The sequence below is a fragment of the Paenibacillus piscarius genome, from assembly GCF_022234545.1.
Taxonomy (GTDB): domain Bacteria; phylum Bacillota; class Bacilli; order Paenibacillales; family Paenibacillaceae; genus Paenibacillus_AQ; species Paenibacillus_AQ piscarius.
This window is the reverse complement of the sequence record NZ_JAIEUI010000023.1, coordinates 57,229-114,899: the sequence shown is the minus strand read 5'-3', so window position 1 is coordinate 114,899 and position 57,671 is coordinate 57,229. Positions and strand designations below refer to the sequence as shown.

Sequence of the window (57,671 nt, the reverse complement as noted above, 5' to 3'; positions counted from 1 at the left end):
GGTGGAGGCCCGGGTGCGGGATGCGGCGTTGACTTGTTACCGGGCGCTGAAATGCGCTGTCTATGCAAGGGTGGATATGCTGCTGAAGGATGGCATTCCATATGTGCTGGAGGTTAACACGCTGCCCGGCATGACGGCTACCAGCTTGCTGCCGCAGAGTGCTCAGGCGGCTGGGATTTCTTTTGACCAATTGCTGGATAGGATTATTACCGGGTCGTTGCAGGTACAGCAACCACAACAGGTTCATTATGTAATGCAGGGAGGCGGCAGGTGATGAGCAGAATAAATTTCGGGCGGCTGCCATCCGGCAGCTCCTGGCAGGAAGAAGCAGTGACTCCGCGTTTACGGGAGATTCCGCCTTCGGGCATCCGCGCTTTTTTTGATCTGGCTGCGGGTAACAATGATATTATATCACTTGGCGTTGGGGAGCCGGACTTCGCTACGCCTAAGCAGGTGAGAGCCGCCTGTATCCGTGCGCTGGACCGGGGGGAGACGGGATATACCTCGAACAGCGGGCTGCCGGAGCTGCGGGAAGAGATTGCGGGCTATCTGGAGACGGGCTTCGGTCTGCGCTACGATCCTGCGAACGAGATTCTGGTCACGGTGGGCAGCAGTGAAGCGGTGGACTTAGCACTGCGGGCCTTCATTGCTCCGGGTGACGAGGTACTGATTCCTGATCCGGGTTATGTTGCCTATGCACCGATTGCCCATCTGAACGGCGGGACGCTGGCAGCGGTGGAGACGAAGGCGGAGGAAGGGTTCAAGCTGACCGCTGAAGCGCTGCGCCGGGCGATTACGCCGCGCTCCAAGCTGCTGATTGTGAATTTTCCAAGTAATCCGACCGGGGCTGTGATGACGTACGAGGACTGGCTGCCGGTGGCTGAGGTGGTGAAGGAGCATGGCTTAATCGTCATTTCCGATGAGATTTATGCCGAGCTAACCTATGACAGCAAGCATGTCAGCATCGCCTCCCTGCCCGGGATGATGGAGCGGACGGTAGTGATTAGCGGGTTTTCGAAGGCTTTTGCGATGACGGGCTGGCGGGTGGGTTATGCCTGCGGTAACCGCGGCCTGCTCTCGGCCATGCTGAAGATCCATCAGTACACCGCCATGTGCGCACCTCTGCCGGGGCAGATTGCTGCGGTTGAAGCGCTGCGCAGCGCACTCCCGGATAAAGACTATATGAAGGAACGCTTCCGGGAACGCCGGACCCTATTCGTGGAGGGACTGCGGGCGGCCGGACTGCCGTGCCATATGCCGCAGGGGGCATTCTATACCTTCGCCTCGATCAGCCGCACCGGCATGGGATCTGAGGAGTTCGCCCTGAGGCTGCTGAAGGAGGCTGGCGTTGCTGTCGTTCCGGGCCATGTGTTCGGGGCTGGCGGGGATGGCTATATCCGCTGCTCCTATGCGGCTTCTACGGCGAAGCTGACCGAAGCACTGGAGCGGCTGGACAGCTTCATGAAGGTGAAAAATCTAATTGTAAGTTGATTTCATATCCCCTATAATCCTAGCAGGAAGAAATAGGGAGATTATAGCAGCATTCCGGCCCGCCGCCGGATCAGGAAGCCCCCTTCTTCGAGTGGAGGGGGCTTTTGGGCATTATTGGGGGAAGGATGGGGGCCGGGGGAGTTGGCTGGGTGCTGGAAGTTGGAGGGCGGGGAGGCTGTTGAGAGGTAACCAGGTAATTGTGGCGGGACGTAGGCTGATGGGGAGAGAGCTCAGCAGGCGGGGGAGCAAAGAGAGGGAGAAGTCCCTTTGATGGTGGCGGAAAGTGGGCTGATGGGAGGCAAGAGAGGGAGAAATCCCCTTGATTGTGGAGGAAAGTAGGCTGGTGAGGGGAAATAGAGGGAGAAATCCCTTTGATGGTGGCGGAAAGTGGGCTAATGGGAGGAAGAGAGGGAGAAATCCCTTTGGTTGTGGTGGAAAGTAGACTGGTGAGGAAATGAGAGGGATTAGTCCCTTTGATCCTAAAGTGCTGTGGTGCACAAGTGCACCTGAATTCGGCGAAATGGGACTCAGCGGGCGGATGAGGGGTATTAGTGCACCCGATTTCGGCGAAATGAGGCTCGGCGGTCGGATGAGGGGTATTAGTGCACTTGAATTTGGCTAACTTGACCGACGACGCGCTTGCACCACTCCACTGCATCATCACACCTGCTGCACCCACCGCATCCACCTGAACTCCACCTCGCCTCCTTGCACACTTCATAACTTCCACAGCGGCACTTTAACTAATTTAGTCTACTCATACAGGTCTAGCCCTTGTGTTCGCTAATGGGCAGGATGGCCTGCAACGTTCGCAAATTTTGGCTTCAGTGACAGTTGAGCAGCGTTAACGTAACCAGAGCAGCAGACACAGATGTATTCTTGCAGCGGGAGTCTGCTTTCGCACTATCTAATAGGAGGCATTATTAATGATCTCAGCCATTCAAGAAGTAACTGGACGGATTGCTCCGCCTGACGAAAAAGCTACACTGCGCGCGGTTCTCCGCCTGAACAGCCTGACCAAGCCCCCAGGCAGCTTGGGGCGGCTGGAGGCGCTGGCTGTCCGGCTCGCCGGGATCTCCAAGGTGGAGCAGCCCTGTTACGGCAAGCGCACCGTCGTGGTGATGGCTGCGGACCATGGGGTCTGCTGTGAGGGCGTCAGTGCTTTTCCGCAGGAGGTTACGATGCAGATGGCGTATAATTTCCTGAACGGCGGCGCGGCTGTGAATGTGCTGGCCCGTCAGGGCGGCGCAGACGTACAGTTCGTGGATATCGGCATTCAGGGTGACATTGATCATCCGCAGCTGATTAACCGCAAGGTACGCCGGGGCACTGATAATATGGCGGCTGGCCCGGCCATGAGCCGCGAGGAAGCCATGCGCGCTATCCTGGTCGGGATGGAAACGGCCCGGGAAGCGGTGGAGAACGGAACGGAAATCCTGATTACTGGTGAGATGGGTATCGGCAATACTACGGCGAGTGCTGCCGTGTTATGCGCGCTTGAAGGAATCCCGGCAGAGGCGGCAGTCGGACGGGGGACCGGGATTGGTGATGAACAGCTTCTCCGCAAAATCTCAGTGGTTGAACGCGCGCTCCAAGTAAATGCCCCCGACCCCGCAGATCCGATTGATGTGCTCGCCAAGGTCGGAGGGCTGGAGATTGCCGGTCTGGCCGGCCTGATTCTCGGAGCAGCCTCGCTGCGGATTCCGGTCATTCTGGACGGCTTCATCTCCGGGGCGGCCGCCTTAATTGCGAAGGCCCTGGCCCCGGAATCAACTGCGTATATGATTGCCTCCCATGTATCCGGTGAGCAGGGCCATAAGCTGATGCTGGACCGCCTCGGCCTGGAGGCGCTGCTTGATATGGGCCTGCGTCTGGGTGAAGGGACAGGCGGGGCGCTGTGCCTGCATTTCATCGAAGCGGTCTGCCGGATCATGCGGGAGATGGCGACCTTCGAGAGTGCAGGCGTCGCGGGAGCGGAGAACATATGAGCATTCTTGTAACCGGCGGGGCACGCAGCGGCAAAAGCGGCTTCGCCGAGCGTCTGACTGCAAAGCTTGCTCCTGCCGGGCAGGCTGTCTATGTGGCGACCGGGCAAGCCTTCGATGAGGAGATGAAGGCGCGGATTGCCCTGCACCGTCAGCAGCGGGAGGCAGGGGCTTTTCGCTGGGAGACGCTAGAGGAACCGCTGGAGCTGGCGGCGCTGCTGGAACGGCTCTCCGGCAGCGGGCAGACTGTACTGGTGGACTGCCTGACGCTCTGGCTGTCGAACCGGCTGCTGGCGGTGGAGGAGCACAGTGACAGACAGCAACGGGCAGAGGCTGAGATTGCTGTGCTGGAGCGAAGTGTTGAGGGCTTCGAAGGGACACTTATTCTAGTGACCAATGAAGTGGGCGACAGCATTGTGCCGGAATATGCACTGGGCCGGCTGTACCGCGATCTGGCCGGGCGCATGAATGCGCGGCTCGCCGCCCGTTGCGGGCAGGTATTTCTGGTTACAGCCGGGATACCGGTGGAGCTGAAGAGCCGGGAGTATCTGCTGTGAGCGCGCGGAGGGAAGCTGCTGCCGCTTTTCAGTTCTTGTCCCGGTTTCCGGTCCGGACAAGCACGGATTTCTCTCCTGAGCTGATGCGGGCAAGCGTGGTCTATTATCCGCTGGTCGGCGCGGCCATCGGCCTGTGCGCCGCGATCGGCGCAGCAGCGGCCGCCTGGCTGCTGCCGCCTTGGCCTGCCGCTGTGATCACCCTCATCCTGTGGGTGGGGCTGACCGGCGGGCTGCATCTGGACGGCTGGATGGACAGCGCCGATGCGCTGCTCAGCTACCGCTCCAGGGAGCGGATGCTGGAGATTATGAAGGACAGCCGTGTCGGCGCTATGGGAGTGCTGGCCTGCGTGCTGCTCCTGCTGCTGAAGGCCGCGCTGCTGGCGGCATATCTCGAAGGCGGCAGCTTCAGCCTGCTGCCGCTGCTCCTGCTGCCGCCGGTCTGGGGCCGCTGGTACATGGTGCGGGCCATGGCCCGCTATCCGCTGGCCCGCGGCAGCGAGGGGTTGGCAGCCACCTTCGGCGGGCTGCCTGCCCGGCAGGAGCAGCGCGCGCTGCTATGCGCCGCGCTGCTGACGCTGGCCGCAGCCGCAGCGCCTCTGGCGCTTGGCGCGGGCAGCGGGGTCTGGCCGCAGCTGGCAGCAGCGGCCGTCCTGGCGCCGCTGGCGGCGGCCGCCTGCGGCACGCTCGCCGCGCGGCGGACCGTGAGCCGGCTCGGCGGGCTCACGGGCGACGTCTACGGCGCGCTGGGCGAGCTGCTCGAGACGGTGGTGCTGCTGGTGCTGGTGCTCATCCAGCACAACCTGCCTTAGCGGGCCGCGCAGCAATTCGGCAGCATGAGATAATCCGGCCAAATGTATACCTACACGCCGCACCGCACGGCGTCCAACACCTGCGCCGCCGCCAAGCGCCGGCTGCAGCAAGAAAGCGAGGAGGATCAACATGGAAGATACATACGCACGCCAAGCTGCCCCCCAAGCTGTCCCCCGGGCTGCCGCAGGCGCGGTGCTCATGATTCAGGGCACCGCCTCCGATGTCGGCAAGAGCCTGGTAACCGCCGCCATCGGGCGGATAATGACCCGGGACGGCTACCGGACCGCGCCGTTCAAATCGCAGAATATGGCGCTGAATTCCTATGTGACGGCGGACGGCCTGGAGATTGGCCGCGCCCAGGGGATGCAGGCGGAGGCCTTCGGCATTACCGCGACCAGCGACATGAATCCGATTCTGCTGAAGCCCTCCGGCGAGATGAGCGCACAGATTGTGGTGCACGGAGTGCCTCATGCCGCGCTCAGCGCGAGGGAATACCGGGAGAAGTTCCTCCCCGAGGCCAAGGACACCGTCATGGATGCCTTGGGCCGGCTGCGGGAGGCTTATGATATCGTGCTGATGGAAGGCGCGGGCAGCCCGGCGGAGATTAACCTCAAGTCCCGGGACATCGTCAATATGAATCTGGCGGGCTGGGCGGATGCTCCGGTGCTGCTGGTGGCGGATATTGACCGGGGCGGTGTGTTCGCCTTCATTGTCGGGACGCTGGAGCTGCTGGAGCCGCATGAGCGCGCCCGGGTCAAAGGCTTCATTATCAATAAATTCCGCGGGGATGTCTCCCTGCTGAAGCCTGGGCTGGATTGGCTGGAGGAGCGGACATGCATTCCGGTGCTGGGGGTGCTGCCGTTCCTGCCGCAGCTGCGCATTGAGGCGGAGGACTCGGTGGTGTTGGAGCGGACGTCAGGCCGGCAGCGCGAGGGGACAGAGAAGGCGATTGATATCGCTGTGATCCGTTACCCCCGAATCTCTAACTTCACCGACTTCGATCCGCTGGAGGATGAGCCGGATACAGCGGTACGTTACGTACAGTCCGCAGACGAGCTGGGAACCCCGGATGTGATCCTGCTGCCGGGCACGAAGAACACGGTGGCAGACCTGCAATATCTGCGGGAGCAAGGGTTCCCGACCGCAATCGAGCGTGCGCTGGAGCGGGGAACGCAACAGTTGGCCGGTATCTGCGGCGGGTATCAGATGCTGGGGCAGCGGCTGCTGGACCCCCATGCTGTCGAAAGTGCGGAGCCGGGAGAGACCGAAGGTCTCGGGTATCTGCCGCTCTCCACCTCGTTTCTGCAGCAGAAGACAACCGTGCGGGTCAGCGGCGGGCTGGCAGCAGACCATCCGCTGCGGCTAAACATTGCAGCTCCCGAAACAACGGAGGAGCCGTCTGTCACCGGGTATGAGATTCATATGGGAACAACCATGAATCACGACCCATCTTCCGTCCGCAGTCTGTTCACGCTTCAAGGACCAGACGGGCATGCGGTGCCGGAGGGCTGGGGCACACCGGACGGCCGCATCTGGGGCAGCTACCTGCACGGGCTGTTCCACAACGATGCGCTGCGACGGAGCTGGCTGGACGGCTTACGCACAGCCAAGGGACTGGAGCCGCTAACCGCCACCTTCTCAGCGGCAGCTCTGCGGGAGCAGGAATTCGACCGGCTGGCGGACGCTGTGCAGGCACATCTGGATATGGCTGCGGTCTACCGAATCATGGGCCTGCCTGCGGGAGGGGAATAGATGGTATCCGCAGTGCTGTTGTTCATTGTTGCCGGCCTGGCCGAGATCGGCGGAGGATATCTGGTCTGGCTCTGGCTGCGGGAATCGCGCCCGCTGTGGTACGGACTGGCGGGCTCCGTCATTCTGATTGCCTACGGGGTGATCCCGACGCTGCAGAAGTTTCCTTCCTTCGGCCGGGTGTATGCGGCATACGGCGGGGTGTTTATCGTGCTTGCCGTGCTGTGGGGCTGGCTGGTCGACCGGAAGACGCCGGACCTGTATGACTGGATCGGAGCAGGCATCTGCGTAATCGGGGTATCCGTCATTCTATGGGCGCCAAGACACTGATCAAGCCCATCCCGCAACAAAAAGCAGTTCCACAAGGCCGATATGCGCGGCCCCCGGAACTGCTTTTTATATGATCTGCTTTTTATACTGTTGACCTATTATCGCTAAATCTTAAACTGCGCAACTGCCTGCTGCAGCTTCACCGCTTGCTGGTACAGATGCTCGACCGTCTGGGCGTGGCCTTCCAGCTCTTCATGCTGGCGGGCGGAGTTGCCGGCCAGGGTATCGGCATTCTGCCGGGACTTGGCTGTAATCTGTGCAGTCTCCTCAACAGACGCGCTGACCTCTTCCGTACCGGCCGAGATCTGCTGGGTGGCAGCTGAAACGGACTGGATGCTGTGATTGATGCTCTGGATGAGAATCAGCAGATGATTGAAGGCATTGCCCGCCTCAACCACCTTGTTCACTCCGGAAGCGACCTCTGCGTTGACATGATTCATCTCGGTCACGGAGCGGTTCATGTCCTCCTGTAAGCTCAGCAGGAATTCGCGGATCTGCTCGTTGGATTCCTTGGACTGCTCGGACAGCTTGCGGACCTCCCCGGCCACGACAGCGAATCCCCGGCCATGCTCTCCGGCACGGGCCGCTTCAATGGAGGCGTTGAGCGACAGCATCTGGATCTGCTTCGTAATTTCGGTGATGCCCTGCACAACCTCTCCAATCATCAGCGAGCGTTCATTCATCAGCCGGAATTGCTCCAGCGACTGTTCAGACGCCTGTTCCACCTGGCGCATCTGCTCCACCGCCGTCTGGGCAATCTCATTGCCGCTCTGCGCTTCGGTAGAAGCTTCATTGATCTGCTCGGTCACTTCACCGGCGGCGGAGGCGATATGCTGGATGCCCATATTAATCTCATCCATGGCCCGCGAGTTATCCATCGCGCTGCTGGCAATCATCGCGCTGCCCTTGCCGATCTCCTCCACCGAGGCTGCGGAGTGTTCCGCCATCGTATTCAGCGTCTGGACACGCGTCTTCAGATCATTAGAATCGGCAACCACGGTGCCGGAGGTATCCAGCACATGTCCGATCATCTCCTTCAGCCGTTCGCTCATGATCCGGAAGCTCTCCGAGAGCTGGCCGACCTCGTCACTGCCTTTGATGGTGAGCGCTTCGGTGAAGTCCCCTTCGGCCAGCTTGTTGCTGTAGGCAGCCAGCTTACTGATCGGGCGGGTAATCCTGCGGCTCAGCAAGGCTGCGGCAGTAACGCCGACCACCAGGGCCAGCAGGGTAATGCCTGCGCTGGTCCACAGAATGCTGCTCATCTTATCTTTGATGAAGCCCATATCCGCGCTCGCAGCTACAATCATAGTCGTTCCGGGAACACCCACATAGGCGCTCTTATGTATACCGTGGCTATCTTCATAGAGGTCACTGAGCCCGGCTTTGCCTTGGGCAGCCTGTTCCATGGCGGGCGATACCTCTATGGCCTCATCCGGCTTCAGCTTGGCGCCATGGTCTGCGGTCAGGACAGTAGCCTGGCCATCCTTCAGATTGATGAGGAAGATCGTATCCACATCCAGCTTTTTACGCTTGTCCTCGAAATAGAATTCGACATTGGTCCGGGCCTGTTCATTCTTGTTCAGGGTCTGCTGCGCATTGGTGGCATTCAGGTTCTTATAGGCATCCTGGGCAGCGGCCTTCAGAGACTTGTCGATCTGCGGCATCACGTAGCTGTTAATGGTACCGATCGATATCACATAGAAGCTGATACTCAATGTAAGCGAAGTGAGTAATAATACGGCAAACAGCAACAGCGTAAACTTACGGCTTATTGATTTTTTGAAGCCTAACACGGCGATCTCTCCTTTTTTGCATACATCTCGGGGGAGTGCAATAGTAATTGATAACTATTCTATAGAATTAACCTCCGGTTGAATAGTGAAAAATTGCTATATCACGCATAATTTTCAGAAAAAAATGAATATTTAACGACCTGATCACCAATTTGCCAAAAAGAATGAACAAAAAGGTGCTTGATGCAAATTTAAAATTTTCATAGCATGTTAGCTTTAGATGTGATAGAGTAGTAAGGCTTTGTTTCAGCAAGCTGCAAGCCGCGGTTCGTAACCATCCCGCGTAACCAAAACTAGGAGGAATTCGAAGTATTATGTTTAACCTGTTATGGGGACTTTTATTTGTTGTCGTTAATTTTGGATTTTTTCTGCTGTGCTACCGGCTATTCGGCAAAAAAGGGCTCTATGCCTGGGTCGGAATGGCCACCGTGGTCGCCAATATCCAGGTCGCCAAGACGATTGCGATGCCGTTCGATATTGTCATGACGCTGGGCAATACGATGTATGTCACCCTGTATATGACCAGTGACCTGCTGAACGAGCGGTACGGCCGCAAAGAAGCACGGAGTGCGGTGTGGTTCGGCTTCTTCACCCTGCTGATGACGACCGTCATTATGCAGATGGTGCTTGTGTTTGAGCCGCAGGAGACGGATATTGCCCAATCCTCGCTGCAGACGATCTTCGGACTGATGCCGCGGCTTGCGCTGGGCAGCCTGACCGCTTACTTTATCAGCCAGTTCCTGGATGTAAGGCTGTATTCTTGGATACGCAAGTACTACGGAAGCTCACGGCAGCTATGGATCCGCTCGAACGGCAGCACGATGGTCAGCTCGTTTGTCGATACGCTGATCTTCTGTACGATTGCCTTTGCCGGGATGTATGATCTGAAGGTCTGGACCGAGATTCTGCTGACCACCTACGTATCGAAGTTCCTGCTCACAGCCGCCGGCACGCCGGTGCTGTATATCGGCCGTTCCTTCAAGTTTGCTGAAGAGGAGCACACGCCGTCACCCCAGGAGCCCGGAAACCGTATTGCCTGATCAAAAATAGACCCCCAGCTCCACCGGATCTCCGGTGATGCTGGGGGTTTCTTATGCTGTGTCTGTGTCTGCTACAGACTCAATACTGTCCATTCCTTGGGGAAGCTGGTCAGCGTCTGCGGGCCTTCGGCTGTTACCAGCACATCATCCTCAATGCGCACACCGCCCAGATTCGGGACATAGATTCCCGGCTCCACAGTGAACACATTGCCGTTCTCGATCACATCGGTGTTCAGTCCATGCAGTGAAGGATACTCATGGGTATCCATGCCCAGCCCGTGACCGACACGGTGCATGAAGTACTCCCCGTAGCCTGCGGCTTCAATCACATCACGTGCCGCCTTGTCGACAGAACCGAAGGTTGCTCCGGCCACAGCGGCGGCAATGCCCGCTTCGTTAGCGGCCAGCACGGTACTGTAGATGTCCCGCAGCTTGCTGTCCACTTCCCCTACGGCGAAGGTGCGGGTAATGTCGGAGGCGTAGCCGCCGGTGTATACGCCCATATCGAACATGAGCAGATCGCCCGGCTGAATCCGGCGTTCGCCCGGCACGCCATGCGGCAGCGCCGTCTTCGGCCCGGACAAGACCATGGTGTCGAAGGAGGGGCCGGATGCGCCAACCTTCTTCATCAGATATTCCAGCTCAGCTACCAGCTCGATCTCGCTGATCCCGGCCTTGACATGCGCCAGGCCGCGGCGGAGCACCTCCTCCACCTGCTCGGCAGCCTGCTTCATGATGGCCACTTCCTCGGGTGTCTTGACCGCGCGCATGGCCCGGAGCAGGTGGCCGATGTCCGTGTAGGAGCCTGCACCAACCGCTTCGGCAAGCTGCTCATACCGGCTGACCGAGAAGTGCTCCTTCTCGATACCGAAGCTGCCAATGCCAGTGTTGCCGAAGCGTGATTTCAGCAGCGCATAAGGGTTGTCCGTATCGCTGTGCGTTAGAATCGTCTGCACCGAGGAGGCGGCATGGGCCGCTTCAGCATCCAGCGCCGGAACGATCAGCACCGGCTCTTCGCCGCGGATCAGCAGCAGGCCGAGGAAGCGTTCATGCGGGTTGCTGGCGAAGCCGGTCAGATAATATACATGCTTGGGATCGGTGACGAGCAGGGCATCCAGGCGTTCGCCTGCCATGTTCTGCTCCAGTTTTTGCAGAGCCAAATTCATTTCGAGTGTTCCCCTTTCGTCTACACGCTTGAACAGCAATGTTCCCATTATAATTCATTAACATGGATGCTGCACCTCCAGTTGTCACTCCAGCCTCAGTCGTTTGAGCAAGAGATGCATAGGGTAATAGTTGCCACAATCGGGATTTTAACGAATAATTTTAATGAATACCTGAAGGAGGTTAGGGACATGGCGATAACAAAAAATAAGCTGCGCTCCGGTACCTGTATGCTGCGTGTAACAATGGTCTTGCTGATGACGTTGCTGTCAGCCTGCACTTCCGCTGGACAGGAGGATAAGCTGCAGGAGAATGGAGCGGAAGGCCGTCCGCCGGTTAACGCCCAGCCTGACGAAGCTCCGGGTGTATCCCCGGATTTTCCCTATACTGCTGAGACTGTAGCCAGGGGCCTTGAGGTACCCTGGGAGATGGCGTTTGCACTGGATGGACGGATTTTCTTTACCGAGCGTTCCGGCAGCCTGCGTGTTATAGAGAACGGCAAGCTGCGCGAGGCTCCGCTGCTGAAGCTCTCTGATTCTTTGGTCAGTGAGGGAGAAGGCGGTCTGTTGGGCCTTGCGCTTGATGCTGATTTTGAACAGAATGGTCAGGCTTATGTCTATCACACTTACCGAACCGAACAGGGCGAAACGGCGAACCGGGTGCTGCAGATTCAGATTGGAAGAGAAGCAGCAGAGATCAGCGGGGTTCTGCTGGATCATATACCGGGGGACACCAATCATAACGGCGGACGGATCAAGCTCGGGCCGGACGGGAATCTGTACATCACCACAGGTGACCGCTATGAGCCGGAGCTGGCGCAGGACAAGAATAGTCTGGGCGGCAAAATCCTGCGGATTACGCCCGGCGGCTCCATCCCCGAAGACAACCCGTGGCCCGGCTCGCCGGTCTACAGCATGGGGCACCGCAACGCCCAGGGGCTGGCCTGGCAGCCGGAGAGCGGGGCGCTCTACAGCTCCGAGCATGGCCAGTCCAGCCACGATGAGCTGGACCTCATTAAGGCCGGAGCCAATTATGGCTGGCCGCTGATCGAAGGTGATGAGACCGGAGTGGGTCAGCAGAAGCTGGTGACTCCACTGGTCCACAGCGGGAAGGAGACCTGGGCTCCGTCTGGAATGACCTTCATTACGCAGGGGCCTTGGGCCGGTGAGCTGCTGGTCGCGAATCTGGCCGGGCAGCAGCTCCTAAGGGTATCGCTGCCGCCAGCGGGCGGAACGCCTTCAATCACCAGTCTGTTCAAGGAAAAATACGGGCGAATCCGTAATGTAGCGGAAGGGCCGGATGGTACCCTGTACCTTATGACCAACAACCGTGACGGCAGAGGCGACCCGCAGGCGCAGGATGACCGGCTGATTGCGCTGCGTCCGGACTGGAAGTGATGAGTGGCGGTTTTTGGACTATGTTAACCCTCTGAAATGATGTAACATAACCTTAACTAGCATATACTTACTCGGATCAGGCCGGGCTGGTACAATTGCCGTTAGGGCCTATATGCAGGAGAGGGGAAGATGTCCATGCAAGGAAAAACGGTGCTGATTACCGGCGCCAACTCCGGGATGGGGCTGGCAACTACCGTGGAGATGGCCCGCCGGGGCGCGACGGTGATCATGGCCTGCCGCAGCCGTAGGCGGGGGGAAGAAGCTCTGGCTGAGGCGGTGCGGCAGAGCGGATCGGACAATATCCGGCTGATGCTGTGCGACCTCGCTTCGTTCGCAAGTATCCGTGCTTTTGCCGAGGGATTCAACGCTGAGTATCCTGTGCTTGATGTGCTGATCAATAACGCCGGAGTGATGGTCTTTCGGCGGGAGCTTACAGCAGACGGCTACGAGCTGGATCTTGGGGTCAATCATCTGGGCCATTTCCTGCTGACCATGCTGCTGCTGGACCGGCTTAAGGCAGCTGCGCAGGGGCGGCTTGTAGTTGTCGCTTCAGGAGCCTACAAGATCGGCAAGCTGTATCTGGACGATCATACTTTATCCCGCGGCTTCACTGCGGCGAAGGCTTATGGCCGTTCCAAGCTGGCGAATATTTTGTTTACCCGCGAGCTGGCGGAACGCTTGAAGGGGACCGGCGTCACGGTGAACTGTCTGCACCCGGGAGCAGTGGGGACGAGCATTGGCGTGAGCCGGGAGACAGGGTTCGGGCAGAGAATAATGAAGCTGGTGGCCCTCTTGTTCCAGACGTCAGAGCAGGGCGCGGATACAGCCATTTATCTGGCGGCGGCGCCGGAGCTGAACGAAGTAAGCGGCCAATATTATTACCGCCGTAAGATTAAGGAGCTAAGCCCGCGGGCAAAGGACCCGGAAGCGGCAGCACGGCTGTGGCAGTGGAGTCTGGAGCAGACCGGGCTTCAATAGATCCGCTGCTTGCAGAAACGGGGGCGGCATGGAGTATAATCATTGCAATGAACGCTTAGACCACTTATGGGAGGAACAACAGCATGGATTGGCAGCCTTACAACATAGAGGATGCTACAATAGAGGATTTGGGGGCGATCGTGGATATTTACAATTCGACGGTGGCCGGGCGGATGGTAACTGCGGATCTTGAGCCTGTGACCGTGGAGGACCGGGTGAGGTGGTTCCATGAGCATAACAGCCATCACCGGCCGCTCTGGGTGCTGCGGCAGGGCGGCGAGATTGCTGCCTGGTTCAGCTTCCAGTCCTTCTACGGGCGTCCGGCCTACAACGGAACAGCGGAGATCAGCGTCTATGTCAATGAGAAATTCCGCGGCAGCGGCGCCGGAAGTATTCTGCTGGCCAAAGCGGTGGAGGAATGTCCGCGCCTTGGCCTGCAGAATCTTGTCGGCTTCGTGTTCGGCCATAATGAGCCCAGTCTGGCTCTGCTGCGGAAGTTCGGCTTCCAGCAGTGGGGCTTGCTGCCCGGGGTTGCCGTATTAGATGGCACCCCGCGTGATCTGGTCATCATCGGCCGCAAGCTGTGAATATATAATAGGACCTTATTGAGGCTGCGGAGGAGCGCTGGAGACGGAACGGCATTCCTCTTCCGTGATCCAGGACTCCGACCAGACCTGCAGATCGCGGATGACGGATTCGAGTGCCCGGCCCTTGCCGGTCAGCGAATACTGAATCCGCACAGGCGTCTCCGGGAACACCTCGCGCAGCACAATGCCCTCCTGCTCCAGCTCCTTCAGCCGTTCAGATAACAGTCTGCCGCTGACCGGCAGCGCGGCCTCAATCTCGCCGAAACGCTGGGGGCCCTGTAGCAGCTGATAGATGATTAAGCCCGTCCAGCGTCTGCCGATAAGATCCATGCTTTTTTGTAACCTTGGACATAGCTCTGTGGATTTCATTAGGCTCACCCCTTACTTAACATTATAAACGGATTGCCTTGTAACTAAAACAAATTTGAAGGATTATAGCCGTATGAAAGGATGATTCCCATGGCTAAAAAGAAGAAGAATACCCCCGCTCCGCGCCCTGCGGCAACGGATGCTCCAACCACTCTGAAGGATATGCTGAGCGGCGAGGTGCTGGAGAAGCTGAAGGCGCAGTCCGATGCGCTGAAGGCCGAAGAACGGGACAAGAAGGAGGCTGCCCTGAAGGCAGCGGAGGACAAGCGGAAGGCGGAGCAGAAGCGGCTGGAGAACGATTTCGGCCATCTGCTGGAGAACAGCAATCAGGACTGGTCCAAATTTAAGTAAATTAAACTTTACCAGAATTAGGGTTGACAACCGGCAGCAATGCCATTTATTATTGGGTTTATCATTTAGCGAAGGGAGGCCGATGGGTCATGATTGGAATGAATGCTGCAAGAACACACCACAGTCACATCACAACCGCATATCAACGATCTGATCTCATCGCCTCTGTCCGGAAGACATAATCCGCGGTTCTGCCGCTATTGTCACAATTGGATACAGGTGTGCTTTGAACGTGCGCGTGCTTCATCGGGAAGCTGCGCACAGCACGCCGGGAGCCGTGGATCGGAATGGATCTGCGGCTCTTTTTGTTGTACACAGATACTTGGAAATATTGGTATTCAACAACCTACAAACGAAAACTGAGAGGAAATGAACCCATATATGAATAGCATGAACCAACAAGCGGAGGAGATGTCCCGCTATAAACATGAGGTGGCCCTTCCGGGCGGCGACCTCAAAATCTACGCCAGTGAGCAATTGTACGGCACACTGGATTATAAAGTCCTGGAGATGGCCAACAACAATCTGCAGATCCCCGGCATCGAATATATGAGCTATACCCCGGATGTGCATGTAGGCGTCGGAACCTGCATCGGCACCACGGCGGTCTGGGATGCAACCTCAGGTTATGTGTCCCCGTCCATTGTCGGCAGTGACATCGGCTGCGGAATGCGGGTGCATCTGACCAATCTGCATATGGATGATCTGCGCGAGGTGAAGCTGCGGCGGAAGCTGGTCCGCGCCATTGAGCGGTATCTGCCGATGGAGGCCCAGGAGCGCGGCCATTACAGCGATATCCGGCTGGAGAATGTGGTGCGCAAGGGACTGCACGGCCTGCCGAACAAATACGTCCCGGACAGCTACACCCCGAAGAAGTCCAGCGCGCTGTCCCATGTGGAGATCAGCCGGCTCGGCTTCGACGAGGAGATTCTGAATGAGCTGCCGGATATGGCCTGGCACCGGGGGCACCGTCAGCTGGGCACGCTTGGCGGCGGCAACCATTTCGTCGAGATCCAGGCGATTGAGATCGCGGAGGACCAGCGCGGGGTGGCTGAAGCCTGGGGGCTTCAGGACGGGCAGATTGCTGTGATGATCCACTCCGGCTCCCGGGCCTGGGGCGGGCTGGTCAACCAGTTCTGTACTCCAGCCTTCGCCAAGGTTATGGGCCAGCTGGGGCTGGGCAGCGCCGACCCGCGCCTGATTTTTGCGCCACTGGCGCATCCGCAGGCCCAGCGTTACGTCAATCTGATGTACTCAGCGCTGAATTATGCGGTGGTGAACCGCCATCTGATTGCTTACGGTGTCCGTGAAGGCTTCCGTGATGTCTTCGGTCCGAAGTGCGAGCTGCGTACCCTCTATGACCTGATGCACAATTATGCCTGGGAAGAGAAGACCTCTACAGGCAGTAAGTTTGTGCACCGCAAGGGGGCTACCCGGGCGCTGCCGGCGGAACATGCGGATAATCCGCGCGTGTATGCGGCGACCGGACATCCGGCGCTAATCCCCGGCTCGATGGGCACCGCGTCCTATATCATGGTCGGCCAGCCCGGCGGAGAAGAGAATTATTATTCCATCTGTCATGGTGCCGGTCGTATCCGCTCCCGCTCAGCCACGAAGAAGCTGGTCACGGTCCAGGAATTCTCGCGGTCGATGAAGGTGGGAACGAATGAGGAGATTGTGGTGAACCAGCGTTCCCTGGAATCTATCATTGACGAATCTCCCCAAGCCTATAAGAATGTAGATGAGATCATAGAAAGCGTTACGGGCGCCGGCCTGGCTGCTGTTGTGGCCAAGTGCAAGCCGCTCGCTGCGATAAAGGGGACGAAATAAGGATGGAGCAGGACAACAAGAAACCGGCTGTAATCTACGAATATGATGAGAACAATGCCGGAATTATCAAAGGCTATGATGTATACGCCCGTCTGGTGGACGGCATCCTTGAAGCCCTCTACGCCCGTTATGGGGTCAGGTATGAGCTGTATGCCAGCGATGACCCCAACAGTGAGTACTGGAAGCTGCTGGAGAACGATGTGCAGAGCGGGAATGCCGGGGTGGAGCATGTGGCGCGGATTTTTGACCGGCTGGAGGACCGGACCTTCGTGTTCGACGATGAGAAGGAGCAGCCGGAGTACCATATCCATCTGTCGGTCCGTAATAATGTGCTGGCTTATCCGGCGATGGGTATTGCCCTGGCCCGGGTTCCGGTATTTCAGGAGAACGGAATTAACTTCCAGGACTATGTGTTTGCCGCATCGGATGAGCAGCTGCAGCTCTTCCTCGGCAATGTGCGCAAGCGGCAGCGGGAGCAGAATATCAACAAGGTGACGGTGTTCACCGACCGGCGCAACGGCATTTTCCGTGAGGATGAGCCGATTACGCGTGCCGTCAAGCGGGATGAGGTCGTGATGGATGCTGCGATCAAAAAAGAAATCTACCGCTCGCTTGACCAGTTTTTTGACAGCGACCGCAGCTTCTACGTCACCTATGACATCCCGTACAAGCGGGGGATTCTGCTCTATGGGCATCCGGGAAACGGCAAGACCACACTGGTTAAATCGATTGCCGGGAGCGTGCCGGGACCTGTGCTCTATTGGCAGATTACCGAATATACGAGCAGCGAATCGGTGAATGAGGTGTTTGAGGCGGCCGCACGGCTTGCACCGATGGTGCTGGTGATCGAGGATATCGACTCCATGCCGCAGGAGGTCCGCTCCTTCTTCCTCAACACGCTGGACGGTGCCACCTCCAAGGAGGGTATCTTCCTGATCGGCACGACCAATTATCCGGACAAAATCGACCCGGGCCTCATGAACCGCGCCGGGCGCTTCGACCGGGCCTACGAGATCAAGATGCCGAGCGAAGCGCTGCGGCTCGAATATCTGAAGCTCCGCGGCTTCTCCACCTTCGCAGGGGAGGAAGGCACGGCCACGGCGGCGCGCCTGACCGGAGATTTCTCCCTGACCCAGCTCGGTGAGCTGTATGTCAGCGCCGCCCTGGAATGGCATGAGAGCGGTACGGCCGATGTGGAGGCTTTGGTGCGCGGGATGCGCGGCGAGCTGGACAAGGGCCGCAAGCGGGAGTGGATGAAGGATGCTTCCGCCAGCATCGGTTTTTATTGAATAAAATACGTGATAGCAGGCTGCCAGCGTGAATGAGGCTGGGGAATGATCGCCAGAGTTAGCATACAGGGGGCCGGGAGGCTCCCTTTGTGCTGGATTTGAGCTCCTCCGCCGTTGCTGGCTGTTGACCTTCGGTGTTTAACAAATTAGAGGTTTCGGGGTCATCTGGGAGTTATGCGGACACAGAGGACGTTATTTGGCGAAAAAGACGCCTTTTCTGCTCGTATCGGACTCAGGAGCCCCTATATTGTATTGTGGAGCGTAATCGGAGGCCGAAGAGGGGACTTAACGGCATCTGAGTCCGCCAGACATGCGAAATGCTGTGTTCCGGCCAAATAAGGGATCTCCAGTCCGCAACGGGAGTGGCGGGGTTCGCTCCCCCGCACCTCGCACCTCGCACATCGCCCCCTGCACCATCGCACCTCGGCCCATTTCACCCTAGCGGATCCCGCACCACCGCCCCCTCCGGGGAAGGACTTTGCTTACGAATTGAATAGATGATTTCAGGACAGTTGGTGCAAAAGTGTAACTTTTCGCGGACTCATACGTGGATGGAGTAAGGGGGAAGGAGATGGAGAAGAATTCGCTGGATGAACTATATGAGCTGTACGTGGCTGATATCTACCGCTATCTGCGCTCCCTCTGCCAGGACCATCATGCGGCTGAAGATTTGATGCAGGAGACCTTTTACCGGGCCTATCTGTATCTGGAGGATTGCAACGAGGAGCGGATCAAGCCGTGGCTGTTCCGGGTGGCCTATAACGCCTTCATTGATTATACGCGCAAGGAGAAGCGGAGTGTGGCGAAGGAAGGCGCTTATTTCAGCAGCCTGCCCCACCCCGAGACAACGGAGGGCACCCTGCTGCGGCAGGAACGCTGGGAGGAAGTGGTTCAGGCGCTCAGCCGGCTGCCGGAAGGGCAGCGTCATGCGCTGCTGCTGCATGATGTGCACGGGCTGAGCTATAAGGAAGCCGCTGACATTATGGAGGTGGGCTTGTCCCAATACAAGATACTCGTATTCCGCGCCAGGCAGAAGCTGCGTGAGGCGGATCGGAGGAGGAATGAGCATGAGTGAGGAATTCAAAGAGAAGCTGCGCCGGTACAGTGAGGGCACCCTGCCGGAGGCAGAGCGTGAGGAGGTTGAGAGCGAGCTTGTGAAGCTTGAGGCCTATCAGTTGTATCTGGAGGAGCAGATGGAACGTGAGGATCAGGCAGACGGACGGTGGACCCGGCCGGACCGGACGGAGGACGCGGGTGCAGGACCACAGAAGAAGAACAGGAAGAAGAACGAGAAGCGGATTATCCGCCGGGGCAAATGGAGAGCACGGATCACTAACACCTGGACGGTATTGTCGGCGATCCTGATCTTTACGGTGATCAGCAGCATCATTACAACAGCCTTCTATAGTACCGGCGACCGCATGGATACCTACCGTGATGTGGTGTCATCAACGATTGCCGTTACCCGCCCTAACACCACGGTGCATCTGTCAGCGGATGTGCGTTATTTTTTCAGGATGGAGTTATCCGGGAATCTGCTGAAGCAGGTGGGCAGCGAGAGTATTCAGGTCGGGAATTATACTCAGAAATTTCTTCTGGGACTGGCCAATATTGGTGAGTTTAATTGGATGGATGAGCGGAACGGGTCTGGAAAAGTGTTTTATTATCCGCCTGCGGAGGGGACTGCCGGGGGAGGGGATGACAATGATCAGTGGAAGAGGCTTGCGAAGCTGCCCGAAGGTACGGTTGCCGAGGCGTATCTGTCACTGGACCATCTGTATACGACCGATGAGCTGCTGAAGCAGCTGGAGCCGCTGAATCTTCAGCCGGTCTGGTTCGGGGCGGATGCCGGACCTTCGACGAGGGAGAACGATGTGGTCGTACACCCGCTTGGCTTTCCCTATTATCCTATCTGGCATAAGGATGATATGAAGAAATCTGCGGTCACCAAGGAAAAAACAGGCTGGTTCAGCTCCGTATCCACCTACAGCAGCGTGTCGCCTTCCGTTGAGGCATACGGGAGCGGTGAACTGCGTGATGCGAACTTCATCAAGACGCTTAGACTGCTGCAGGAGCATCCAAGGCTTACCCGGTCAGCGGCATACATCGATCAGTTAGACACCTCTGTGGCTTATCTGGAGCAGAACGGGGTGAAGCTCTACGGTGCCGTAGTCACCGGACCAGTTAAGGAGCTGCTGAAGCTGCGCGAAGCTTCGTGGGTCCGCCATTTGCAGGTAGGCGAAGTGCGCCTGTGGAACTGGCAGAAGTAAGGATTGTAATATAAAGGATGGAGCTGTCCCAAAAGCCATGAAATGGCTGATTGGGGCAGCTCCTTTTGTGATGCTGAAAGTGGAAACGGGTGGAGCATGAGGGGGAAATCCCTTTGGCGGTGCTGGACTTGGGATAGAGGAGTGCCTGGAAATGGTGTATTCGGGCCGTATGGGCGAATAAGGTGCAATAGTGCACCTGAATTTGGATACCGGAATGATGCAATTAATCTCTTGATCCGCTAAATATCCCCGGAGAGAGTTCAAGTATAATTGTAGCTCAAGCAGGGCTTTACGATGCTGCGTTCATGCGTTCACGCGAGTGTGCTCGTTTCCTGTCGTTTTTTGTTGAAGTTTGCGTCCGGATGAATGATACTAAATGTATTTAAGCCGTCTACAGGAGGTGGCAGGTGGTGGGCACCGAGATTACCAGGATTACCAGGCGTACCCTGCGTTCCAAGTTCATTCTGCTGCTGCTGCTGCTCGGCGTGCTCCCCATGCTGGTAATCGGCTGGGCCGGTTATGACGCCTCGAAGCAGACCATAACCCGCCAGGCTGTGGAGATTCAGTCCCGGCTGCTGGAGCAGACGGTGGCCTCTGTGGACAGCCAGCTGGCCATGTACCAGCTGCTTGCCGGGTCGTTCGTGCAGGAGGAGCCCTTGCTGCAAATGCTTGATCCGCTGTCTTCCCCGGATGACCTGAAGCGCTACATCCATGAATGGGACCAATTCAATCAATTAGTGAGCAAGCTGGTCTTCTCCCGGTTTGAGGAGACACCGTCCGTTGTCATCTACGGGTATAACCGTAAGGTGTTCACGACTTGGGGGGCTGACGGCACGAGACTGGCAGATTATCTGGCGAACAACGCGGAATTCAAGAAAGTGCTCAAGGCGGGAGGAGCCGGCAGGTTTGTGTGGTCAGCGCCGCATCTCCCCTTCGATCCTGCAAGCGCCGCCGAGCCGATGCTGTCCTATGAGGCCGGGTACATTCACGCGGAGGACGGGACAGAGTGGGGCAAAATAATCATCTCCGGCTCCTTAAACGCATTGGTGGGCGATATGGCCTTGAATAACCGGTTTATTATCCTGAAGCCGGATGGCACAAGAGTATACACGGCCCCCGGTGCGGCTGTGCCTGACCTGGTGCTTCAAGAAGCGCTTGAGTCAGCGGCCGGCAAGGGCGCAGGGACCTTAAACGGCGGGGAGAGCATGAACAAGTCCATCTATATCTCCGCCAGGCTGCTGAATGATTGGATCGTCGTCGAAGAGGTTCCTTACCGCAGTCTCCTCTCAGAGCTTGGGCAGATCCGCAACATTATGCTGCTGGTCATCGGGCTGTGCGTCCTGCTGTCCGTGCTGCTTGGCCATCTCTTCACCGGCAGGATTCTTCGGCCGATTAAGCAGATGGTCCGGGTGATGAGGAAGATCGGATCCGGGGAATGGACGCATCTCCCGCTGATCCGCACCGATCCGGAGCTTGACCTGCTCCAGCGTTCTTTTCTGAGCATGACCTCGGATCTGAAGGAGCTGCAGGAACGGATGAAGGTGGAGCAGCAGCAGAAGCTGCAGGCCGAGCTGGACACTCTGCTCTCGCAGATTCATCCCCATATGATCAAGAATACGCTGGCGGTCGTAAGCGGGCTGGCGCTGCGCGGCCAGACGGAGCAGATCCGTGAGGTGGTCCATGCGTTAGGTTATTTCCTGTCATCCAAAATCTACCCGGAGCATCCGCTTGTAACCATTGAGGAAGAGCTGGACGCACTGCAGCATTATCTGACGATTATGCAGATCCGTTATCCGGACCGGATTCATGTTCTGATGGATATCCCGGATGCGCTGCTCGGGCAGCGTATTCCCCGCTTCACCCTGCAGCCGCTGGTCGAGAACAGCATCTATCACGGGATGAACGGCGATGAGGGCATTCATATCTGGATACAGGTCTATGATGTATCTGCTGCTGTTACCATTACCGTAACCGACAACGGGAGCGGAACCGCCAAACGGCCGCTTGAGGGAGCCGCAGAAGGGGAGGATCCGGGGCGGCCGCGTGCATACTCGGGGATCGGGCTGTCTAATATCCGGCAGCGCATTGCCCTGTATTTCGGCGAAGCCGGGACTTTGCACTTCGAGAGCCGCCCGGGAGCCGGTGCCCAGGTGGAGATAACACTGCCCAAGCAGCAGTAACCGGGTAGACGCTGTCAATTGAAGGAGGGGGAACATGGCTATACGAACGATGCTGGTGGAGGATGAATGGCTGATCCGGGAGGCCCTGCTGAGGACCGTGCCCTGGGAGCAGTACGGGTTCGAAATTGTGGGGGAGGCGGGCAATGGAAGCGATGCGCTCGATCTGTTCATCCGGCTGCGCCCGGATGTAGTCATTACCGATATCCGTATGCCCGGGATCGACGGGCTGGAGCTGATCGCCCGTATCCGCGAGCTGTCGCAGACCGTGCAGATCTGTATCCTGAGCAGCCATACGGACTTTCAGCTCGCAAGACAAGGCATCCGGTACGGCGTATTTGAGTATCTGGACAAGCTGAATCTGTCGTCCGGCGAGATTGAGCACTGTCTGGAGCGGCTGCATCACACCTTCTACGGGGCAACTGGACAGCACGGCGGCAAAAGCATCAGGCAGGGCGGCGCCCTTCAGCCGGAGCTGCGGATCCTGGAGCTGCAGTCGCCCTCTGCCTGGCTGAAGCAGTTCAAGCCGGGTGCGCAGGAAGGCGGCGGCTGGCGGTGGGTCATCATGCTGATTAACCGGGAGATGTGGGAGCAGACGGATGTTCATGCCTGGCTGGAGGGATTCCCGTACCCGGATATGATCGCAGAGCGGCGGCTGTTCGTGGATACGGAGCAACGGGTGCATCTCATTATAGCGGACGGGCTGGAACTGCCGCATCTGCTGCTGGAGCGTTATGAGGATACGGGGATACTGATCAGCTCCAGAGTAACTGGAACAGAGGAGTGGGAGAAGGCTTACCGTGAAGCCGAAGAATTGCAGGCAGACCTGTTCTATACGGGCTGGAATCATGCGGTGGAGTATGAGCATAAGCGTGTCTATCAGCTTAATATACCTGCGCTTGCAGGCAGTCAGGAAGATAAGCTGATTACGCTGCTGGCTGTGGGGAATGCCAATACGATCATGGAGTGTCTGGATGAGCTGCTGCTGGATGCCCAGCGGCGCGGCATTCATCCGAAGCGGCTGATCCAGGCGCTTACCCTGCTGCTGATGCGGAATATTCCCGGCAAATATCTGGAGCGCGAGCATACCGCGGTGTGGGCGGAGGCCATCGGCCGAATCCATTCCTGCACAACGGCCGGGGAATTCCTGGAGCGGATCTCGTCTGCCCTGAGAACGGTGATGCCGGATAAGGACTGTCCGGTAACGGTGGATGTGGAAGCTGCGCTCCGTTATGCCCAGAAGCATTATGCGGATAAGCTGACGCTGGGACGCCTGGCTGATGCTGCGCATTTGAATCCGAATTATTTCGCTACGGTCTTCAAGGAGCAGACGGGCGAGACGCCTATGGCTTACGTAGCCCGTCTGCGGGTAGAGAAGGCCAAGGAGCTGCTCAAGCGCCGGGAAGGAAGCGTCCAGGAGATTGCCGAGAAGGTGGGTCTGCATAACCTCAGCCATTTCTCCAAGGTCTTCAAAAAAATGACCGGACAGACACCATCCGAATATCGGGGATAATCTGTGGATCAGAATATAAAACTGAACATTGGAACAGTCGCGGAGGAGCTAAGGGATAGCTTCTCTTCTTTTATCTGAATATGTTATGGACATGTCATGGAAATGAACATGTAACTTACAGAAAGCGCATACATAATTCATTTTTAATGAGGATTACAACAATTCTACTGAACCAGGTGCAAAGACAACAGCCGAAAACTCGATTATATTTACATCAAGTAAGAAACACTTACACAATCTAACCTGGGGGGACGACAAGCATGAGGAACTGGATGAAGCCATTGATGGGAATGACGGCAGGCGCGGTGCTTCTGGCAGGCTGCGGCTCAGACAATACGGATAACACTACGGCGGGGACTTCGGCGCCTAAGCAGGATGTTGCGGTGAAATTTATGCTCTGGAATGACACTGCCTCGGAGCGGATGTACGACGAGCTGGCCCAAGCCTTTGAAGCGAAGAACCCGGGCATTACCGTGGATTTCACCAAAAGCGACGCCAACACCTACAGTGAACGGCTGACGGTTACGCTGACCGGCGGCGGTGAGGTGGACGCTTTCGCCTTCAAGAGTCTGGATGAGTATTACAAGCTGGCCTCATCAGGACGCGCGCTGGCGCTCGATGATCTGGCCGCTGCGGACAGCACCGCGCTCACAGGTGTTGAGGCTTCCTTAGACGGCCTGAAGATTAATGATAAGCTGTACGGCTTGCCTTTCCGTTCAGACGGCTGGGCGCTCTATTACAACAAGGATCTGTTCGACCAAGCGGGAGTGGCGTATCCGGGAGATGATCTGACCTGGGAGCAATATGTGGAGCTGGCGAAGCAGATGACCAGCGGGAGCGGACAGGATAAGATCTACGGCTCCTTCATGCCGGACTGGCCGCAGACCTGGTACGTCTATGGACAGCAGCTCGGCGCATCGCTCTACAATGATGATCTGACCCCTTACGTGCAGGGCCTCAAGCTGCGCAAGGAGCTGTCGGACAGCGGGGCACAGCCTTCCATTGCCGAGAATAAGGCGACGAACGCCCACTACAGAACAGCTTTCCTGACGGGAAAATATGCGATGGTGGTGACCGGCACGTGGTTCCCGGGAATGCTGGAGCAGGACAAGAAGGACAACAAGCTGACATTTAACTGGGGGATGACCTATGTTCCGCATCCGCCGGAGGTGAAGAAGGGCACTACGATGACCGCAGTGGTTGTGCATGCTGTAAGCTCTGATGCCAAGCACAAGGAGGAAGCCAAGAAATGGATCAGCTTCATTTCCAGTGAAGAAGGGCAGCAGATTGTAGCGAAATATCAGACGCCTGCATCCACCGCCGACAGCGTGAAGAAGCAGTATCAGGACAATTTCACGAACGATGCGGTCAACCTCGATGCCATCTTCAATATTACCTCTGTGCCGGAACGCGAACTGCGTAAGGGTATTACCCAAATGAATACGATTGTGACCGAAGAAGGCGAATTGGCGCTGCTGGGCGAGATTACACCAGAGCAGGCGGTTCAGGACATTAAGAAGAGAAGAGATCAAGAGATTCAATAGATACCAAGGGAGGATGGTGAGATGTCTACTTTGAATAAAAGCTCGCTTAGCAAGCAGCAGGCCGTGCGGCCTGCTGCAGGCGGGGATGCGTCCTTATGGCGGCGGATGATGCATCCGCAGGCAAGAACGGCCTATCTGTTCCTGTTGCCGAATCTGCTGGGGTTCCTGCTGTTCATTGGCATCCCGAGTGTGATGGCGCTTGGGCTCGGCTTCACGGAGTGGGACGGCTATAATGCGCTGAAATGGAACGGGCTGGACAATTATGTCCGGCTGCTGCGGGACGATAACTTCCGGATCGCCTTGCAGAATACGCTGGTCTACACGTTCGGCGCCTGCCTGCTTGTAATCATTGCCTCCCTGTCTCTGGCCTTGCTGGTTAACCGGAAGCTGAAGGGGATCTCGCTCTATAGAGCGGCCTTCTTCTTCCCGCATATCGCCTCATTCATCGCCGTAGCGGTAGTCTGGCAGGCGATCTTCAATCCGACGCTCGGTCCGCTGAACATGTTCCTCGGCAACTTCATGGACCAGCCGCCCGGATGGCTCGTCAGCTCCAAATGGGCCCTGTTCAGTATTATTCTAGTTTCGGCCTGGAAGATGGCCGGATACTATATGCTGCTGTTCCTGGCCGGCTTGCAGGGCATATCCAAGGAGCTGTACGAGGCGGCCAACATTGACGGGGCCAACATTCTGCAGCGTTTCCGTAACATCACACTGCCGATGCTGTCTCCGGTCACCTTTTTCGTGATTATCACCTGCATTATTAATCTGTTCAAATCCTTCGATCTTGTATACGTCATGACGGGCGGCGGTCCGGGCCGGTCCACGAAGCTGCTCGTCTATGATATCTTCGTCCAGTCGTTCCGTAATTCCGCCTTCGGCTATGCTTCCGCTGAAGCCATTGTGCTGTTCCTGATCGTGCTGGTAATCACTTATGTTCAATTCAAGGGGGAGAAACGATGGGTCAACTACTAGGCCGGGCAGTGCCGAAATCGCTGTCGCATCTGCTCATGATTGTCATATCCCTGATCATGGTCGTGCCCTTCCTGTGGATGCTCTCCACCTCTTTCAAGCTGCAGGAGGAAGTGTTCCAGTATCCGATCCAGTGGATTCCGCAGAACTTCCATTTCGAGAATTACGCTGAGGTCTGGACCAGCATTCCCTTTCCGCTGTACTACTTCAATTCCCTGAAGGTCTCCATTCTGGTGACCCTGGGGCAGCTGATTACCTGCTCCCTCGCCGGGTATGCCTTCGCCAGGCTGGACTTTCCCGGGAAGAACCGCCTGTTCATCATGTACTTCGCGGCCTTCATGATCCCATATCAGGTTATTATGATTCCGCAGTATTTTGTGATCAAAAAGCTGGGCCTGGTGGACAGCCACTGGGCGCTGATTGTGCTGGAAATCTTCAGCCCCTATGGCGTGTTCCTGATGCGCCAGTTCCTCTCCGGCATCTCGAAGGAGCTGTCTGAGGCGGCGCGGATTGACGGCTGCAATGAATTCGGCATCTTCGCCCGGGTCATTCTGCCGCTGGCCAAGCCGGCGTTGGCCACCCTTGGCATCTTCGCCTTCTCCTGGGTATGGAATGACTTCCAGGCTCCGCTGATCTATCTGACCAGCGACCGGCTGAAGACCCTGCCGCTAGGGTTAGCCAGTCTGAATGGTGAGTTCACCTCGCAAACCCAACTGGTGATGGCGGGCACGGTATTATCGCTGATTCCTGTCGTTACAGTCTTCCTGTTCTTCCAGCGGTACTTTATCTCGGGCATTACAGCCGGTTCAGTGAAAGGATGAGACTTGTGAAAGAAGCAATAGCAACAGGTGTGAAGTGGCAGGAGGCGATTGCCTCCGCTGTGCTCAAAACCAAACGAAATCTGGAGGAGCACCCTCAGAAATTCCCCCATATCTCCAACGGCAAGCACTATGAATGGGGCGGCAACGAAGACTGGATTGAAGGCTTCTGGACCGGAATCGTCTGGCTCTGTTATGAGTACAGCAGAGACGAAGCGCTGCGCCAGCATGCCCATGCACAGGTGGACAGCTTTGACCGCCGGCTCGGAGACAAGCTGGCACTGGACCATCACGACATCGGCTTCCTGTACGGCTTATCCGCGCTGGCGGGCTGGATTGTGGAAGGGAATGAGCAGCATAAGGCGCTGGCACTGCGTGCCGCCGACCACCTGCTGAGCCGCTGGCGTGAATCCGCTGGGCTTATCCAGGCCTGGGGACCGGAGAATGATCCGGAGAACGGCGGGCGGATTATCATTGATTGCCTGATGAATCTGCCGCTGCTGTACTGGGCCTCCCAGGTAACCGGGGATGACCGGTATGCCCGGGTTGCAGCCGCCCAAGCCAGACTGTCGCGCAAATTCCTGGTGCGGGGGGATGACTCCTCCTATCATACCTTCTATTTCGACGGGAGCGGCAATGCGCTAAGGGGAGGGACGCACCAGGGCTTCCGCGACGGCTCCACCTGGACGCGCGGACAGGCCTGGGGCATCTATGGCTTTGCCCTGTCTTACCGCTTCACAGGCGATTCTGCGTTTCTGGAGACCTCGAAGCGCATGGCTGCTTATTTTATCGAACGGATTCCGGAGAGCGGCATTGTCTATTGGGACTTCGATGCTCCGGCCGCCGGCTCGGTGAACCCGGACAGCTCCGCCTCCGCCATTGCCGCGTGCGGCATGCTTGAGCTGCTGGAGCATCTTGCGGCTGATGACCCATTCCGTCCGCGTCTGGAGCAGGCTGTGACGCGGACGATGAATGCACTGGCTGATTCAGCACTGGGCATGGCCGGGGTGGAGGAAGGTCTCATTGACCACGGCTCCTATCATGTCAGAGGCAACTATGGGCCGGACGGCTATATGATCTGGGGGGACTATTATTATCTGGAGGCTTTGATGCGCCTGGAGAAGGGGATTCCCGGGTATTGGTATGAGCGTGAGCGGAGTTAGGGCTGTAAGACTATAATTCGTGGAGGGGTTGCCATGCAATTGTTCATGAAGCCAGGCATCAAGCCTTTTATCGTCCGTCCCTTATTAGTGCTGCTGATCCTGTCGCTCATCCTGCCTGCTGTACCATGGCCGGCGGCGGAGGCCGCAGGCACTGTCCATCTCAATGTGAACTATGACGAGAGCGGCAATGCCAGAAATACGAAGCTGGATAACGGCTCTACCTATAAAGGCTCCGTTGGGGGCGGCTGGGGTATCTATAATTCTGCGCCGGATACCGATTATGTCATGATCGAGAATGCTCCCCAGCGTGAGGATTATAGCCTTAGCATCGTTTCGGGCACCAAGAATGTGAGTACCGGAAGGAATCATCTGGGCGGAACGGCGAACGGGGATACCGGACTCACCGGGAAGCTGGTTTTTGAAGCCTCGGTCTATATGAACAGCACCTCGCACCGCCGGGAGATTCAATTCCGCAGCCTGAATGCCCCTTATCCCGCTACAAGCACTACGAATGTCGCCGCTCTAACCTTCAATGCCGCAGGAGAAATCCGGGGGGCGGGCAATGAGCTGCTGGGCAGCTACGCGCAGAACACATGGATCCGGCTGAAAATGTTCGTGGACAGCCCGGCGCACACCGTCACCTATTTCATCAATGACCAATACGCGGGACAAGCTGCGCTGCCGTCCGCCTGGTCTAATATCAGACATGTCTACCTTCATCAGTATTATCAGAACGGCCAGCAGGGAGAGTGGCGGGTTGATGATCTGAAGCTTGCGGATTATGTGCCGCTTACCGGGATCAGCGCCTCTGTAACAGCGCTTGAATTACCTGAGAGCGCCAGTGCCGATATTGCGGTTACGGTGATGCCGCAGGATGCTTCCGACCAGCGTCTGGTCTGGAGTTCGGCAGACCCTTCCGTCGCCACGGTAACCTCTGGCACGGTCCATGCCCTCAGCGAGGGCAGCACAACAGTAACAGTCAGCACCAATGAGGGCAATTATTCGCTGACCGTTCCTGTGACGGTGACCCGGCAGGTGCTGCCGCAGTCTATGGCCTTGCCGGATGAAGTGAGCCTGGCCGTGACCGGTAAGCGGACACTTCAGCCTGTATTCGAGCCTGCGAATACAACGAATCAGGGGGTGAGCTGGAGCTCCGCTGATCCTGCGGTGGCCTCTGTCAACGCTGCCGGTGAGATCACCGGCGGAGCGGTTGGCTCTACAGTCATTACAGCGGTATCCCAAGCCGATCCGGCTGTATCGGCGTCTGTTGCTGTAGCTGTGACTCCGTACATTCCGGTTACAGCGGTTATGGTTACTTATTCGCCTGCGCCTATACAGCTTCCCAAGTACAGCAGCTTACAACTGAACGCGGCTGTCACACCCTCAGATGCGACGAATACACAACTGACCTGGGTGTCCGATCACCCGGACATAGTAAGCGTGGCGGCAGACGGAACCTTGCAGGCGCTAGCCGCCGGGACGGCTGAGGTGTCTGTAAGCACGGGAGACGGTGCGGCGGATTCGGTGACGGTTGAAGTCATTGCGCCCCAGCCGGATGATCCCGGAGAATATGATGAGATTCGGCTGCGGTGGCTGGAGACGCTTACCGGCAAAGCCTCTCTGGATGTGAATGATCCGGCGGTCAAGCCGATTCTTGAGGCGGGTGCGGATGCTGCTCAAGGCTTTTGGGATACAATGCAGCTTACTCCTTCCAGCACTTCGCTGTGGGCGGATCTGCCTGCTTCCGCCAGCGACTCAGCGTATATTAACAGTCATTATACCCGGCTGAAGAGCATGGCCCTTGCCTATCAGACCAAAGGAACCCCGCTCTACCATGATTCCGCGCTGCGGGATGATCTTCTGGAGGCGCTGGACTGGATGCTGGATCACCTGTACACGGACTCCGGTACAGAATACGGCAACTGGTGGAATTGGGATATCGGTGTTCCCCACCGTCTGGCTGATATTCTGGTGCTGATGTATGACGAGCTGACGGCCGAACAGATTCTGCGCAATACGGCAAGCATCGACCATTACATCGGAGACATCACCGCTCCTTCCTTCAACCAGACCGGGGCGAACCGCTCCGACATTATGCTGATTCAGATCCGGCTGGGGCTGGTCGAGCATAATTATGACCGGCTGATTCAGGCCCGGAACGGGATGGACGAGCTGTTCCAGTACACTGCATCCGGCGACGGGTTCTATGAGGACGGCTCATATGTGCAGCACAGCACGATAGCCTACACAGGAAGCTATGGCGAGGTTCTGATTCAGGGGATGGGGAATCTGCTGTTCCTGCTGAACGGAAGCACCTGGGAGCCGGTTGTTCCCGAGCTGGGCAATGTGTACCGCTGGATCGATGAAGGCTTCGCTCCGGTGATGTACCAAGGTCAGGCGATCGACATGACGCGGGGACGTGCGATTGTAAGACCGGGGGCGGATGCCTATTACTCAGGCAGGAATATTCTCGCGGGCATCGCCCGGATTGCCCAGACCGCACCTGCAGCATTATCCGCTCCACTCAAAAGCCTGGTGAAATATCATGTGCAGTACCAGCTCAGCCAGGGGGCATCCTACTACCTGTTCCCGCTCGATCTGGCGGATACGATTAAGGGGTGGGTGGAAGATCCTGCAATTGCGCCCGCAGCCAGCCTTCCGGCGCATTATGAGCTGAACGGCATGGCGCGTAGTGTGCACCGGGGCGGAGATTATCTGTTTGGTGTCAGCAAAAGCTCCAAGCGCATTGCCACCTATGAGCTTACCAACGGAGAGAATCCCAAGGGCTGGTACACCGGCGACGGAATGACGTATCTCTACAACGGTGATCTGTCGCAGTATACCGGCAGCTTCTGGGCAACAGTGAACTGGAACCGTCTGCCCGGAACAACCGTGGTCTCCCGCCCGAGGGATGCCAGCAATTATCAATACGGGGATGGTGAGTCTGTCGCGGCCAATGCCTGGGCAGGCGGAACCACACTGGATACCTTCGGGGCCACAGGCATGGAGCTGAAGCAGAATGGCACGCAAATGCAGGCGCGGAAGTCCTGGTTTGCTTTTGACAATGAAATCGTTGCACTGGGCGCAGGCATCACAAGTACCGATAACCTGCCGGTCGAAACGGTCATTGAGCAGCGGAAGCTGAAGGAAGACAACACGAACAGCTTCGTGCTGGATGGCGTATCCTTGGGCGGAATTATAACGGAGCAGGAGTCACCGAGTCCGTCCTGGGCGCATTTGGAGGGCAATACGGCAGATTCGGACATCGGTTATGTCTTCCCACAGCACTCGCCGGTGCGGGTGAGCCGGGGCCTCCAGCAGGGAAGATGGTCTGATATCAATTTGGCCAATCCGCCTTCCTCTACTGTACCTACAGCGCTGCTGCAGAACTATTTCCTGACGCTGTGGATGGACCATGGCAGCAATCCGGCAGACCAGGGGTATGAATACATCATTTTGCCGAATGCAAGCGTGCAGGCTACAGAAGCCTATTCCGCTGCGCCGGATGTCACGGTGCTGGCCAATACGCGGACTGTCCAAGCGGTGAAGGAGAACACACTTAACGTTACAGGGTACAACTTCTGGACGGATACTCTTACTTCAGCAGGAGGCGTAACCTCTAACAAGAGAGCATCTGTAATGGTTAAAAGAAATACGGGGGACGGAATACTGAAGCTGGCCGTCTCCGATCCTACGCTGGAGAACCAGGGGGATATTGAACTGGAGCTGGACGAAGCGGCGGCGGGAATCATCAGCAAAGACGGGCGGATCGAGGTTACCCGGCTGTCGCCTACAGTGAAGCTGCGGGTCAATACCGCAGATACGCTGGGACAGACACTGCTGATTACGTTGCAGACGGCATCAGGCAACGAGTGAACTGAATAGCAGCTGGAAGGCGGGCCATCGGCCCGCCTTTTGGCGTTCGGGTTATAAAATGCGCGCTAGCTTGCGGTAGGCACGCGGTGAGATGCCCTCGTTCGCTGTGAATACCCGGCTGAAGTAGTGGATATCCGGGTAGCCGACCCGCGCCCCTACGGCTTCAATCGAGTCATCCGTCTCGCGCAGCAGCTTGCGGGCTTCCCGGTGACGGATGGCCCGGAGATATTCGCCCGGAGGCATCCCGGCCAGCTCGCGGAACAGCTTGGAGAAATGGTCCTCATGCATATTCAGCGCGGCGGCCATCGACCGGTTGGTCCAGCGGCTGGCCGGATGAAGCTCTAGGTCGTCAATCAGCGCCCTGATCCGCTCTCCATGCACCGAAGCCTTGGCCAGCCGCCGGGAGCTCTGTGAGCGTAGCAGCGAAGACAGAATCTGCAGCATCAAACCGCGGCAGACCCATTCATAACCCGCATGGCGCATCGTAAATTCATGGACAAGCTGCTCCATCGCGAGGACACATTCGGGGGAAGGCGTATAGACAGGGTCTTCAGACAGCGGCAGGAAAGGGGCGGTCACGGCCTCCACTGCGAACTTTCCTGCTGATACGTCATCCTCGTTGACCAGCATATCCTCTTCCCGGGTGATGACGGATTCGCCAAAAAAGTCGAAGTGAATCCCCAGCAGCCTTGTCTCGGCTTCCGAGACGATGATGTTCTGGTGGTACATCCCGGAGGAGAGGAAGATGAGCTGGCCTGAGCTTAAGCGGAACTCCTGATGCTCCGTTCTGGTCAGCAGATTCCCCTGCCGGATGTAGAGCAGCTCGAAATCATACAACCTTCTTCTTGGAAAAGTACAAGGCATAAGGGTCTGTAGCTGTGCGTAATGAATCCCAGGCGACCATTCTCTGGAGGGCACCTGCCGTCTTAACGGATAAGAAGGCTCTGGTATGGCCATCGCTGTTCCTCCTGTACATAAAGTTGACCGGAATAATCCAAAAGTTATCAGTATCCCCTAAATCAATCACAATGTATAACTATTATAATCTAAATAAATCAAGGAAAATAGCGTGTTATTATTCATATTCCTGAAACACGGAAAATAACAAAAAAAGAGGATGATTCCTATGAAAAAAGGCATTAATATCTGGTCGTTTCCTGAAGGTATGGAAATTGCGGAATGCGCCCGCATAGCAAAAGCGGCAGGGTTCGACGGCATCGAGCTGTCGCTGAATGAGACTGGTGAGCTGGGTCTGCAGACGGGAGAGAAAGAAGCATTAAGGCTGAAGGCACTTGTCAGCGATCTGGGGCTGGAGATTGCCGGATTGGCTACAGGTCTGTACTGGTCGTACGCGATGACCAGCGAATCCGCAGCCAACCGGACGAAGGCGGTGGACATCTGCAAGAAGCAATTGGAGCTGGCCGCTGTGCTGGGTGCCGATACGATTTTGGTGATCCCTGGTGCAGTGGGTGTGGATTTCATTCCCGGCTGTGAGGTGGTCTCCTACGACAAGGCGTATGACCGGGCACTGGAGGCGGTATCCGCGCTGGCGGCAGAAGCGGAGCAGGCGGGAGTCTCCATCGGCATCGAGAATGTGTGGAACAAGTTCCTGCTGTCGCCGCTTGAAATGCGTACGTTCATTGATGCCGCCGGCTCGGACTATGTAGGCTCCTATCTGGATGTCGGCAATGTGGTTCATTCCGGTTACCCGGAGCAGTGGATCAGCATACTGGGCCACCGGATCAAGAAGGTTCACTTCAAGGATTACCGCCGCGACGCTGGAGGGCTTCATGGGTTCGTGGACCTGCTTGCCGGGGATGTGGATTATCCGGCGGTGGTGGAGGCGCTCCGGGAGGTTGGATACGATAGTTTTGTGACGGGGGAGATGATCCCGGCGTACAAGCATCATCCGGAGCAGATTATTTTCAATACGTCTGAATCTATGGATGCCATTCTGGGACGCTCCGGTTCCAGAGGATAAGCGGGGTGGCGGCAATGCTTAAGGTGGGGCTTGCGGGCTTTGGATTTATGGGCCGGATGAACTTCGATCAGCTCGTCCGGCTCGGCGAAGAGGGGTATGGTGTCACTTTGACCGCCATTTGCGATCCGCAGATCGGGGAGCTGAAGCACGCAGCCTCCGGCGGGAATATGAGTACAGCGCGTGAGACCTACGATCTGTCCGCATATAACCTGTATGGGAGCCTGGAGGATATGCTGGCGGGTGAGGAGCTGGATGCCGTCTGTCTGGCGGTTCCTACATTTCTTCATGCGGATATGGCCGTTTATCTGCTGGAACGTGGCTGCCATGTCTTCTGCGAGAAACCGATGGCCCGGCACTCTGCTGAAGCATGGAGGATGGCGGACACGGCACGGCGCAGCGGCAAGACGCTGATGGTCGGCAATTGCCTGCGGTTCTGGCCGGCTTATGAATATCTAAAAAGTGTTGTTGCCGGCGGCGAATTCGGGCAGGTGACAGAGGGCTGCTTCTACCGGGGGTCCGGCGCTCCGAAGGGCTGGCTTGTGAATGGCGAGCTGAGCGGCGGCTGTATGCTGGATATGCACATCCACGATACCGATATGATCCAGTATTTGTTCGGGAGGCCGGAGAGGGTGTCGGCGCTCGGGCGGAATGTAGTGCCGGGCAGCGGCTATGATATCGTTTCGTCCCACTATTATTACCAGGACGGCAAGGTCATCAATGCCCAGGCGGATTGGACACTGGAGGGGGATTTCGGCTTCAGTATGGGCTACCGGGTCAATTTTGAACAGGGCAATGTGGTGTTTGACGGTAATAGGGTCCGGGTGAATCCGAACGACAGGCCGGGATACGTCGCGCAGCTCCCTGAGGATAGCGGCTACTATAGGGAGTGGATCTACTTCCTGGAGGCCATCCGTTCCCGCAAGCCTGTATCCACCTGCCTGCCTGAGAGCACGGCAGCTTCGCTGGAGATCATTGAGGCGGAGATGGAATCGGCCGGCCGGGAGGGTGCCTGGGTCCGGTTGGAGAGATAGCGTGAGTAGGAAATTGGCTATAAAGCCTGGGAGGGGTAAGAGTATGCTGAGAATAGGATTAGTCGGCTTCGGCTTCATGGGCCGGATGCATTTCGATAATTATGTAAGGCTGATGGAGGAGGGCTACCCGGTGGCCCTGCGGGCCATTTGTGACCTGCGGATTGCAGAGCTTAAGGATGCCAAGGCAGACGGGAATATGAGCACGGCCCGCGACATCTATGATTTGACGGCTTATCATCTTTATGAGGAGCTGGAGACGATGCTTGCAGAGAATGAGCTGGATGCCATTGATCTCTGCGTCCCTACTTATCTTCATGCCGAAATGGCCTGCTCGCTGCTGGAGCGCGGCTATCACGTCTTCTGTGAGAAGCCGATGGGCCGGACCTCAGCAGAGGCGCGGAGAATGGCGGAGACGGCGGCCCGCAGCGGCCGGAAGCTGATGATCGGGCAGTGCCTCCGCTTTTGGCCGGGATATGAGTATTTGAAGGAGACGGTGGAATCCGGCCGGTTCGGCCAGGTGACCGAAGGGTACTTCTACCGCGGCTCCGGCGCGCCCAAGGATTGGTTCCTGGATGAGAGGCTCAGCGGCGGCAGTATTCTGGACATGCATATTCACGACACGGATATGATCAGCTACCTGTTCGGCAAGCCGGAGAAGGTGTCGACGCTTGCGCGTAAAGTGCTGCCGGGCAGCGGCTATGATCTATGCTCCACGCATTATTTTTATAGGGATGGGAAGGTCGTCAACGCCCAGGTTGATTGGACGCTGGAGGGGGATTTCGGCTTCTATATGGGCTACCGGGTCAACTTTGAACGGGGCAATCTGGTGTTTGACGGTGCGCAGCTTCAGGTGAATCCCAATCATGAGCCGGGCTATACGGCGGAGCTGTCCCCGGATGCCGGATACTACCGCGAGCTGGTCTATTTCCTGGATGCGGTTATTCATGACAAGCCCATTGTGGTGTGCACCCCGGAGAGTGCGGCGGAGTCGCTGGAGATCTTCGAGGCGGAGGTACGCTCCGCAGATGCCCAAGGGGAATGGGTCGTTCTGAAATAGAGGAAGTCTGCCCGCGTTGCCCGCCCTCTTGCTTGATTATCCCTCCCGCAGATCGTACAATTAGCAGAACATTAGTAGTGTATAATGGCGGCTAATTGCTGCGAATACATGGAGCAGGAGATGAAGCAGATGAAAATTGGAGTTGTGTCGGATACCCATCTCTCAAGCAGGGCCAAGGGCTTGCCGTCTGTGCTTATGGAAGAATTCCGCCAGGTGGACATCATTCTGCATTTGGGCGACTGGGTGTCGCCGGAGATCTATGATCTGCTGGCCGAGCTTGCCCCGGTGGAGGGGATTGCCGGGAACAATGACGGCTATGACATCATCCAGCGCTTCGGCGAGCGCAAGATTGTGACCCTGGAGGGGATGCGCATCGGGATGGTCCACGGACATGCCCCCTATTCCCGCAAAGGGACGGATGGTAATGCACTGCTCGCTTTTGAAGGCCAGGAGGTGGATTGCATTCTCTTCGGCCATTCCCACCAGCCGTTGATGCGCCGGGAGAACGGGATTCTGTTGTTCAATCCCGGGTCCCCTACGGACAAGCGGCGGGAGAAGCAATATTCCTTCGGCCTGATGGACATTGCGGATGGCAAAATTACGGCCCGTCATGTCTTCTATGATTCCAAGGCGTAAGGGGATAATTATCCATACAATGTGCTGTTTTCTCTATGGGCTATGGTAGAAGCTAAGCCTTAGAATACTTCTATAGTACATCGCGAATACCGCTAAAGGAGGAAATAGTATTGTTGAACTTTCGTTTTGAACGGGCAGAGCTTGAGGATGTGGAGGAGCTGGCACCGGTATTTGATGAATACCGCAGCTTCTACGGACAAGCCCCGGACCTGGAGGCTGCCCGCGAGTTCCTGACGGCAAGATTGCAGCATGAGGAATCCGTTGTCTTCATGGCGGTTGCCGGTGAAGGTGAAGACAGGCGGATCTATGGGATAGCGCAGCTATATCCCTCGTTCTCTTCGATTACGGTTCAGCCGGTATGGATACTGAACGATCTGTTCGTGACGCAGGAGCAGCGCGGTCAAGGGCTGGGCTCTCTGCTGCTTGAAGGCGTGAAGGGATACGCGCAGGGGACAGGAGCCAAGGGGTTGACGCTGTCAACCATGATGGACAACACCGGAGCCCAGCGTTTATACGAAGCCCATGGATATGTGCGGGACGAGAGCTTCTACAATTATTACTTATATTTCTAAGGCAGGGTTAGGAGAATTAGTGTGACGGAGACAAATGGTAAGCTGGCTGTGTTTTTTGATCTGGATGATACGCTGTACGACCATCTGGTCCCGTTCCGGGAAGCTGTGCGGGAGGTGCTGGCCCCTGAGGAGGACAAGCTGGATTACGCAGAGCTGTTCTACACAGTAAGGCATCATAGCGACCTGCTGTGGCCGAAGTACTTAAGCGGGGAGCTGGAGCTGGAGGAGACACGGGTGATGCGGCTGGAGCTGGCTTTTGCCGAAGCTGGTCTGCCGCTCTCGCGGGAGCAGGCGGTACAGATGCAGGCCTCCTACATTAGCCGCCAGTATTCGATTGAGCTGATCGAAGGCGTAGCGGAGCAGCTTCAGCGGTTCATCAGCCAGGGCCATCCGGTTGGCATTATCACCAATGGTCCGCAGGAGCATCAGATGGCCAAGCTTCGCGGCCTGGGGATTGACCGGATCATCCCGCAGGAGATGATCTTCATCTCAGATGCTGTCGGCCTGGCGAAGCCGGACCCGGCCATCTTCGCCCATGTTAACAAGGTGACGGGTACCCGGCCGGAGAACAGCCTCTATGTCGGCGACACCTGGGCCAATGATGTGGTCGGTGCGCTTACGGCAGGCTGGCGGGTCTGCTGGTATAATCCGCGCGGGCGTAAGCCGGGTACGGATCATACGCCGAGCTATATTTTCGCGAGTTATAAGGAGTTCAGTGAGCTGCCGCTGGTGTGACGCATTGAGTGGTTACAAGGCGCGTCCAAGCTAACAACGAAAGGTGCCCTCCATTATGGAAGGCACCTTTTGTGTGCTGCAGCGCTCGGGGATAGGCCTCGTGCCTCACAGCCAGTAACATTTTCACAGAAATCCTGCAAAAATTGCAACAATCCTGCCCCAAGAAGCCTAGTCCGCGAATTGGTACGTCGAATCCGTCAGATTCAGCCGCTTTTTCAGTGCAGAGGTGGCATAGATCTTGTTGTCCTCTGTGATGAAGAAGGCCTGAACCTGCTCCGGCAGCGCTTCAAGATACTTCATACCGTCTTCCAGCCCCATGAGGAACACTCCGGTGGACAGGGCATCCGCATCCGTAGCGTTCGGGCTCATGATCGTAAGGCTCTTCAGCCCGTTCTGTGAAGGGAAGCCCGTACGCGGGTCAAGAATGTGGTGGTAGCGCACCCCGTCCTGCATGAAGTAACGCTCATATACCCCGGAGGCGTCAATGACCTCATCGGTAATCTTAATCGTACCAAGCTGGGTACCGCGGCTCTGATCCGGGTCCTGAAGGCCGATATTCCACGGCGAGCCGTTCGGCTTGTTACCCAGGGCAATGATGCTGCTGCCGCCGAGATTGATCATCGCGCTGTTCAGTCCCTGTGCCTTCAGATAATCGGCAATCCGGTCAGCCGCATAGCCTTTGCCGATTCCGCCCATATCCAGCACCATGCCTTCCCGGGCCAGCTTGACCGTCTTCGCAGCCTCGTCAACAATGACATCCTTGTAGTTGATCAGGCTCTTGGCCTTATCGATCGCCGCCTGGTCCGGCACACGCTCGCCGCCTTCACCGATAGCCCAGAGGTCTACCAGCGGCCCGATGGTCGGATCGTACAGCCCGTCCATTTCCTCGGCATATTTGAGCGAGAGCTTCACAATATCCAGCGTTTCATCAGAGACCGCAACGGCTTCCTTGCCCGCCGCCTGATTCACCGCATATAATTCCCCGTTCGTCTTGGTCCGGCTGAATTCGATATCCATCCGCTCCAGCATGGCCTGAATATCATCCATGTTCTTCTGTTCTACCGTATTGCCGAACACCTTGATAGTGACGACCGTATCGTAAATATAGAACGTCTGCTCCAGGGACTTCGTATCTCCGTCTTTGGAGGCCGTAGCGCTGCCGGGAGTTTCAGTAGCAGCCGGGCTGCTGTCCCCGCTCTTATTGCCCACGGTAAGCCAGATAATCACAGCAGCGGCGATAACCAGGACGAGAGCGGCCAGAATGACACCGGTTTTTTTGTTCTTCGACATATTCCACCATCCATACTATTAGTTTCATGGTTGCATCTTTACTATCATACCCCAGAACGAACGGTGAGGGATACTGATTTGGTGACATTTTGCGGGAGAAGCGCCGTTTCCCGGGGGGAGAGGGGGCACTATTTTCCCATAAAAAGTTGTCTTCTGCCCTGATGGCATGGTAAATTGAGGGGGTTATGTGACCGGAAAATTAAATTAGTCAATACGGGGCATTGCTGCCCGAAGAAAGGAGCTGGATTTATGTCCATTGACCGCAAGGCGCTGATCCTGCAGGCGGCTACCTTGTCCTTCGTTCAATTCGGCTACAAGGCTACAACGATGGATCAGGTATCGAGAATCGCTAATGTGGGCAAAGGCACCATCTATACCTTTTTCAAAACCAAGGAGGAGCTGTTCGAGGAAATTCTGGGTAAGGCTACGTCGGAGTTAACGTCTGTGATGAACAGTGTGGCAGCGGAGCACTCTACCTTCGTGAATAAGCTGCTGCATCTGCTGGACTCGATTCTCGAATTCCGCCAGGATCATGAGCTGTTCGCGAAGCTGGCCCAGGAGGTCCGGGATATCGGGACGGCTCAGGCGCTGGAAGGAGTCAAGCGGATGGAAGCGTATGCGCTGGATTTCCTGAGGCAGCAGATCGAGGAGGCGGTCAGCCAAGGCGAGGTGAAGCCCTGCGATTCCAGTGTCGCGGCATTCATGATTCTGCGGATGTATCTGGCCCTGACGATGGAATGGAACAAATCCCATGAGCCCCTGGACCAGGAGCAGATCAAAGAGCATATGCTGCTGTTCATTTCTACAGGCATTCTGCAACGATAAGGTGGGAAGGAAGATGGCGATGAGTGATAGCAACAGCAGCAAGGGGCTTGGCGGACAAGGTGGCCCGGCAGCACCCAAAGATCCGGTAGAGCGGCGGGAAGGCTTCTTCGTTATGTTCGAGACGGCGATTGAAGCCACGGCCCGGCCGGACAGCAAGCCCTCGCAGGAGGTATATCTGGAGGGCAACTATCTGATCGATAAGGCCAGATACATAGGCGGGGTTACGGATGAAGAGATGCTGAAGATGCTCACAACCTGGGAGGGCTTCCGCAAGCTGGTTCACAGCATCGGCGTGTCGGTGAAGACGGCGAGGGAAGACGCAGCGGTCATTTTTCTGATGCAAAACTGGGGCCGGACCAGCAAATATGAGACAGGGACGCAGTATCGCGTGGCCTGCCCGGGAGATGGAACTGAGCTTCTGCTTACGCTGGAAGACATCGGGTGGTCCGGGGATGATATGGCTCCGGGAAAATTTGCCTTCGAGTTCGATGAGGAAGGGCAGCTGGCAACGGCCAGCATTGTTCTCTACCTGCATGACGGGTATCATGCCCCTGAGCTGACAGCGGAGCCGCCGGTTGACTTCAGCGCTCCGGCCTACCGTAAGATGATTGCCGGTTCGCTGCTGCACCGCGGCAACAACCGGCGGCTGAAGACCGCGATTGACAAGGCGGCGCGCGGTGAGGATGTGACCATTGCCTACATCGGCGGGTCCATTACGCAGGGGGCCGGAGCCAAGCCGATTCATACGGAATGTTATGCCTATCAATCGTATCTGCGATTCCAGGAGCTGTACGGCAAGGATGGCGGTGAGAACATTCATTTCATCAAGGCCGGGGTAGGCGGAACGCCGTCCGAGCTGGGTATGATCCGCTACGAGCGGGATGTGCTGAAGGATGGAGCGGCTGCCCCGGACATTGTGATTGTCGAATTTGCCGTGAATGATGAAGGAGACGAGACGAAGGGCAATTGTTATGAAAGCCTGTGCCTCAACATTCTGTCTGCTCCGAACCGGCCGGCGGTTGTTCTGCTGTTCAGTGTGTTCGTCAATGACTGGAACCTGCAGGAGCGTCTCTCCCCGGTAGGCAGACGTTATAATCTCCCTATGGTCAGCGTCAAGGATGCGGTAACAGAGCAGTTCCGGCTCAGCAAGGCGGAAGGGAATATCATCTCCAAAAGACAATTCTTCTACGACATCTACCATCCTACGAACGACGGGCATCAGGTGATGGCAGACTGCCTGGCCTATCTGTTCTCTGAAGCCGGACAGTGGCCGATGGGCGAAGAGGAGGAAGATACGCTTGCGGGGCCACCTGTGATCGGCAATGATTTTGTGGGTGTCCGGCTGCTTGACCGCAACAGCGATCTGAGCCAGGCAGGTACCCCGGTTACTATAGAAGCAGGAGGCTTTGCAGAAACGGATGAGGATGTGCAGATGGTGGAGATGGATGATAACCCGTCAGGCACTCCGCAATTCCCGCATAACTGGCAGCATACCGCTTCCTCGGGCGGCGAGAGCTTCAAGCTGAAGCTGACGAGCCGGAATCTGATCCTGGTGTTCAAGGATTCGGGCAGCGCGGAGGTGGGCAAGGCGGAGGTGCTCGTTGACGGCCAGCCCGTCCTGACAGCTGATCCGCATGTGAATAACTGGACGCATTGCAACGCAGTCATTCTATATCAGGAGCAGCAGAGCCGGGAGCATGTCGTTGAGATCTGGATGGTGGAGGGAGATCAGGACAAGAGCTTCACAATCCTGGGCTTCGGCTATACTGTATAAAAGTATTAAAAGGGTGCCACAGAGGCTGTGTTGAAGCGGCTGTCTGAGGCACCCTTATTTGCGTTAACCCTTACTTAATCCAGCATAAACTCCCTGTACTTGTTCTTGCGGGGGTTGAGCACGAAGAGGATGCCGCTGACGTAGCCGGAGACGGCATTGAAGTTCCGTTTAAGGGTAGACTTAACGGTGAGATAAGTCAGAGTCCAGAGCAGAGCGGCATAATTCTTCACTGGAGCCTTGCGCAGGTTCAGCAGATAATAGTGATTAACGGCAGTGGCCCGGGCCACCCGTCCTGCCTTGTCGCGCGAGCTGGGCGATTCATGATGCATGATTTTCAGCTCCGGGTTAATCACCAGCTTGCCGTACTTCCCGGCTAACTGGCACATGTAGATATCGTCCGCCACCGCGTAGCTGGTCATCCAGGGGTACGGCTTCATATCGCGCAGTGCCGAGCTGCGGAAGGACATATTGCAGCCGTGAAAAAAGTCCGTCTCAAACGTCTGCTCCGTCTCCCCCCACAGCAGCAGGGAACCTGCCAGTGTGCTGGCCGATAACCGGCCCGGAGAAGCCGACATTTGACAGGTCAGCCTGCCGAGCAGCTTGCCGGATCTGCTGCTGGTGAGACCTTTGGCGATGCCGCCAACGCCAGCAATGGAAGGATCTGACGCGTAGGTGTCCATCAGCTTGCGGATATAGGACGGGTCGTCCAGCTCTGCGTCATCGTCGAAGCTGAGCATAATTTCGCCGTCGATCAGCCCGAGCGCTTCGTAGCGGGAGAGCCAGACGCCGGGGCTGGTTTTGCGGTAATACCGCAGCTCTGCATCCGGCAGACGCCCTAGCACCTGGCGGAAATACTCCAGCACCTGCTCCTCCATCTCGCCGTCATCCACAATCAGAAGCTCAATAGAGATATCATCCAGTCCCGTCTGCCTGCCGATGGACTCTATGCAGAGCGTAAGGTCGCTGATCCGGTTGCGTGTAGGAATGACTATCGACAGGTCATGCATTTGCCATTGACTCCTTCCGGGACGCCATAGACCGTCCGTTGGTAATAGGGGCGCAGCGCCCTTTAGCTGCTTTTATTTTACCCGGCCCGGCTGCAGCACGTATATACCACTTTCGTTTACTTTTGTCCGCGACTGCATTTCTATATTCAGAAAGTTTGTTTGTAATTTTCGGTTTATAACTATATAATAGTAAGTGAAAATAACAACCTTCAGGAGGAATTCCGATGAGAATTGATATATGGTCTGACTATGCCTGCCCCTTCTGCTATATCGGCAAAAGACGGCTGGAGCACGCACTGAGCCAATTCCCCGGCCGGGATCAGGTAGAGGTTGTCTTCCGCAGCTTCCAGCTCGACCCGAATGCGCGCACCGATGAGACGAGAGACATCCACGAGCTGCTGGCCGCCAAATACGGAATGACCCGTGACAAGGCCAAAGCGATGAATGCCCAGCTTGCCGAGCAAGCGCAGGGAGTGGGACTGGACTTCCATTTTGATACGATTCAGTCCACCAATACGTTCGATGCTCACCGCCTGAGCCATTATGCCGCTACCGAAGGTAAGGCTGCGCAGATGACCGAACGGCTGCTGCGCGCTTACTTCACCGATTCGCTGAATGTGGGTGACCGCAAGGTGCTGGCTGAGCTGGCCGCCGAGGTTGGACTTGATCAGGCTGGAGTGGCGGAGGTGCTCGACAGTGAAGCATACGGCGACCGGGTTGAGGCGGATATTGAAGCTGCCCGGCAGCTGAATATCACCGGTGTCCCGTTCTTCGTCTTCAATAATAAGTACGCCGTATCCGGCGCACAGCCGGGGCCGGTCTTCACTGAAGTGCTGGAGACGGTATGGGCGGAGGAGCAGAAGGGACCGGAGCTTCAGGTGGTCGGCCAGCCGAAGTCCGAAGGAGCACCGTCTGCCGACGGCTGCGATGACGGCTCCTGCAGTATCTGATTGCGAAAGGACTGCAATTAGAGCTGCGGCAGGCTCCGGTAAGCGTTGCTGCATGCTTCGCCGGGACGAACCGAGTCTGTTACGGACTACAGTTCCCCTATTTTGCGCCAAAAGGCCATTTTGAGCGTTTTCCGGACTCAGAGGACGTTATGCAGGGGTTTTGGAGGCGAAGTTGCCGGATTTTCGGCAGTTAAGCGCACTGGAGTCCGCAACGCTGCCGCAAAAGCTGATTTGATACAAATAAGCGCACCGGAGTCCGCATAAGCGTGTTTCACCCGTCAGTAGGCTGAGTCCTAGTCGAAACAGGCTAAAAGTGCGGCATTCCCGCCGTCACTGGCCCTTCCTGGCAATTCTGCAACAAATGGACGCACCAAACCCCCGCCGCATGAAGTTCATGCAGCAGGGGTTTTTGTTTCGTACAGATTGCGGATAAAACTCCGGGCGAGCAACGTCGCGGCAACTGGCTCAGTCTTTACCGGAACGAGGTAATCACACTGGAGAACAGCGTGCGCACATCATGCGGGTAATCGCTGATCCGCTCTACCGGGCGATTCACGCCGAACAGCGTGTAGACAGCGATCCGGGCGGCCCGCACGGAATATTCCTCCGTGAAGACGACATCGTCCGGGATCTCGCAGAATTGCCCGATGAAGGCCAGGTTGGTGGAGCCTTCCGGCACAACCTGCGGACGGTCGCTGGTCAGTCTCGGCATAAACTGTGAGGTGATATACGGCATCATGCAAGGAATGCAGTTGGCAGTAGCCATGATCTCTTCCTTATGCGCCTCGAAATGCAGATGGCCGAGCAGCTCCTCCATAATCTCTTCGCCGGTGCAGTCGCACATTCTTTTGTGTACATAATCACCGATCTTGTCCGGGTAGAGCCCATATCCCCAGAATACCTGGACATGCTCCGGCTGGTTGCGGAAATGCGGCTGGAACGCCAGCACGACCGACATGAACCAGCTGGAATCCTTGAACGTTACGAGTGCGCCGGTACCTGCCCGGTTGCGGGTGAAATTCTCCATCAGATCGAAGAACTTGGAGTCCTGGAAGGTCACCGTGAAGGATTCCCATTTGGATTCATCCACATGATCGGCGAAGGAGGACGGGTTCCCCAGCCCCGGCTTCTTCGCAGTGATGTCTCCCATAGCTTCCAAGAGCTGCCCTTGCTGCGGTTCAGGCCGGGGGCGGAGGTCATAGACCCGAGGCTGGAGCCTTCAGTCATCGAACCGTTGGTAATGATCACCCGGTCGCCCTCATGAATCCGGATCGTGTCCTCCGTGCCATCACGAACGACGTTCATTGCGGTTACTGTAATACCATCGCCATCCTTGAATTCCAGATCGGTGACGGTACATTTCAGGGTGAAGTCTACGCCCAGCGGCTCCAGATATTGATGCAGCGGAACAATAATCGAATCATATTGGTTATAAGGGGTGCGGGTGACGCCTTCGAGCGTCTGGATTCTCGGGAACTCATGCATGAAGCGGAGCATATACCGCTTGAACTCAACCGCGCTATGCCAAGGCTGGAAGGCGAAGGTGGTAGCCCACATATACCAGAAATTCGTGGTGAAGAAATGCGGGGCGAACCATTCATTAATCCGGGTTACGCCCAAGGCTGGTTCCGGTGTAATCAGCAGCTTGCCCATCGCCAGCCGGTCGGCCATATCGAAGCCCATGGAGCTGACATCCTGAATCTCGCCCGTGCTGTCGATCAGGCGTGCTCTGGAGCGGGTGGGATTGGCATTATCGAACTGTGTAATTTCCTCCCGCAGCGACAGGCCCGGCTGATCCACGGAGGGAATCGTGCCGAGCAGCTCCCACAGGTTCTCATAGGTCTCATCGTTCAGCATCCGCCCGCCGCGGATCACATAGCCGTGCTCCGCATCGCCAGCCCCGTCATTGCTGCCCCCAAGGATCTTCATTTCCTCCAGAATGTGAATGTTACGGCCGGGGAAGCCGCAATCCCGCACCAGATAGACTGCACCTGCAAGCGAGGCCAGACCGCCGCCGACAAAATACACCTGCTCATTGCCATACTCTCTTCTCACTGCTTACCGCCTCCATAGGATAACTTGATTACTGAACCTGAACCGAGTGTAATCCAGCCGCACTGTGGAAGGTATCTGCAAAAGCCCGCAGGTGTACAGAAATTACCCAAAGCGTCCAAAGTGTGTAGCAATACGACAAAAAAGCTGCAAAATAATCCCACAAAGTGTAGCTATAGCATCGATGATGACTCAGGTACTTTGCGGGGACCCCAAAACATATTAAAAAAACCGCAACCCGAAAGGTTACGGCATCCTCAGCTAAAATTAGCGCCTGCGCATATATAACACCAGCAGCCTGATGCCCTCTGCAATCAAACCCAGCGCCAGCCCGCCCAAAGAGTATACCCAAAAGGCAAGAAAGCCCGCAAGATCCTCCCAGCCTGACATGTCCCGGTAGGTGGTCAGATACATGAAGCAGAGGCCCACCACAATTCCGGCTGTGGTAATCACCCATAGCAGACGCGCCCCCAGCCAGCCGAAGCCGTTGACAATAGCGGAGAATATAAGCGACAGAATAGCCCAGCGCACGCAGAGGGTAAGATTAAATTCATCTCCCAGCAGCACGAACCGGTGCAGAATCAGCAGCAGCCACAAAATCAATGCATAACCGGCACCCCAGGCCAGCCAGCGGCCCGAACGGGCGGAAGGCAGGAAGCTCATGTGCAGTTCACCCCGCTTACAGATTGAATAGCTTTTCCAGTTCCTCTGTGCTGAGCAGCAGATAATTCAGCAGCCCGGGAAGATCCTCCATCTGGTCCTCCGTGAGCAGGCGGCGGAATTGAAGCTCTACATGATTCAGATAGACCGTTTCATCCCCGCCATAGCGGAAGCGGAGGGATTGCACAGGCCGGAGCTCAGGCCCCCAGATCTTGTTCAGAATCTCCTCAACCGCCGGACACTGCACCTCCACATCTTGAATCTCCATATCAAAATGCAAGGTCAGCGTGCAGCCGGGCCGCCCGCCCGGAGTCTCCAGAATCTCATCGCTAAGCTCCTTCACGGTGGAGCGGAGCACAATTCCGGCCGTTACATGATTGCCTCCAGTCAGCTTGAAGGCGAGGCTGAATTCCCGCGACATCAGCGCAAGGTCGAGCAGATCGGAACGGTCTGTAATTACAAGGAGTTCGTCCAGATTATCGTAATCATAGAGCTGGTTCTCCAAGGCAACCTTGATATTGTCAAAAATCGTAGGGTGGAACACAGGCGCACCTTCTAATGTTTCTTTGTATTGTAACATGAGACCGGAAAAAAAGTGAAAAACATAAAAACATAGTTGACAACTAGGTATTATATGAATAAGATGAGTACCACAGTATGGGAGGTTTTGGTAAGAATTTAAAATATTAAGCACAGGTCTCCCCGAGGAAACAGAAGGAATGTGAAGGGAAATGAATTTAGATTGGAAGTTTATTGAAGACAGTCTTCCGCTCTATGGCGACGCGATGTGGCTGACGCTGAAGCTCGCGTTCTGGGCAATTATTTTCTCGTCAATGGTAGGGCTGATCTTCAGCGTTATTCTGTATTACAAAGTGCGGGGCCTTAGTCTTCTGATTCAGGCCTACATTGAGCTGTCGAGAAATACGCCGCTGCTGGTGCAGCTCTTTTTCCTGTATTACGGTCTGCCCAAGATCGGCCTCCACATGAGTGAGGTAACCTGTGCCATCGTCGGGCTGACCTTCCTGGGGGGAAGTTATATGACGGAGGCGTTCCGCGGCGGGATGGAGGCGGTCAGCCGGACCCAGGTGGAGTTAGGGTTAAGCATCGGGTTATCCCGGACCCAGCTTGCCAGATATGTAATCCTGCCGCAGGCTTTTGCGATCAGCATACCTTCGCTTGGGGCCAATGTCATTTTTCTTCTGAAGGAGACTTCGGTGGTCGGGGCTATCGCTCTGATGGATCTGATGAATGTGGCGAAGGATCTGATCGGGATGCACTACAAAACGGCCGAGTCGCTGCTGCTGCTGGTGGCGGCCTATCTGATCCTGGTGCTGCCTCTGTCCGTAGTGCTGGGCTGGCTGGAGAGGAAGGTACGATATGCGGAATTCGGGGATTGAGGTGCTGTTCGAAGGCTCGAACTTTGAGCGTTTGCTTGGCGGGCTGCTGGTTACCATTGAAATCTCTCTGATTTCGATTGTGATCGGGACGGTGCTGGGCATAGCGATGGGAATGCTGCGGACATTGAAGGTGAAACCGCTCCAGGCCGTGCTGCGGTTCTATCTTGAAGCTTTCCGGATTATCCCGATCCTGGTCTGGCTCTATGTGGTGCACTTCAGCTTCACGCCTCTATTACATATCGATCTTAGCGGAGAGACGACAGCCATTCTGGTATTTAGCCTGTGGGGGGCAGCCGAGATCGGCGATATTGTACGGGGGGCGCTCCAGTCCATGCCGAAGCATCAGGAGGAGGCGGGCGCGGCGCTGGGGCTTAGCCGGATGCAGCTGTACCGCTATATTCTTATCCCCCAGGCGGTCCGCAGAATGGTGCCGGGGGCAATTAATCTGGCAACCCGGATGATCAAGACCACCTCGCTTGTGGTGCTGATCGGGGTGATCGAAGTGGTGAAGATCGGGCAGCAGATTATCGAGCTTGGGGTAATTAAGGCACCGAATGCTTCATTTTGGGTGTACGGATTTATTTTTATCCTGTATTTCGCTGTATGCTTTCCGCTGTCCCTGATTTCCCGGAGAGTGGAACGCAGATGGCAGAACTAGCCGTCAGGAAGGAACGATGACTCATGACAACGAGCGGTGAACGGTTACTGGAGATTGAGGGGCTGCAGAAGAGCTACGGAGAGCGGCTGGTGCTTAGAGGCATTGACCTGCAGGTATCCAAAGGGGAAGTGATTGTTATCCTCGGTCCCTCCGGCTGCGGAAAAAGCACGCTCCTGCGGTGTCTTAACGGGCTTGAGCCGGTGCAGGGCGGAAAAATCAGCTACCATGGCCAGGACCTGGCCGGCCCCGGAGTGGACTGGCGGGAGGTCAGGCAGCGTATCGGAATGGTGTTTCAGAATTATGAGCTGTTTCCGCATATGACTGTGCTCGGCAACATTCTGCTGGGGCCGCTCAAGGTACAAAAGAGAGAGCCTCAAGAAGCCCGGCGGCAGGCAGAACAACTGCTGGAGCGGGTCGGACTGCTGGAGCGCAAGGATGCGTACCCCCGGCAGCTCTCCGGCGGCCAGAAGCAGCGGATTGCGATTGTCCGGGCTCTCTGTATGAACCCTGAGATTATGCTGTTCGATGAAGTGACCGCTTCGCTTGACCCTGAGATGGTGCGCGAAGTACTTGATGTCATTCTGGGACTGGCAGAGCAGGGCATGACGATGATTATTGTGACGCATGAGATGGGCTTCGCCAGATCCGTGGGGGACCGGATTGTGTTTATGGATGAAGGAAGCATCTGCGAGATTGCGGAGCCGCAGCAATTCTTCACTGAGCCGGCGACAGAGCGTGCACAGCACTTTCTGGATATATTTCAATACTAAAATTTACAGAAAACAGGGGATGAAGAGAAATGGGAAAACGTTTGAAATGGGCAGTATCACTAATGGCGGCGGGCTTATTGCTGGCGGGCTTAACCGCATGCGGGAATTCGGATAACAAGAGTAATAGTTCAGGATATGCAGCCTCCAAGTTCGCTTCAATTGAACAGCTCAAGAAGGATGGCAAGGTGCGGATCGGAGTGTTCGCGGATAAGCCGCCGTTTGGCTATGTCGATGCGGACGGCAAGAATCAGGGCTTCGATGTCTATATTGCCAAAAGATTCGCCAAGGACCTGCTGGGTGATGAATCCAAGGCAGAATTCGTTCTGGTCGATGCGGCCAGCCGCGTCGCCTACCTGGAATCCAACAAGGTGGATATTATTATGGCGAACTTCACCGTTACCGACGAACGCAAGGAGAAGGTGGATTTTGCCAACCCGTATATGAAGCTGTCCTTCGGCATCGTCTCCCCGGACAGTGCGCCGGTTACCTCTATCGACCAGTTGAAGGAGAAGGGCAAGAAGCTTATCGTTGCCAAGGGGACCACAGCAGAGACCTATTTCACCAAACAATACCCGGAGATTGAGCTGCTGAAATTTGATCAGTATACGGAGATTTTTGCAGCGCTCAAAGACGGACGGGGTGCGGCGATTGCCAACGATAACACCGAGCTGATCGCCTGGGCCAAATCCAACCCCGGCTTCACCGTAAGCATTCCGGCCTTCGGCGGGCAGGATACGATTGCGCCTGCGGTGGCCAAGGGCAACACCGAGCTGCTGAACTGGATCAATAGTGAGCTTGAGAATCTGGGCAAAGAGAAGTTCATACATCAGGCCTATACTGACACATTAAATGAAGTGTATGGCGAAGGCTATACTGACGAACTGGTAGTGGAAGGCGGCAAGGTTGACTGACAATTAGGAGATAACGGATGTACCGCAGTATTATACCAAAGACAAGGCACCCTCGCGGGTGCCTTGTCTGCTGTGGATAAGCACCGGACTCAATTCGTCGGAGCCGGTGCGGTGTATTTCAGGAACGTCTTCGGAATCGGGCTTTCAAAGGTCAGAAGCTCCCCTGTAGTAGGATGAACGAACGAGAGGACACGCGCATGCAGTCCGAGACGGCCGACTGCCTTGGTCTGTGCCCCGTACTTCTTGTCGCCGGCGATCGGATGCCCGATGTCTGACATGTGGACCCGGATCTGATTCTTCCGCCCGGTCTCCAGGTGCACCTCCAGCAGCGAGAAGTGGCGGTTCGCCTGAATCAGCTTGTAGCGGGTAACCGCATGAAGCCCGTCGCCCTGATGCGGGCTGGAGTACATCTTCAGCGTAGAGGTCTCCTTCAGCCAGGAGCTGATCGTGCCTTCAGGCTTCTTGACGGCGCCTTCGACAAGCGCAGTGTAAGACCGTTCCTTGACGGTCTCCTTCCAGTTATTCTGGAGCGCCTGCTGTACCGCTTCGCTGCGGGCAAACATCATGACGCCGGAGGTATCGCGGTCGAGCCGGTGTACGACGTAGACACGGTTCTTCGGATTCGCCTGCCGGACATGCTCCATCAATTGGCGGTATGCTGTAAGCTCGTTGTCTTCCCCGGTAGCAATGGACAGCAGTCCGGCGTCCTTCTGAATCACGATGATATCATCATCCTCATGGACGATGGTCAGGCCCAACAGCTCCTTGGCTTCCGCACGCTTCTCCTGATCCACCGTCACCGTCTGGCCGGGCTGCAGCGGGTGGTCATGGCGGGTCACGGTTTTCCCGTTCACTGCAATCTGCCCGCGTGAGAGCATCGATTTGATGGCATTGCGCCCCTTGCCTGGAACCGTCTTCAGCAAGAAGGCAAGCAATTCCGCAGGCTCATTTACCATATAGGTCTTGAGTGCAGCAGGCTTGGCTGAGGCAGACGGTCTGGCGGCCTGTCTCTGGCCCGCAGGCTTGCTTCCCCGGCTGCCGGCGGCTGCCCGGTTCTGCGTCTTGGCTCCTGCCGGGGGCTTGGCGCCCCGTCTGGCGCCGTCTTTGGAATTTCTTCTTGTATTCATGCTGGCATTCTCCGTCCTGTAATATTGTACTCTTCAATATACCATGGGCCGGGAAGAAATACTACGCGGGCGGCAGGCGCTCTAGATATAAATCACTATACCCAGGAAGATCAGCAGGGAGAGGAGGCCGTAGCCCCAGGCGAGCAGCCGGGCTGACTTTTGCTCCCGTATCCAGCCTCTATTGCTGTAAATCCTGTAATCTACAGTCAGGAGCAGCAGGGCACAGAACATGAGCAGCCCGGCAGCGGTTCCCATGACCCGAATCATAACGCATTCCTCCTTATTTCTCCTTGAGTCCCACTCTGCGGAGATGCAGGGTCAGCCTGATATCCACACCGACGCTGCTGTACAGACTCTCCCAGTCCTCCTTGCTGTGAATATGCTCTTTCCAATAGGCGGGATGGTGGCTTCTGATGATTTCACCCATTCCAAAAATATCTGAATGATCCCGCTGGGTCTGCTTAACCAGTTCCTGCAGCACAGTCTGTATCTGCTGTTCGAAATCCCGTTCAATCGTATGCAGCTTGCCGGGAGTATCAACAGGGGTACCGCTGTCGTAATGCTCATCCAAATCCCCTTCAAGGAAGATTTCATAGATTAGATGAGGCTTACCCTCCTTGATCTCGCTCCGGGTCCGGGTGAAGCGTTCATTGATCTTGGTCATGACGATTCCCAGCTCCCTTATGTGCAGCAGGGTGGAGTAGCCGCCGGGGTCCATGCCCTGCATCGCCATGAAACCGCCGATTTCAATCGGAGCAGTCTTCCCGGCCATAGTGCCGCCGCTGAAATAAGCCAGCCCCTTAATCAGAATATTATCCTTGTTGCGCAGGGCGACATAGGGCAGATAAGGGCTCTGTCCCCACTTGGAATCCGCTGACCAGAAGGAGCCGATATAATCCCGGGGGAACTTGCCGGAGGCGGCCGATTTCTCCATCATCGACAAAATATAGAGTGTCGGGACACGCTGCAGCGGCGGATTGACGTCCATGAAGGCCGATGCGCGGCCCTCGGAGACGAGCAGCCAGGTCCGGCGGCGGATCTCCGGGTTGCGCCGGAGGTAATCGTTCAGCTCCTCCAGGCTGTCACGGGCCACCTCCTCGCTGATGATGATCACCCGCAGATGGACGAGGTAACGCGGGTCCGCAATCTGCTGCTGCAGGTTGTTCATGGCATCATCAAGCGAAAGTCCCTGCACAGTAACCACCCAGACGGGACTGGTCTTGCTGTCCCCTGCGCTCCCGCCGCCGGTACCGGGGCCAAGCGGAACCCGGCCAGGAACGGCAATCTGTGCCGTGACGCTGATCATCTCAGCCGGCAGATGGTCATCGCTGAGATGGGTCACCCGGTCCTTTGGACTGATATCCTCATCTGCAGGAATCTTGTCAATGGACAGACCCAGGACAAGCGCGCGGTCCTCAATCTCCACCTGGTCCCAGCATCCGCTGAGCAGGAGGGCGGCAAGAGAGAGCATAATGAACAGGGCAACCATTCTCGGCAGCCGTCTATTCATGAAGCCACCTTCTTCCCATGTCCTCTGACCAGATGGACTCCCCATAACAGCAAGCTGTAGCCGGGAATCAGAATCATGCCGGCCTGGCCCAGTTGCAGAGCCCAGCGGTAGGATTCAAAGACATTGGAGGGCAGCATGGATATGATGAATATGACGGGCAGCAGCGCGCTGGAGGCCATCCGCCGGTCGCGCAGGCGTAGAAGCTTCTGAAGCAGATAGGCCGAGATATAGCAGGTGGTGTAAATGGTCGTGAAGACAGAGATAACCCAGATAATAATGAAGAGGGCATCCAGCCGCTCCAGAAATCCCTCGCCGAAGGCTGCCGAGCGGGCCATCTCAAGGGTGGGGTAGATCAGCAGCTTGGTCTCCTCTGCCCCGAACATTCCTATGGAAGCAATCACAATCAGCAGATAGATCACCCCGGACATGAATATAGCCAGGGCTCCTGCCCGCACGGCATGACCCGGCTTCTCCATGAACGGAATCAGCAGCACGATGACGAAGGAGCTCTGGAACAGATAGCTGGCTTCCCGAGCACCTCTCCAGAAATGGAGGGATGGGGGCATCAGGACAGGCTGGAGATTGAGCAGATCCACGTTTTTCAGCGAGATCAGAATGGTCACGAGAATGGAGCCGACAATCAGCGGCAGGTAGAAGAAATGGATATAGGAGAACTTCACCACACCGCGTCTGGAGGAGAGCAGACTTGTGAGCAGCATCAGTATAATCGTTGCTTCAATCGGTGTTTTTTTGTACAGCACGGTTGTGGCTACATCCCCGAATTGGCGGACGGTGAGACCGGTCAATGCAATGAACATTAGCATAATCAGCACGGTGAAGAACGTGGCAAGCGGTGCTCCGAGCAGCCGGCGGCTGAAGATGAACAGGGTCTCTCCGGGAAAACGCTGGCACAGGGCTGCCAGCAGCCAGTAGCTTATGAAGGACATCAGTACGCCGGTTAATGCGATTAAGGGAGCGCTGGTATTGCCGGCTTCGGCCATATAGCGGGGAAAGCTGAGAATACCTACGCCGATAATCGTACTGCTCATTACAGCGGCTGCGCGCAGGGTGGTAATCTGGTGCGGATTAGTCATCGGTTCCATCCCCCTGTCTAAGAATCCCGTCCACTTCCCGGGAAGGAACACTGGCGGACAGCCTATCCGGGTCCTGCGGATGCAGGAAGCTCGGGCGGCGGCGCATCCACCACAGCGGAGCCCGCACCAGAGTGTCCCTCAGATCCCGCCATTTGCCCGGAATATACGGGGTCATATAGGGCACCCCGAAGGACTCCAGGTAGAGCAGATGGTTCAGAATGAGGATCGTGCCGATCATGACCCCGTACAGGCCGAACATCCCGGCCAGGACGATCAGCGGAAACCGCAGCATCCGCAGGGCAATGGCGGCATTATAGGCTGGGGTGGCGAACGAGCCGATGGTCGTCAGCGCGACGATGACCACCGTGATCGGGCTGGCCAGCCCGGCGCCCACGGCTGCCTGGCCGATTACAAGAACACCTACGATAGACAAGGCCCCGCCAATCATCTGCGGCAGACGGATCGTCGCTTCCCGCAGCACCTCCATGGAGACCTCCATGATCAGCACCTCCAGCACAGCGGGGAACGGCACACCTGCCCGCCCGCCGGAGATGGCCACCGCGAAGTCCGTAGGCAGCAGCTCGGGATTGTATGAGATGACAGATACGTATAACGCCGGAAAGAACAGTGAGAACGCCAGGGCAATCAGCCGGATCAGGCGGATCAGGCTGCCCATAATGAACCGCTCTGTATAATCGTCTACAGTCTGGAAGAATTGATTGAAGAGGGCGGGCACAATCAGGGCGAACGGCGAGCCGTCTACAAGAATCGCGACCCGGCCTTCCAGCAGGGCGGCTGCAGTTTTGTCCGGCCGCTCTGTACTCTGGACCTGCGGGAACGGAGAGAGCGGCTGATCCTCGATGAACTGCTCGATGTATCCGGCATCCAGAATGCCGTCGGTCTGAATCAGCGAGATGCGGCGCATCGCTTCGGCCACCAGGCTGCTGTCCGCAATGCCGTCGATATAACATAGAGCGACCCTGGACTGGGTACGGGTTCCCAGCGGGCTGATCTCGATCCGCAGGTCTGTGCTCTGCAGCCTGTAGCGCAGCAGCGAGAGATTATTCTCCAGCTTCTCTACATAACCCTCACGGGGCCCCCGGATCACCTGCTCGGTCTGGGGCTGCTCCACGCCGCGCATATCAATCTGGCGCATCTCCATGCGGAGCGCTTCGGGAACTCCGTCAATCAGCAGAATCAGGTCGCCCTTCACTGCCGCTGGAGGAAGCTCCGCCAGGTCTGTAGAAGCAGTGCCTTGGGTCACCTCGACCACCGTGTTCCAGAGATAAGGAATGATGCCGTCAGTGTTTCCGGGAAGCTCCGGCTGGCCCGGGGCATTGGCCATCAAGGGCTTAAGCACATACTCCCGCACCTGCTCCATATTCACGAGGGAAGAGAAGAAGACGATTGCAGCCGGGTGCGCGCCGAGCAGCCGGAAGTCTCGTACCACCAGGTCGCCATTCTCCCCTAGCCGGGCCAGCAGCAGCTGCAGATCCTTTTGCAGCTCCCCTGTAAGTTTGGCGCCACGATCCGCCTGCGGCGGCGGGGTCTGCTGCTTGTGTAAGTAGGAGGTATACTTATCTGTCCAGTCCTGCAATCGGTTGCCCTCCTTAATAGAAAGAATGGATTGAATCTATATAGAGTGTTGCTTGAACAGGCGGTTTTTATGTAATCTAATAGGTAGACATGCCCTAAGGAGTTAGAAGAGATATGGAGATGCAAGGAACAATCATGGAACAGGCACAGGCTGCCCTGCAAAAATATTACGGCTATCCCGATTTCCGGGAAGGCCAGAAGCGGATTGTCAACAATCTGCTGGAAGGCCGCGATACGCTGGGCATTCTGCCCACCGGGGGCGGCAAATCCATCTGTTATCAGGTGCCGGCGCTGCTGCAGCCGGGACTGACCCTGGTGGTCTCCCCGCTGATCTCGCTGATGAAGGACCAGGTGGATGCCCTGACTACGGCAGGCATTGCGGCTGCCTACATCAACAGCACCCTGAGCGGCAAGGAAGTGAATGAGCGCATCCGTGCCGCCCGCCGGGGCGAGCTGAAGCTGCTCTATGTCGCTCCCGAGCGGCTGGAGCTGGACTGGTTCCGCCTGGAGATGGCAGATCTGAATATTTCCTGTGTGGCGGTGGATGAGGCGCACTGCGTGTCGCAGTGGGGCCACGACTTCCGTACCAGTTATCTGGCGGTTGCCCCGTTCGTCGAGCAGCTGCCGCAGCGCCCGATTCTGGCGGCGTTCACCGCTACCGCTACACCGGAGGTCATGGAGGATATGGTCCGGCTGCTGCGTCTGCGCGAGCCAGGCGTGTTCATGACCGGCCTTGGCCGCGATAATCTGGCGATGTCGGTGCTGCGCGGCGAGAACAAACGCGAGTTCGTGCTGGATTATGCGGCGCAGCACGCCCATCAGCCGGGGATTGTGTATGCCGCCACCCGCAAGGAGGTGGACGACCTCTTCCAGCGGCTCCAGGCGGCAGGCGTGGCCGCCGGGCGCTACCATGCCGGGATGAATGACCAGGAGCGGGCGGACAGCCAGGAGGGCTTCCTCTATGACGATATCCGTGTCATGGTGGCCACGAATGCCTTCGGGATGGGGATCGACAAGTCCAATGTCCGGTACGTCATTCATTACAATATGCCGAAGAATATGGAGGCCTATGTCCAGGAGGCCGGCCGCGCCGGGCGCGACGGCGAGCCGAGTGAGTGTATCCTGCTGTTCAGCGCGCAGGACATCATGACCCAGAAGTTCCTGATCGAGCAGAACCCGCAGGACCCGGAGCGCAAGGCCAATGAATACCGCAAGCTCCAGCAGATGATCGATTACTGCTATACGACCCGCTGCCTGCGCAGCGCGCAGCTGGATTACTTCGGCGAGGAGCACGGGGACGAGCCGTGCGGCATCTGCAGCTCCTGCACCGATGAGCGGGAGCTGGTGGATATGACCGTGGATGCGCAGAAGATCTTCTCCTGCATCCACCGGATGCGGGAGCGCTTCGGCGTGGCCCTGGTCTCCTCGGTGCTGAAGGGCTCGCGCAACCAGAAGGTGCTGCAGTACGGCTTCGAGAAGCTGCCGACCCACGGCGCGATGTCCGGCCGCAGTGAGAAGGAGATCACCGAGAGCATCAATGTGCTGATCTCGGAAGGGTATCTGGCCCTGTCCGAGGGCCAGTATCCGGTCGTCCGGCTGCAGCCGCTCGCGGCCGAGGTGCTGCGCGGCCAGCGCCAGGTGCACCAGCGCGTGGCCCGGACGCTGGTCACCTCCGGCACGCGGGACCGCCGCCGCAGCCGGGATCATTCCCCGTCGGCGGTCAACGAGACGGTGTTCGAGCAACTGCGCCTGATCCGCCGCGAGCTGGCGGGGCGCGAGCATGTGCCGTCGTACATCATTTTCAATGATGCGACGCTGCGCGAGATGAGTGTGGTTTGTCCGCAGACAGAAAGCGAGATGCTGAGAGTGAAGGGTGTCGGGGAAGTGAAGTACCGGAAGTACGGCAAGGCGTTCCTGGAGTTTTTTCAAAATGAAATGTAAAGAGGGTTATGCAGCATGAGAATTGTCCTGGCCACCTTAAACGCCAA

The 57,671-nt window shown here is 56.9% G+C and carries 51 protein-coding genes and 1 pseudogene (2 of these 52 only partly in view); 38 read left to right on the top strand and 14 right to left on the bottom strand.

The features are described from left to right. From K1558_RS27295 to K1558_RS27265, 7 genes are all read left to right on the top strand, one after another. Positions 1 to 274, top strand: partial view of a D-alanine--D-alanine ligase gene (locus K1558_RS27295; protein WP_238655125.1) — the end only. It extends 680 nt beyond the left edge of the window; the window shows 274 of its 954 coding nt (coding positions 681-954); its start codon lies off the left edge, out of view; its stop codon occupies positions 272 to 274. After that, positions 274 to 1,491, top strand: coding sequence for a pyridoxal phosphate-dependent aminotransferase (locus tag K1558_RS27290; RefSeq protein ID WP_238655124.1), 1,218 nt, complete (start codon positions 274 to 276; stop codon positions 1,489 to 1,491). Before K1558_RS27295 ends, K1558_RS27290 begins: the two co-directional genes overlap by 1 nt. A 926-nt stretch (positions 1,492 to 2,417) precedes the next feature. Continuing rightward, positions 2,418 to 3,479: a nicotinate-nucleotide--dimethylbenzimidazole phosphoribosyltransferase gene (gene cobT / locus K1558_RS27285; protein ID WP_238655123.1), complete on the top strand. Its 1,062-nt coding sequence runs from the start codon at positions 2,418 to 2,420 to the stop codon at positions 3,477 to 3,479. Continuing rightward, positions 3,476 to 4,033, top strand: a complete 558-nt coding sequence (gene cobU / locus K1558_RS27280; RefSeq protein ID WP_238655122.1) for a bifunctional adenosylcobinamide kinase/adenosylcobinamide-phosphate guanylyltransferase — start codon at positions 3,476 to 3,478, stop codon at positions 4,031 to 4,033. The genes cobT and cobU overlap by 4 nt, the downstream gene beginning before the upstream one ends. Next, the gene (cobS, locus tag K1558_RS27275) at positions 4,030 to 4,842 is read left to right on the top strand and encodes an adenosylcobinamide-GDP ribazoletransferase (protein WP_238655135.1); all 813 of its coding nucleotides are present in this window, start codon (positions 4,030 to 4,032) and stop codon (positions 4,840 to 4,842) included. The genes cobU and cobS overlap by 4 nt, the downstream gene beginning before the upstream one ends. A 130-nt stretch (positions 4,843 to 4,972) precedes the next feature. Further along, positions 4,973 to 6,595, top strand: coding sequence for a cobyric acid synthase (locus tag K1558_RS27270; protein WP_238655121.1), 1,623 nt, complete (start codon positions 4,973 to 4,975; stop codon positions 6,593 to 6,595). After that, positions 6,596 to 6,922, top strand: coding sequence for a YnfA family protein (locus K1558_RS27265; protein WP_238655120.1), 327 nt, complete (start codon positions 6,596 to 6,598; stop codon positions 6,920 to 6,922). Positions 6,923 to 7,026: 104 nt separating this feature from the next. Here K1558_RS27265 and K1558_RS27260 read toward each other — a convergent pair whose 3' ends face one another. Then, a complete protein-coding gene (locus tag K1558_RS27260) occupies positions 7,027 to 8,715 on the bottom strand; it encodes a methyl-accepting chemotaxis protein (protein WP_238655119.1) in 1,689 nt (562 codons plus the stop codon). A 314-nt stretch (positions 8,716 to 9,029) separates the two neighbouring features. Between K1558_RS27260 and K1558_RS27255 the strand changes: the two genes are divergently transcribed. Continuing rightward, positions 9,030 to 9,755, top strand: a complete 726-nt coding sequence (locus K1558_RS27255; RefSeq protein WP_238655118.1) for a queuosine precursor transporter — start codon at positions 9,030 to 9,032, stop codon at positions 9,753 to 9,755. A gap of 71 nt (positions 9,756 to 9,826) precedes the next feature. Here the strand turns inward: K1558_RS27255 and K1558_RS27250 are convergent, their stop codons facing one another. Next, the gene (locus K1558_RS27250) at positions 9,827 to 10,921 is read right to left on the bottom strand and encodes a M24 family metallopeptidase (protein ID WP_238655117.1); all 1,095 of its coding nucleotides are present in this window, start codon (positions 10,919 to 10,921) and stop codon (positions 9,827 to 9,829) included. Between the two features lie 189 nt (positions 10,922 to 11,110). Between K1558_RS27250 and K1558_RS27245 the strand changes: the two genes are divergently transcribed. The 3 genes from K1558_RS27245 to K1558_RS27235 all read left to right on the top strand — a co-directional run bounded on the left by K1558_RS27245 (position 11,111) and on the right by K1558_RS27235 (position 13,881). Then, complete coding sequence (locus tag K1558_RS27245; protein WP_238655116.1) at positions 11,111 to 12,316, top strand: PQQ-dependent sugar dehydrogenase; 1,206 nt, start codon at positions 11,111 to 11,113, stop codon at positions 12,314 to 12,316. A gap of 129 nt (positions 12,317 to 12,445) precedes the next feature. Beyond that, complete coding sequence (locus K1558_RS27240) at positions 12,446 to 13,294, top strand: SDR family oxidoreductase (protein WP_338019739.1); 849 nt, start codon at positions 12,446 to 12,448, stop codon at positions 13,292 to 13,294. Between the two features lie 83 nt (positions 13,295 to 13,377). Continuing rightward, entirely contained in the window at positions 13,378 to 13,881 is a 504-nt protein-coding gene (locus tag K1558_RS27235) for a GNAT family N-acetyltransferase (protein WP_238655115.1), read from the top strand. Positions 13,882 to 13,896: 15 nt separating this feature from the next. Here the strand turns inward: K1558_RS27235 and K1558_RS27230 are convergent, their stop codons facing one another. Further along, positions 13,897 to 14,250, bottom strand: coding sequence for a winged helix-turn-helix transcriptional regulator (locus K1558_RS27230; protein WP_238655114.1), 354 nt, complete (start codon positions 14,248 to 14,250; stop codon positions 13,897 to 13,899). A 90-nt stretch (positions 14,251 to 14,340) separates the two neighbouring features. On the opposite strand from K1558_RS27230, the gene K1558_RS27225 reads away from it, so the two are divergent. From K1558_RS27225 to K1558_RS27170, 12 genes are all read left to right on the top strand, one after another. Beyond that, positions 14,341 to 14,601 carry a YqkE family protein gene (locus K1558_RS27225; RefSeq protein ID WP_238655113.1) on the top strand — a complete coding sequence of 87 codons (261 nt, stop codon included), beginning with the start codon at positions 14,341 to 14,343 and terminating at the stop codon, positions 14,599 to 14,601. Positions 14,602 to 14,982: 381 nt separating this feature from the next. After that, positions 14,983 to 16,431 carry an RtcB family protein gene (locus K1558_RS27220; protein WP_238655112.1) on the top strand — a complete coding sequence of 483 codons (1,449 nt, stop codon included), beginning with the start codon at positions 14,983 to 14,985 and terminating at the stop codon, positions 16,429 to 16,431. 2 nt (positions 16,432 to 16,433) lie between these two features. Continuing rightward, positions 16,434 to 17,720 carry an ATP-binding protein gene (locus K1558_RS27215; RefSeq protein WP_238655111.1) on the top strand — a complete coding sequence of 429 codons (1,287 nt, stop codon included), beginning with the start codon at positions 16,434 to 16,436 and terminating at the stop codon, positions 17,718 to 17,720. 571 nt (positions 17,721 to 18,291) lie between these two features. Beyond that, positions 18,292 to 18,795, top strand: coding sequence for a sigma-70 family RNA polymerase sigma factor (locus K1558_RS27210; RefSeq protein WP_238655110.1), 504 nt, complete (start codon positions 18,292 to 18,294; stop codon positions 18,793 to 18,795). Next, entirely contained in the window at positions 18,788 to 19,990 is a 1,203-nt protein-coding gene (locus K1558_RS27205; RefSeq protein ID WP_238655109.1) for an anti-sigma factor, read from the top strand. The genes K1558_RS27210 and K1558_RS27205 overlap by 8 nt, the downstream gene beginning before the upstream one ends. A gap of 410 nt (positions 19,991 to 20,400) precedes the next feature. Beyond that, on the top strand, positions 20,401 to 22,170 hold the full coding sequence (locus K1558_RS33110) for a sensor histidine kinase (RefSeq protein WP_238655108.1): 1,770 nt from the start codon (positions 20,401 to 20,403) through the stop codon (positions 22,168 to 22,170). A 34-nt stretch (positions 22,171 to 22,204) separates the two neighbouring features. After that, complete coding sequence (locus K1558_RS27195; protein WP_238655107.1) at positions 22,205 to 23,680, top strand: helix-turn-helix domain-containing protein; 1,476 nt, start codon at positions 22,205 to 22,207, stop codon at positions 23,678 to 23,680. Positions 23,681 to 23,952: 272 nt separating this feature from the next. Beyond that, complete coding sequence (locus K1558_RS27190; RefSeq protein WP_238655106.1) at positions 23,953 to 25,224, top strand: ABC transporter substrate-binding protein; 1,272 nt, start codon at positions 23,953 to 23,955, stop codon at positions 25,222 to 25,224. A 21-nt stretch (positions 25,225 to 25,245) separates the two neighbouring features. Next, the gene (locus tag K1558_RS27185; RefSeq protein WP_238655105.1) at positions 25,246 to 26,196 is read left to right on the top strand and encodes a carbohydrate ABC transporter permease; all 951 of its coding nucleotides are present in this window, start codon (positions 25,246 to 25,248) and stop codon (positions 26,194 to 26,196) included. After that, the gene (locus tag K1558_RS27180) at positions 26,181 to 27,014 is read left to right on the top strand and encodes a carbohydrate ABC transporter permease (protein ID WP_238655104.1); all 834 of its coding nucleotides are present in this window, start codon (positions 26,181 to 26,183) and stop codon (positions 27,012 to 27,014) included. The genes K1558_RS27185 and K1558_RS27180 overlap by 16 nt, the downstream gene beginning before the upstream one ends. Before the next feature lie 5 nt (positions 27,015 to 27,019). Further along, positions 27,020 to 28,174: a glycoside hydrolase family 88 protein gene (locus K1558_RS27175; protein WP_238655103.1), complete on the top strand. Its 1,155-nt coding sequence runs from the start codon at positions 27,020 to 27,022 to the stop codon at positions 28,172 to 28,174. Positions 28,175 to 28,207: 33 nt separating this feature from the next. Further along, positions 28,208 to 32,050 (top strand): polysaccharide lyase family 8 super-sandwich domain-containing protein, encoded by a 3,843-nt coding sequence (locus K1558_RS27170; RefSeq protein ID WP_238655102.1) that lies wholly within the window; start codon positions 28,208 to 28,210, stop codon positions 32,048 to 32,050. A 51-nt stretch (positions 32,051 to 32,101) separates the two neighbouring features. Here the strand turns inward: K1558_RS27170 and K1558_RS27165 are convergent, their stop codons facing one another. Next, on the bottom strand, positions 32,102 to 33,007 hold the full coding sequence (locus K1558_RS27165; RefSeq protein ID WP_238655101.1) for a helix-turn-helix transcriptional regulator: 906 nt from the start codon (positions 33,005 to 33,007) through the stop codon (positions 32,102 to 32,104). A 169-nt stretch (positions 33,008 to 33,176) separates the two neighbouring features. Here K1558_RS27165 and K1558_RS27160 point away from each other — a divergent pair, with 169 nt between their 5' ends. The 6 genes from K1558_RS27160 to K1558_RS27135 all read left to right on the top strand — a co-directional run bounded on the left by K1558_RS27160 (position 33,177) and on the right by K1558_RS27135 (position 38,062). Continuing rightward, positions 33,177 to 34,031: a sugar phosphate isomerase/epimerase family protein gene (locus tag K1558_RS27160; protein WP_238655100.1), complete on the top strand. Its 855-nt coding sequence runs from the start codon at positions 33,177 to 33,179 to the stop codon at positions 34,029 to 34,031. Between the two features lie 14 nt (positions 34,032 to 34,045). Then, entirely contained in the window at positions 34,046 to 35,062 is a 1,017-nt protein-coding gene (locus K1558_RS27155) for a Gfo/Idh/MocA family protein (RefSeq protein WP_238655133.1), read from the top strand. Positions 35,063 to 35,105: 43 nt separating this feature from the next. Continuing rightward, positions 35,106 to 36,119: a Gfo/Idh/MocA family protein gene (locus K1558_RS27150; protein ID WP_238655099.1), complete on the top strand. Its 1,014-nt coding sequence runs from the start codon at positions 35,106 to 35,108 to the stop codon at positions 36,117 to 36,119. 129 nt (positions 36,120 to 36,248) lie between these two features. Next, a complete protein-coding gene (locus tag K1558_RS27145; RefSeq protein WP_238655098.1) occupies positions 36,249 to 36,755 on the top strand; it encodes a metallophosphoesterase family protein in 507 nt (168 codons plus the stop codon). 110 nt (positions 36,756 to 36,865) lie between these two features. Continuing rightward, entirely contained in the window at positions 36,866 to 37,327 is a 462-nt protein-coding gene (locus K1558_RS27140) for a GNAT family N-acetyltransferase (RefSeq protein WP_238655097.1), read from the top strand. A gap of 21 nt (positions 37,328 to 37,348) precedes the next feature. Beyond that, on the top strand, positions 37,349 to 38,062 hold the full coding sequence (locus K1558_RS27135) for an HAD family hydrolase (protein ID WP_238655096.1): 714 nt from the start codon (positions 37,349 to 37,351) through the stop codon (positions 38,060 to 38,062). A gap of 168 nt (positions 38,063 to 38,230) precedes the next feature. Here K1558_RS27135 and K1558_RS27130 read toward each other — a convergent pair whose 3' ends face one another. Continuing rightward, positions 38,231 to 39,352 carry an FAD:protein FMN transferase gene (locus K1558_RS27130; RefSeq protein WP_238655095.1) on the bottom strand — a complete coding sequence of 374 codons (1,122 nt, stop codon included), beginning with the start codon at positions 39,350 to 39,352 and terminating at the stop codon, positions 38,231 to 38,233. 249 nt (positions 39,353 to 39,601) lie between these two features. On the opposite strand from K1558_RS27130, the gene K1558_RS27125 reads away from it, so the two are divergent. Beyond that, positions 39,602 to 40,177 carry a TetR/AcrR family transcriptional regulator gene (locus tag K1558_RS27125; RefSeq protein ID WP_238655094.1) on the top strand — a complete coding sequence of 192 codons (576 nt, stop codon included), beginning with the start codon at positions 39,602 to 39,604 and terminating at the stop codon, positions 40,175 to 40,177. A 13-nt stretch (positions 40,178 to 40,190) separates the two neighbouring features. Then, positions 40,191 to 41,951, top strand: coding sequence for an SGNH/GDSL hydrolase family protein (locus tag K1558_RS27120; protein ID WP_238655093.1), 1,761 nt, complete (start codon positions 40,191 to 40,193; stop codon positions 41,949 to 41,951). Positions 41,952 to 42,025: 74 nt separating this feature from the next. Here the strand turns inward: K1558_RS27120 and K1558_RS27115 are convergent, their stop codons facing one another. Next, entirely contained in the window at positions 42,026 to 42,958 is a 933-nt protein-coding gene (locus K1558_RS27115) for a glycosyltransferase family A protein (protein ID WP_238655092.1), read from the bottom strand. Between the two features lie 224 nt (positions 42,959 to 43,182). Here K1558_RS27115 and K1558_RS27110 point away from each other — a divergent pair, with 224 nt between their 5' ends. Beyond that, on the top strand, positions 43,183 to 43,908 hold the full coding sequence (locus tag K1558_RS27110; RefSeq protein ID WP_238655091.1) for a DsbA family oxidoreductase: 726 nt from the start codon (positions 43,183 to 43,185) through the stop codon (positions 43,906 to 43,908). A gap of 472 nt (positions 43,909 to 44,380) precedes the next feature. On the opposite strand, the pseudogene K1558_RS27105 reads toward K1558_RS27110, so the two are convergent. The 3 genes and pseudogenes from K1558_RS27105 to K1558_RS27095 all read right to left on the bottom strand — a co-directional run bounded on the left by K1558_RS27105 (position 44,381) and on the right by K1558_RS27095 (position 47,164). After that, positions 44,381 to 45,885 (bottom strand): annotated as a pseudogene (locus K1558_RS27105) (oleate hydratase). A gap of 342 nt (positions 45,886 to 46,227) precedes the next feature. Then, the gene (locus K1558_RS27100; protein ID WP_238655090.1) at positions 46,228 to 46,623 is read right to left on the bottom strand and encodes a hypothetical protein; all 396 of its coding nucleotides are present in this window, start codon (positions 46,621 to 46,623) and stop codon (positions 46,228 to 46,230) included. A 16-nt stretch (positions 46,624 to 46,639) separates the two neighbouring features. After that, complete coding sequence (locus K1558_RS27095) at positions 46,640 to 47,164, bottom strand: hypothetical protein (RefSeq protein WP_238655089.1); 525 nt, start codon at positions 47,162 to 47,164, stop codon at positions 46,640 to 46,642. 187 nt (positions 47,165 to 47,351) lie between these two features. Between K1558_RS27095 and K1558_RS27090 the strand changes: the two genes are divergently transcribed. Genes K1558_RS27090 through K1558_RS27075 form a run of 4 tightly spaced genes read left to right on the top strand, consistent with a single transcriptional unit; the run spans position 47,352 to position 50,356 of the window. Next, positions 47,352 to 48,017, top strand: a complete 666-nt coding sequence (locus K1558_RS27090; RefSeq protein ID WP_238655088.1) for an amino acid ABC transporter permease — start codon at positions 47,352 to 47,354, stop codon at positions 48,015 to 48,017. Further along, positions 47,998 to 48,675 carry an amino acid ABC transporter permease gene (locus K1558_RS27085; RefSeq protein WP_238655087.1) on the top strand — a complete coding sequence of 226 codons (678 nt, stop codon included), beginning with the start codon at positions 47,998 to 48,000 and terminating at the stop codon, positions 48,673 to 48,675. The genes K1558_RS27090 and K1558_RS27085 overlap by 20 nt, the downstream gene beginning before the upstream one ends. A gap of 23 nt (positions 48,676 to 48,698) precedes the next feature. After that, positions 48,699 to 49,445 carry an amino acid ABC transporter ATP-binding protein gene (locus K1558_RS27080; protein ID WP_238655086.1) on the top strand — a complete coding sequence of 249 codons (747 nt, stop codon included), beginning with the start codon at positions 48,699 to 48,701 and terminating at the stop codon, positions 49,443 to 49,445. 29 nt (positions 49,446 to 49,474) lie between these two features. Further along, complete coding sequence (locus K1558_RS27075) at positions 49,475 to 50,356, top strand: cysteine ABC transporter substrate-binding protein (RefSeq protein WP_238655085.1); 882 nt, start codon at positions 49,475 to 49,477, stop codon at positions 50,354 to 50,356. An 89-nt stretch (positions 50,357 to 50,445) separates the two neighbouring features. Here the strand turns inward: K1558_RS27075 and K1558_RS27070 are convergent, their stop codons facing one another. The 5 genes from K1558_RS27070 to K1558_RS27050 form a co-directional block, all read right to left on the bottom strand. After that, a complete protein-coding gene (locus K1558_RS27070; RefSeq protein ID WP_420800473.1) occupies positions 50,446 to 51,483 on the bottom strand; it encodes an RluA family pseudouridine synthase in 1,038 nt (345 codons plus the stop codon). Positions 51,484 to 51,564: 81 nt separating this feature from the next. Next, positions 51,565 to 51,750: a CLC_0170 family protein gene (locus tag K1558_RS27065; RefSeq protein ID WP_238655084.1), complete on the bottom strand. Its 186-nt coding sequence runs from the start codon at positions 51,748 to 51,750 to the stop codon at positions 51,565 to 51,567. 13 nt (positions 51,751 to 51,763) lie between these two features. Next, complete coding sequence (locus tag K1558_RS27060) at positions 51,764 to 52,993, bottom strand: Ger(x)C family spore germination protein (protein WP_238655083.1); 1,230 nt, start codon at positions 52,991 to 52,993, stop codon at positions 51,764 to 51,766. Then, positions 52,990 to 54,087 (bottom strand): GerAB/ArcD/ProY family transporter, encoded by a 1,098-nt coding sequence (locus K1558_RS27055; protein ID WP_238655082.1) that lies wholly within the window; start codon positions 54,085 to 54,087, stop codon positions 52,990 to 52,992. The genes K1558_RS27060 and K1558_RS27055 overlap by 4 nt, the downstream gene beginning before the upstream one ends. Further along, entirely contained in the window at positions 54,080 to 55,684 is a 1,605-nt protein-coding gene (locus K1558_RS27050) for a spore germination protein (protein ID WP_238655081.1), read from the bottom strand. Before K1558_RS27050 ends, K1558_RS27055 begins: the two co-directional genes overlap by 8 nt. 113 nt (positions 55,685 to 55,797) lie before the next feature. On the opposite strand from K1558_RS27050, the gene recQ reads away from it, so the two are divergent. Together recQ and K1558_RS27040 are read left to right on the top strand one after the other, a co-directional pair. After that, entirely contained in the window at positions 55,798 to 57,624 is a 1,827-nt protein-coding gene (gene recQ, locus K1558_RS27045) for a DNA helicase RecQ (protein WP_238655080.1), read from the top strand. 15 nt (positions 57,625 to 57,639) lie between these two features. After that, positions 57,640 to 57,671, top strand: the start of a protein-coding gene (locus tag K1558_RS27040) for a B12-binding domain-containing radical SAM protein (RefSeq protein WP_238655079.1). Its footprint extends 1,879 nt past the window's final position; 32 of the gene's 1,911 nt are visible here — the first part of the coding sequence; the start codon lies at positions 57,640 to 57,642; the stop codon falls past the right edge of the window.

What these genes read in the sequence shown, in the direction of transcription:
- K1558_RS27290 (WP_238655124.1), top strand. Translation starts at nt 274, where the DNA reads ATGAGCAGAATAAATTTCGGGCGGCTGCCATCCGGCAGCTCCTGGCAG.
- cobT (WP_238655123.1), top strand. Translation starts at nt 2,418, where the DNA reads ATGATCTCAGCCATTCAAGAAGTAACTGGACGGATTGCTCCGCCTGAC.
- cobU (WP_238655122.1), top strand. Translation starts at nt 3,476, where the DNA reads ATGAGCATTCTTGTAACCGGCGGGGCACGCAGCGGCAAAAGCGGCTTC.
- K1558_RS27270 (WP_238655121.1), top strand. Translation starts at nt 4,973, where the DNA reads ATGGAAGATACATACGCACGCCAAGCTGCCCCCCAAGCTGTCCCCCGG.
- K1558_RS27265 (WP_238655120.1), top strand. Translation starts at nt 6,596, where the DNA reads ATGGTATCCGCAGTGCTGTTGTTCATTGTTGCCGGCCTGGCCGAGATC.
- K1558_RS27255 (WP_238655118.1), top strand. Translation starts at nt 9,030, where the DNA reads ATGTTTAACCTGTTATGGGGACTTTTATTTGTTGTCGTTAATTTTGGA.
- K1558_RS27250 (WP_238655117.1), bottom strand. Translation starts at nt 10,921, where the DNA reads ATGAATTTGGCTCTGCAAAAACTGGAGCAGAACATGGCAGGCGAACGC.
- K1558_RS27245 (WP_238655116.1), top strand. Translation starts at nt 11,111, where the DNA reads ATGGCGATAACAAAAAATAAGCTGCGCTCCGGTACCTGTATGCTGCGT.
- K1558_RS27240 (WP_338019739.1), top strand. Translation starts at nt 12,446, where the DNA reads ATGTCCATGCAAGGAAAAACGGTGCTGATTACCGGCGCCAACTCCGGG.
- K1558_RS27235 (WP_238655115.1), top strand. Translation starts at nt 13,378, where the DNA reads ATGGATTGGCAGCCTTACAACATAGAGGATGCTACAATAGAGGATTTG.
- K1558_RS27230 (WP_238655114.1), bottom strand. Translation starts at nt 14,250, where the DNA reads ATGAAATCCACAGAGCTATGTCCAAGGTTACAAAAAAGCATGGATCTT.
- K1558_RS27225 (WP_238655113.1), top strand. Translation starts at nt 14,341, where the DNA reads ATGGCTAAAAAGAAGAAGAATACCCCCGCTCCGCGCCCTGCGGCAACG.
- K1558_RS27220 (WP_238655112.1), top strand. Translation starts at nt 14,983, where the DNA reads ATGAATAGCATGAACCAACAAGCGGAGGAGATGTCCCGCTATAAACAT.
- K1558_RS27215 (WP_238655111.1), top strand. Translation starts at nt 16,434, where the DNA reads ATGGAGCAGGACAACAAGAAACCGGCTGTAATCTACGAATATGATGAG.
- K1558_RS27210 (WP_238655110.1), top strand. Translation starts at nt 18,292, where the DNA reads ATGGAGAAGAATTCGCTGGATGAACTATATGAGCTGTACGTGGCTGAT.
- K1558_RS27205 (WP_238655109.1), top strand. Translation starts at nt 18,788, where the DNA reads ATGAGTGAGGAATTCAAAGAGAAGCTGCGCCGGTACAGTGAGGGCACC.
- K1558_RS27195 (WP_238655107.1), top strand. Translation starts at nt 22,205, where the DNA reads ATGGCTATACGAACGATGCTGGTGGAGGATGAATGGCTGATCCGGGAG.
- K1558_RS27190 (WP_238655106.1), top strand. Translation starts at nt 23,953, where the DNA reads ATGAAGCCATTGATGGGAATGACGGCAGGCGCGGTGCTTCTGGCAGGC.
- K1558_RS27185 (WP_238655105.1), top strand. Translation starts at nt 25,246, where the DNA reads ATGTCTACTTTGAATAAAAGCTCGCTTAGCAAGCAGCAGGCCGTGCGG.
- K1558_RS27180 (WP_238655104.1), top strand. Translation starts at nt 26,181, where the DNA reads ATGGGTCAACTACTAGGCCGGGCAGTGCCGAAATCGCTGTCGCATCTG.
- K1558_RS27170 (WP_238655102.1), top strand. Translation starts at nt 28,208, where the DNA reads ATGCAATTGTTCATGAAGCCAGGCATCAAGCCTTTTATCGTCCGTCCC.
- K1558_RS27165 (WP_238655101.1), bottom strand. Translation starts at nt 33,007, where the DNA reads ATGGCCATACCAGAGCCTTCTTATCCGTTAAGACGGCAGGTGCCCTCC.
- K1558_RS27160 (WP_238655100.1), top strand. Translation starts at nt 33,177, where the DNA reads ATGAAAAAAGGCATTAATATCTGGTCGTTTCCTGAAGGTATGGAAATT.
- K1558_RS27155 (WP_238655133.1), top strand. Translation starts at nt 34,046, where the DNA reads ATGCTTAAGGTGGGGCTTGCGGGCTTTGGATTTATGGGCCGGATGAAC.
- K1558_RS27150 (WP_238655099.1), top strand. Translation starts at nt 35,106, where the DNA reads ATGCTGAGAATAGGATTAGTCGGCTTCGGCTTCATGGGCCGGATGCAT.
- K1558_RS27145 (WP_238655098.1), top strand. Translation starts at nt 36,249, where the DNA reads ATGAAAATTGGAGTTGTGTCGGATACCCATCTCTCAAGCAGGGCCAAG.
- K1558_RS27130 (WP_238655095.1), bottom strand. Translation starts at nt 39,352, where the DNA reads ATGTCGAAGAACAAAAAAACCGGTGTCATTCTGGCCGCTCTCGTCCTG.
- K1558_RS27125 (WP_238655094.1), top strand. Translation starts at nt 39,602, where the DNA reads ATGTCCATTGACCGCAAGGCGCTGATCCTGCAGGCGGCTACCTTGTCC.
- K1558_RS27120 (WP_238655093.1), top strand. Translation starts at nt 40,191, where the DNA reads ATGGCGATGAGTGATAGCAACAGCAGCAAGGGGCTTGGCGGACAAGGT.
- K1558_RS27115 (WP_238655092.1), bottom strand. Translation starts at nt 42,958, where the DNA reads ATGCATGACCTGTCGATAGTCATTCCTACACGCAACCGGATCAGCGAC.
- K1558_RS27110 (WP_238655091.1), top strand. Translation starts at nt 43,183, where the DNA reads ATGAGAATTGATATATGGTCTGACTATGCCTGCCCCTTCTGCTATATC.
- K1558_RS27100 (WP_238655090.1), bottom strand. Translation starts at nt 46,623, where the DNA reads ATGAGCTTCCTGCCTTCCGCCCGTTCGGGCCGCTGGCTGGCCTGGGGT.
- K1558_RS27090 (WP_238655088.1), top strand. Translation starts at nt 47,352, where the DNA reads ATGAATTTAGATTGGAAGTTTATTGAAGACAGTCTTCCGCTCTATGGC.
- K1558_RS27085 (WP_238655087.1), top strand. Translation starts at nt 47,998, where the DNA reads ATGCGGAATTCGGGGATTGAGGTGCTGTTCGAAGGCTCGAACTTTGAG.
- K1558_RS27080 (WP_238655086.1), top strand. Translation starts at nt 48,699, where the DNA reads ATGACAACGAGCGGTGAACGGTTACTGGAGATTGAGGGGCTGCAGAAG.
- K1558_RS27075 (WP_238655085.1), top strand. Translation starts at nt 49,475, where the DNA reads ATGGGAAAACGTTTGAAATGGGCAGTATCACTAATGGCGGCGGGCTTA.
- K1558_RS27070 (WP_420800473.1), bottom strand. Translation starts at nt 51,483, where the DNA reads ATGAATACAAGAAGAAATTCCAAAGACGGCGCCAGACGGGGCGCCAAG.
- K1558_RS27065 (WP_238655084.1), bottom strand. Translation starts at nt 51,750, where the DNA reads ATGATTCGGGTCATGGGAACCGCTGCCGGGCTGCTCATGTTCTGTGCC.
- K1558_RS27060 (WP_238655083.1), bottom strand. Translation starts at nt 52,993, where the DNA reads ATGAATAGACGGCTGCCGAGAATGGTTGCCCTGTTCATTATGCTCTCT.
- K1558_RS27055 (WP_238655082.1), bottom strand. Translation starts at nt 54,087, where the DNA reads ATGACTAATCCGCACCAGATTACCACCCTGCGCGCAGCCGCTGTAATG.
- recQ (WP_238655080.1), top strand. Translation starts at nt 55,798, where the DNA reads ATGGAGATGCAAGGAACAATCATGGAACAGGCACAGGCTGCCCTGCAA.